The organism is Acinetobacter sp. 231_lipA (genome assembly GCF_058243005.1).
The window spans coordinates 1,787,122-1,844,792 of record NZ_JBZAYU010000001.1 but is presented as its reverse complement, the minus strand read 5'-3'; the positions used below and the strand labels follow the sequence as shown (position 1 = coordinate 1,844,792).

The 57,671-nt window shown below is 42.1% G+C and carries 52 protein-coding genes, 5 tRNA genes, 3 pseudogenes and 1 riboswitch (2 of these 61 only partly in view); of the genes and pseudogenes, 13 read left to right on the top strand and 47 right to left on the bottom strand.

Going from position 1 to position 57,671, the window contains the following annotated elements:
- Positions 1–704, top strand: the 3' portion of a protein-coding gene (gene fadA / locus AC4CUX_RS09065) for an acetyl-CoA C-acyltransferase FadA (RefSeq protein WP_201953359.1). 469 nt of this gene lie to the left of the window's left edge; only the last 704 of its 1,173 coding nucleotides appear in the window; the start codon falls outside the window, past its left edge; its stop codon occupies positions 702–704.
- Positions 705–789: 85 nt separating this feature from the next.
- On the top strand, positions 790–2,505 hold the full coding sequence (locus tag AC4CUX_RS09060; RefSeq protein ID WP_490792347.1) for an AIPR family protein: 1,716 nt from the start codon (positions 790–792) through the stop codon (positions 2,503–2,505).
- Positions 2,506–2,536: 31 nt separating this feature from the next.
- Here AC4CUX_RS09060 and AC4CUX_RS09055 read toward each other — a convergent pair whose 3' ends face one another.
- Positions 2,537–3,562 carry an IS30-like element ISAba125 family transposase gene (locus AC4CUX_RS09055; RefSeq protein WP_010326927.1) on the bottom strand — a complete coding sequence of 342 codons (1,026 nt, stop codon included), beginning with the start codon at positions 3,560–3,562 and terminating at the stop codon, positions 2,537–2,539.
- A gap of 85 nt (positions 3,563–3,647) precedes the next feature.
- Positions 3,648–4,520, bottom strand: a complete 873-nt coding sequence (tehB, locus tag AC4CUX_RS09050; RefSeq protein ID WP_279689928.1) for an SAM-dependent methyltransferase TehB — start codon at positions 4,518–4,520, stop codon at positions 3,648–3,650.
- A 284-nt stretch (positions 4,521–4,804) separates the two neighbouring features.
- On the opposite strand from tehB, the gene AC4CUX_RS09045 reads away from it, so the two are divergent.
- The gene (locus AC4CUX_RS09045; protein WP_279689930.1) at positions 4,805–5,503 is read left to right on the top strand and encodes a YidX family protein; all 699 of its coding nucleotides are present in this window, start codon (positions 4,805–4,807) and stop codon (positions 5,501–5,503) included.
- Positions 5,504–5,560: 57 nt separating this feature from the next.
- Here the strand turns inward: AC4CUX_RS09045 and AC4CUX_RS09040 are convergent, their stop codons facing one another.
- The 3 genes from AC4CUX_RS09040 to AC4CUX_RS09030 form a co-directional block, all read right to left on the bottom strand.
- Positions 5,561–5,833 carry a hypothetical protein gene (locus AC4CUX_RS09040; RefSeq protein WP_005400961.1) on the bottom strand — a complete coding sequence of 91 codons (273 nt, stop codon included), beginning with the start codon at positions 5,831–5,833 and terminating at the stop codon, positions 5,561–5,563.
- Positions 5,834–5,945: 112 nt separating this feature from the next.
- Entirely contained in the window at positions 5,946–6,695 is a 750-nt protein-coding gene (locus AC4CUX_RS09035) for a hypothetical protein (protein ID WP_039890313.1), read from the bottom strand.
- A gap of 147 nt (positions 6,696–6,842) precedes the next feature.
- Entirely contained in the window at positions 6,843–7,358 is a 516-nt protein-coding gene (locus tag AC4CUX_RS09030; protein WP_005400963.1) for a hypothetical protein, read from the bottom strand.
- 235 nt (positions 7,359–7,593) lie between these two features.
- Here AC4CUX_RS09030 and AC4CUX_RS09025 point away from each other — a divergent pair, with 235 nt between their 5' ends.
- Positions 7,594–8,277, top strand: coding sequence for a DsbA family oxidoreductase (locus AC4CUX_RS09025; RefSeq protein ID WP_201953349.1), 684 nt, complete (start codon positions 7,594–7,596; stop codon positions 8,275–8,277).
- A gap of 104 nt (positions 8,278–8,381) precedes the next feature.
- Here AC4CUX_RS09025 and AC4CUX_RS09020 read toward each other — a convergent pair whose 3' ends face one another.
- Positions 8,382–8,582: a dodecin family protein gene (locus tag AC4CUX_RS09020; protein ID WP_004978694.1), complete on the bottom strand. Its 201-nt coding sequence runs from the start codon at positions 8,580–8,582 to the stop codon at positions 8,382–8,384.
- 458 nt (positions 8,583–9,040) lie between these two features.
- On the opposite strand from AC4CUX_RS09020, the gene AC4CUX_RS09015 reads away from it, so the two are divergent.
- The 4 genes from AC4CUX_RS09015 to AC4CUX_RS09000 all read left to right on the top strand — a co-directional run bounded on the left by AC4CUX_RS09015 (position 9,041) and on the right by AC4CUX_RS09000 (position 12,910).
- On the top strand, positions 9,041–9,202 hold the full coding sequence (locus AC4CUX_RS09015) for a hypothetical protein (RefSeq protein WP_004692748.1): 162 nt from the start codon (positions 9,041–9,043) through the stop codon (positions 9,200–9,202).
- A gap of 276 nt (positions 9,203–9,478) precedes the next feature.
- Positions 9,479–9,658 carry a hypothetical protein gene (locus tag AC4CUX_RS09010; RefSeq protein ID WP_017397192.1) on the top strand — a complete coding sequence of 60 codons (180 nt, stop codon included), beginning with the start codon at positions 9,479–9,481 and terminating at the stop codon, positions 9,656–9,658.
- A 10-nt stretch (positions 9,659–9,668) separates the two neighbouring features.
- On the top strand, positions 9,669–11,681 hold the full coding sequence (locus AC4CUX_RS09005; RefSeq protein WP_490792346.1) for a hypothetical protein: 2,013 nt from the start codon (positions 9,669–9,671) through the stop codon (positions 11,679–11,681).
- Positions 11,682–11,758: 77 nt separating this feature from the next.
- Positions 11,759–12,910, top strand: a complete 1,152-nt coding sequence (locus tag AC4CUX_RS09000; RefSeq protein ID WP_201953343.1) for a hypothetical protein — start codon at positions 11,759–11,761, stop codon at positions 12,908–12,910.
- A 181-nt stretch (positions 12,911–13,091) separates the two neighbouring features.
- Here the strand turns inward: AC4CUX_RS09000 and htpG are convergent, their stop codons facing one another.
- The 5 genes from htpG to AC4CUX_RS08975 form a co-directional block, all read right to left on the bottom strand.
- Positions 13,092–15,011 carry a molecular chaperone HtpG gene (htpG, locus tag AC4CUX_RS08995; protein WP_201953340.1) on the bottom strand — a complete coding sequence of 640 codons (1,920 nt, stop codon included), beginning with the start codon at positions 15,009–15,011 and terminating at the stop codon, positions 13,092–13,094.
- A gap of 99 nt (positions 15,012–15,110) precedes the next feature.
- Positions 15,111–15,455 (bottom strand): lysozyme inhibitor LprI family protein, encoded by a 345-nt coding sequence (locus AC4CUX_RS08990; protein WP_490792345.1) that lies wholly within the window; start codon positions 15,453–15,455, stop codon positions 15,111–15,113.
- 160 nt (positions 15,456–15,615) lie between these two features.
- The gene (locus AC4CUX_RS08985; RefSeq protein ID WP_039890321.1) at positions 15,616–16,218 is read right to left on the bottom strand and encodes an OmpW/AlkL family protein; all 603 of its coding nucleotides are present in this window, start codon (positions 16,216–16,218) and stop codon (positions 15,616–15,618) included.
- A 314-nt stretch (positions 16,219–16,532) separates the two neighbouring features.
- Complete coding sequence (locus AC4CUX_RS08980; RefSeq protein ID WP_279689935.1) at positions 16,533–17,903, bottom strand: Na+/H+ antiporter family protein; 1,371 nt, start codon at positions 17,901–17,903, stop codon at positions 16,533–16,535.
- A 101-nt stretch (positions 17,904–18,004) separates the two neighbouring features.
- Positions 18,005–18,889, bottom strand: coding sequence for an alpha/beta fold hydrolase (locus AC4CUX_RS08975; protein WP_490792344.1), 885 nt, complete (start codon positions 18,887–18,889; stop codon positions 18,005–18,007).
- 116 nt (positions 18,890–19,005) lie between these two features.
- On the opposite strand from AC4CUX_RS08975, the gene AC4CUX_RS08970 reads away from it, so the two are divergent.
- Positions 19,006–19,491, top strand: coding sequence for a DUF4442 domain-containing protein (locus AC4CUX_RS08970; protein ID WP_490792343.1), 486 nt, complete (start codon positions 19,006–19,008; stop codon positions 19,489–19,491).
- A 49-nt stretch (positions 19,492–19,540) separates the two neighbouring features.
- Here the strand turns inward: AC4CUX_RS08970 and AC4CUX_RS08965 are convergent, their stop codons facing one another.
- The 34 genes and pseudogenes from AC4CUX_RS08965 to AC4CUX_RS08800 form a co-directional block, all read right to left on the bottom strand.
- Positions 19,541–19,897 (bottom strand): DNA transfer protein p32, encoded by a 357-nt coding sequence (locus tag AC4CUX_RS08965; RefSeq protein ID WP_058868762.1) that lies wholly within the window; start codon positions 19,895–19,897, stop codon positions 19,541–19,543.
- 149 nt (positions 19,898–20,046) lie between these two features.
- Complete coding sequence (locus tag AC4CUX_RS08960; RefSeq protein WP_178928091.1) at positions 20,047–20,586, bottom strand: hypothetical protein; 540 nt, start codon at positions 20,584–20,586, stop codon at positions 20,047–20,049.
- A 322-nt stretch (positions 20,587–20,908) separates the two neighbouring features.
- Entirely contained in the window at positions 20,909–21,469 is a 561-nt protein-coding gene (locus tag AC4CUX_RS08955) for a hypothetical protein (RefSeq protein WP_005400976.1), read from the bottom strand.
- A gap of 81 nt (positions 21,470–21,550) precedes the next feature.
- On the bottom strand, positions 21,551–25,750 hold the full coding sequence (gene rpoC / locus AC4CUX_RS08950) for a DNA-directed RNA polymerase subunit beta' (protein ID WP_078390313.1): 4,200 nt from the start codon (positions 25,748–25,750) through the stop codon (positions 21,551–21,553).
- Between the two features lie 141 nt (positions 25,751–25,891).
- Entirely contained in the window at positions 25,892–29,980 is a 4,089-nt protein-coding gene (gene rpoB, locus AC4CUX_RS08945; RefSeq protein WP_490792342.1) for a DNA-directed RNA polymerase subunit beta, read from the bottom strand.
- A 301-nt stretch (positions 29,981–30,281) separates the two neighbouring features.
- Entirely contained in the window at positions 30,282–30,647 is a 366-nt protein-coding gene (gene rplL / locus AC4CUX_RS08940; protein ID WP_004692767.1) for a 50S ribosomal protein L7/L12, read from the bottom strand.
- Positions 30,648–30,695: 48 nt separating this feature from the next.
- Positions 30,696–31,202: a 50S ribosomal protein L10 gene (rplJ, locus tag AC4CUX_RS08935; protein WP_004692769.1), complete on the bottom strand. Its 507-nt coding sequence runs from the start codon at positions 31,200–31,202 to the stop codon at positions 30,696–30,698.
- Positions 31,203–31,500: 298 nt separating this feature from the next.
- Positions 31,501–32,196, bottom strand: coding sequence for a 50S ribosomal protein L1 (gene rplA / locus AC4CUX_RS08930; RefSeq protein ID WP_004692770.1), 696 nt, complete (start codon positions 32,194–32,196; stop codon positions 31,501–31,503).
- Positions 32,197–32,199: 3 nt separating this feature from the next.
- Complete coding sequence (gene rplK, locus AC4CUX_RS08925) at positions 32,200–32,628, bottom strand: 50S ribosomal protein L11 (protein ID WP_004668262.1); 429 nt, start codon at positions 32,626–32,628, stop codon at positions 32,200–32,202.
- Between the two features lie 118 nt (positions 32,629–32,746).
- On the bottom strand, positions 32,747–33,280 hold the full coding sequence (gene nusG, locus AC4CUX_RS08920) for a transcription termination/antitermination protein NusG (protein ID WP_004692772.1): 534 nt from the start codon (positions 33,278–33,280) through the stop codon (positions 32,747–32,749).
- 7 nt (positions 33,281–33,287) lie between these two features.
- Positions 33,288–33,728: a preprotein translocase subunit SecE gene (secE, locus tag AC4CUX_RS08915; RefSeq protein WP_004692774.1), complete on the bottom strand. Its 441-nt coding sequence runs from the start codon at positions 33,726–33,728 to the stop codon at positions 33,288–33,290.
- A 76-nt stretch (positions 33,729–33,804) separates the two neighbouring features.
- Positions 33,805–33,880, bottom strand: a tRNA-Trp gene (locus tag AC4CUX_RS08910).
- A 48-nt stretch (positions 33,881–33,928) separates the two neighbouring features.
- Positions 33,929–35,119, bottom strand: coding sequence for an elongation factor Tu (gene tuf, locus AC4CUX_RS08905; protein ID WP_004692776.1), 1,191 nt, complete (start codon positions 35,117–35,119; stop codon positions 33,929–33,931).
- A 146-nt stretch (positions 35,120–35,265) separates the two neighbouring features.
- Positions 35,266–35,340 (bottom strand) — tRNA-Thr (locus AC4CUX_RS08900).
- Positions 35,341–35,357: 17 nt separating this feature from the next.
- Positions 35,358–35,433: transfer RNA gene (locus AC4CUX_RS08895), tRNA-Gly, on the bottom strand.
- A gap of 41 nt (positions 35,434–35,474) precedes the next feature.
- Positions 35,475–35,558, bottom strand: a tRNA-Tyr gene (locus tag AC4CUX_RS08890).
- Between the two features lie 54 nt (positions 35,559–35,612).
- Positions 35,613–35,688, bottom strand: a tRNA-Thr gene (locus tag AC4CUX_RS08885).
- Between the two features lie 98 nt (positions 35,689–35,786).
- Complete coding sequence (gene trpE / locus AC4CUX_RS08880) at positions 35,787–37,280, bottom strand: anthranilate synthase component I (RefSeq protein WP_004692777.1); 1,494 nt, start codon at positions 37,278–37,280, stop codon at positions 35,787–35,789.
- Positions 37,281–37,392: 112 nt separating this feature from the next.
- Entirely contained in the window at positions 37,393–38,061 is a 669-nt protein-coding gene (locus AC4CUX_RS08875) for an HAD-IA family hydrolase (RefSeq protein ID WP_004692778.1), read from the bottom strand.
- An 85-nt stretch (positions 38,062–38,146) separates the two neighbouring features.
- Positions 38,147–38,905, bottom strand: coding sequence for an FHA domain-containing protein (locus AC4CUX_RS08870; protein WP_490792341.1), 759 nt, complete (start codon positions 38,903–38,905; stop codon positions 38,147–38,149).
- Between the two features lie 87 nt (positions 38,906–38,992).
- A complete protein-coding gene (gene gspD / locus AC4CUX_RS08865) occupies positions 38,993–41,353 on the bottom strand; it encodes a type II secretion system secretin GspD (protein ID WP_490792340.1) in 2,361 nt (786 codons plus the stop codon).
- A gap of 39 nt (positions 41,354–41,392) precedes the next feature.
- Entirely contained in the window at positions 41,393–42,217 is an 825-nt protein-coding gene (locus AC4CUX_RS08860; RefSeq protein ID WP_039890327.1) for a type II secretion system protein N, read from the bottom strand.
- Positions 42,217–42,927: a type II secretion system protein N gene (gspN, locus tag AC4CUX_RS08855; RefSeq protein ID WP_039890329.1), complete on the bottom strand. Its 711-nt coding sequence runs from the start codon at positions 42,925–42,927 to the stop codon at positions 42,217–42,219. Before gspN ends, AC4CUX_RS08860 begins: the two co-directional genes overlap by 1 nt.
- 197 nt (positions 42,928–43,124) lie before the next feature.
- A complete protein-coding gene (locus tag AC4CUX_RS08850; RefSeq protein ID WP_004692786.1) occupies positions 43,125–43,448 on the bottom strand; it encodes an H-NS histone family protein in 324 nt (107 codons plus the stop codon).
- A 151-nt stretch (positions 43,449–43,599) separates the two neighbouring features.
- Positions 43,600–43,890, bottom strand: a pseudogene (locus AC4CUX_RS08845) (acyl-CoA thioesterase); the annotation flags it as partial.
- 39 nt (positions 43,891–43,929) lie between these two features.
- Positions 43,930–44,322: pseudogene (locus AC4CUX_RS08840) on the bottom strand (transposase family protein); the annotation flags it as partial.
- 37 nt (positions 44,323–44,359) lie between these two features.
- Positions 44,360–44,764: a transposase family protein gene (locus tag AC4CUX_RS08835; RefSeq protein WP_017395860.1), complete on the bottom strand. Its 405-nt coding sequence runs from the start codon at positions 44,762–44,764 to the stop codon at positions 44,360–44,362.
- Between the two features lie 87 nt (positions 44,765–44,851).
- Positions 44,852–44,980: pseudogene (locus AC4CUX_RS08830) on the bottom strand (acyl-CoA thioesterase); the annotation flags it as partial.
- Positions 44,981–44,987: 7 nt separating this feature from the next.
- Positions 44,988–46,181, bottom strand: coding sequence for a hypothetical protein (locus tag AC4CUX_RS08825; RefSeq protein WP_005400983.1), 1,194 nt, complete (start codon positions 46,179–46,181; stop codon positions 44,988–44,990).
- A 4-nt stretch (positions 46,182–46,185) separates the two neighbouring features.
- The gene (locus AC4CUX_RS08820) at positions 46,186–47,028 is read right to left on the bottom strand and encodes a hypothetical protein (protein ID WP_005400984.1); all 843 of its coding nucleotides are present in this window, start codon (positions 47,026–47,028) and stop codon (positions 46,186–46,188) included.
- On the bottom strand, positions 47,025–47,804 hold the full coding sequence (locus AC4CUX_RS08815) for a uroporphyrinogen-III synthase (protein WP_419282452.1): 780 nt from the start codon (positions 47,802–47,804) through the stop codon (positions 47,025–47,027). Before AC4CUX_RS08815 ends, AC4CUX_RS08820 begins: the two co-directional genes overlap by 4 nt.
- Before the next feature lie 12 nt (positions 47,805–47,816).
- Positions 47,817–48,737 carry a hydroxymethylbilane synthase gene (gene hemC / locus AC4CUX_RS08810; protein WP_005400986.1) on the bottom strand — a complete coding sequence of 307 codons (921 nt, stop codon included), beginning with the start codon at positions 48,735–48,737 and terminating at the stop codon, positions 47,817–47,819.
- Between the two features lie 118 nt (positions 48,738–48,855).
- Positions 48,856–49,596 (bottom strand): LytR/AlgR family response regulator transcription factor, encoded by a 741-nt coding sequence (locus AC4CUX_RS08805; protein ID WP_005400987.1) that lies wholly within the window; start codon positions 49,594–49,596, stop codon positions 48,856–48,858.
- 51 nt (positions 49,597–49,647) lie between these two features.
- On the bottom strand, positions 49,648–50,802 hold the full coding sequence (locus AC4CUX_RS08800) for a sensor histidine kinase (protein WP_279691117.1): 1,155 nt from the start codon (positions 50,800–50,802) through the stop codon (positions 49,648–49,650).
- Between AC4CUX_RS08800 and argH the strand changes: the two genes are divergently transcribed.
- Entirely contained in the window at positions 50,793–52,226 is a 1,434-nt protein-coding gene (gene argH / locus AC4CUX_RS08795) for an argininosuccinate lyase (RefSeq protein ID WP_279691118.1), read from the top strand. The genes AC4CUX_RS08800 and argH overlap by 10 nt on opposite strands.
- Before the next feature lie 12 nt (positions 52,227–52,238).
- On the top strand, positions 52,239–52,511 hold the full coding sequence (locus AC4CUX_RS08790) for an oxidative damage protection protein (RefSeq protein ID WP_004692798.1): 273 nt from the start codon (positions 52,239–52,241) through the stop codon (positions 52,509–52,511).
- A 403-nt stretch (positions 52,512–52,914) separates the two neighbouring features.
- On the opposite strand, the gene phoU is transcribed toward AC4CUX_RS08790, so the two are convergent.
- Together phoU and abuO are read right to left on the bottom strand one after the other, a co-directional pair.
- Entirely contained in the window at positions 52,915–53,631 is a 717-nt protein-coding gene (phoU, locus tag AC4CUX_RS08785) for a phosphate signaling complex protein PhoU (RefSeq protein WP_004692799.1), read from the bottom strand.
- Between the two features lie 90 nt (positions 53,632–53,721).
- A complete protein-coding gene (gene abuO / locus AC4CUX_RS08780) occupies positions 53,722–55,050 on the bottom strand; it encodes a multidrug efflux outer membrane protein AbuO (RefSeq protein WP_201953297.1) in 1,329 nt (442 codons plus the stop codon).
- A gap of 280 nt (positions 55,051–55,330) precedes the next feature.
- Between abuO and AC4CUX_RS08775 the strand changes: the two genes are divergently transcribed.
- Positions 55,331–56,383, top strand: coding sequence for a hypothetical protein (locus AC4CUX_RS08775; RefSeq protein ID WP_490792339.1), 1,053 nt, complete (start codon positions 55,331–55,333; stop codon positions 56,381–56,383).
- 69 nt (positions 56,384–56,452) lie between these two features.
- Positions 56,453–56,580, top strand: a riboswitch (TPP riboswitch).
- A 144-nt stretch (positions 56,581–56,724) separates the two neighbouring features.
- Positions 56,725–57,671 carry the 5' portion of a phosphomethylpyrimidine synthase ThiC gene (thiC, locus tag AC4CUX_RS08770; protein ID WP_490792338.1) on the top strand. The gene runs 946 nt beyond the window's last position, so 947 of the gene's 1,893 nt are visible here — the first part of the coding sequence; the start codon lies at positions 56,725–56,727; its stop codon lies beyond the right edge, outside the window.

The following is a 57,671-nucleotide window of genomic DNA, read 5'->3' as shown; positions in this document are numbered from 1 at the left end:
TGTTAGGTCGTATGAACGGCATTTCACGTGAAGAACAAGATGCGTTCGGTGTTGAGTCTCACCGCCGCGCTTGGGCTGCAACGCAAGAAGGCCGTTTCAAAAATGAAATCGTAGGTGTTGAAGGTCATGATGCGAATGGCTTCAAAATCCTGTGCGACATCGACGAAGTGATTCGTCCAGATGCAAACCTTGAAGCATTCAAAGGTTTACGTCCTGTATTTGACCCGAAAGGCGGTACAGTAACAGCTGCGACTTCTTCAGCTTTGTCTGATGGTGCATCTGCAATGTTGTTGATGTCTGCTGAACGTGCTCAAGCTTTAGGTCTTAAGCCTCGTGCTGTGATTCGCTCTATGGCGGTTGCAGGCTGTGACGCTGCAATCATGGGTTATGGTCCTGTACCTGCAACTCAAAAAGCGCTTAAACGTGCTGGTTTAAGCATGGCGGATATCCAAACCATCGAGTTAAACGAAGCGTTTGCTGCACAAGGCTTATCAGTAATGAAGGGCTTAGGTGTTTATGAGAAGCAAGACATCATTAACTTAAATGGTGGCGCGATTGCACTGGGTCACCCATTGGGCTGTTCTGGTTCACGTATTACCACGACGCTGTTGAACGTGATGGAACAGCAAGATACGCAAATTGGTCTTGCGACCATGTGTATCGGTTTGGGTCAAGGTATCGCGACCATTATCGAACGTGTTTAATACCCTAATTTGATGTATAAAAATCCTCGCTAAATGCGGGGATTTTTTATATTATCCAACTAACTGCATGATATTAAATCACTATATGGACCGTATCACAAAAACCTTACTAAATGACTTTCTTAAAACACAAGAAATAGTTAACAAGGACGAAAGTTCAAATTTTGAGAAATTTGTAAATTATTCTATTTTAAGTAATGAATATAATAAAAGTTTCGATATTGACTCTATTTCTATTGGATCAGGAAATGATACAGGTATCGATGGATTAGCTATTATTGTCAATGGACATTTAATTGAAGAACTTAACGAAATAGATGATCTTCTTGCACAAAATGGTTATTTAGATGTTAAATATATATTTATTCAATCAAAAACATCATCAACTATTGATACCAGTGAAATGCTTCAGTTTTATAATGGCGTGTATGATTTTTTCTCAGAAGAACATAAGCTCGTTAGAAATGAAGATATTAAAAAGCTATCAGAAATCTCAGATTATATTTTCACTTTGGCATCAGACTTTAAGCAAAATCCATCATGTAAAATCATCTATATTACAACAAGTACAACTGTGATTGAGGATACAAATATCCGAGCATGTATCAAAGTAAATAGGCAGCATCTTGAGCAATTAAACTTATTTGAAAATATTGATTTTATTATTCATGGAGCAAATGATTTAGGAAAATTATATAGAAAAACAAAAACTCCTTTATCCTGTACCATTCAATTCCCCAATAAAATTACATTACCAGAAACTCTAGGAATTGATGAATCTTACTATGGTTTCTTGCAATTTTCTGAATTTAAAAAATTAATTATTGACCAAAATGATAATATTCAAAATGTATTTGAAGATAACGTCAGAGATTTTCAAGGGTTAAATGCCGTTAACTTAAAAATTGAGGAAACTTTAAAATCTGATAATCCTCATTTATTTAGTGTACTTAATAATGGGGTAACTATTGTTGCTAATGAAATAAAAATTTCTGGTGACAAATGTACTTTATTTGATTTTCAAATTGTTAATGGATGCCAAACCAGTAATATTTTATATCAAAATAGAATATTAGATACTTTATCCAATATGAATATCCCAATAAAATTAATAGTAACAACTGATGATGATATAAAATCTAAAATCACTGTTTCAACAAATAGTCAAACGGCTGTAAAAAAAGAACAATTATCAGCAATGACTGATTTTCAAAAAAACTTGGAGCATTATTATAATGCTATGGAAGGTGATGGCAGATTATATTATGAGCGACGTGTTAATCAATACAATAATGATTCAAGTGTTGTCAAAAAAAGAATCATAAGTGTTTCAAATCAAATTAAATCTTTTTCTTCAATTTTCCGCCAAGATCCACATCTCGTTACAACATACTTTGGGCAAATTGCAAAAGAAATAGGAAACAAAAAATCTAAACTTTTTGAAAATGACCATCAATTCGCGTCTTATTATTTGGCAGGATTAATCTTTTATAAGTTGGATACGTTATTCGCAAGTAATGAAATTGATAAAAAATTTAAAAAAGTTAAATTTTACATAATTATGTTATTCCCTTTACTAGCTTCCAAAGAAAACTTCCCTCCTTTAAATAGTCACAATAAGGTTGAAAAATATTGCAATCCTATTATTAAAATCCTATTGGAAGAGGCTTTATGTAAGAATGTGTTTAAAAAAGCTATCAATATAATTGAACTATCAGGAGCCAAGATAGAAGATAAGGAAGCATTAAAATCGAAAAAGATGACCGAACAGATTCTAACTGCCCTTAAAGACAATACTTAATCCGTACAAAGGGAGGTAAAACTCGGCGAATTCAAACATGAGGTGCGACAGTTTGAAAAGTCTTATGATAATCAACAAGCTGAGCAAATTTCTCTAATGGTGTAAGCCAATCTAACGCTTTTCTAGGACGAGTATTCAGTGACATGGCAACTTGATTTAAATAATGCTGATCTGCCTGATTTAAATCAATCCCTTTAGGTAAATATTGCCTAATTAAACCATTCATATTTTCGCATGTGCCTTTTTGCCAGGGTGAATGTGGGTCACAGAAATATACATCTATGCCTAAATCTTCTTCAAGTATTTTATGTTCTGCCATCTCGCGTCCACGGTCATAGGTCAACGTTTTACGCAGTTCTGCAGGTAAATATTTCAGAGCTTCAGTTAAAGCCTTGCGCACTGATTCTGCCTTTGCATCAGGTAATGTTGCCAAGATACAGAGCCGTGTATTTCGTTCAATAAGTGTTGCTATCGAACTTTTATTGTCTTTACCTTTAATTAAATCAGCTTCCCAATGACCCGGTATTTTTCTTTCTTGAACTTCGGCTGGGCGCTCATGAATAGTTTTAATATCCTGTAATATAGAATCTTTTTTAGGTTCACCGTTAGCTTTTCGCTTTTTATTTTCATGACGCAGACAGGATAATAAGTCTTTTTTCAACTCACCCTTGGGTAATGCGCGTATCGTTGAATAAATCGTTGTATGGCTTACATTCATTGTTTGATCCAAATCAGGAAATGTCTTTAAACGCTTTGCTATTTGCTGAGGAGACCATAAACAACGGATCGCTTCAACAATAAATTTCCAGAGGATTGAATCGATTTTGAGTTTTCTGTGACCACGTCTACGTCTAGCAAAAGTGTTATCAGAAGCATATCGAGCTTGATAAACGTCATTGATGCTATTTCTTTTAAGCTCACGATAGATCGTACTAGGATGTCTTTTAATAAGTTCAGCAAATTTTCTGGCTGAAAAGCCTTCTTTTCTTGACTCAAGCATTAATGCAGTACGATCTTCAAAGTTAAGATGATGGTATGACAATTTTATATACTCCATAAACCCTTTAAATTAATTAGGTGGTTTATGTCGCACTTCAAGTTTTACTCTGCCCTCCCTTTTCATTTTCGAGCGCATTAAAACATTAAAAATCATCAACCCGCTGCGCCAATAACGTCGCAAAATGCTGCTTAATCCGATTACCCTGCTTATCGACCCGATGTAACTCACCTACATTTTCATTGTATTTCACAATGTTCCAGCCATCGTATAGCGCACTTAACTCGCCTGCTTTAAAAGCAAATGGAAAGTCAGCCTGCACAGGAATAGCATCGGTATCCATCGCACAGACAATCAAGTTAAATCCATTTACATTTGTGGCTTGCTGCATCTGCGCAATCAATGGTTTCACAGTTGGCGCTTCTAAAAACATCATCACCACCGTACAGCAAATAAAGTCGTATGTACCTGTAATGCTTGGGTCAGCATTGAGGTCACGCTGTTGCAGATAAATCTTTTGAATACCTTCGGCATCTATAATCTGCTGTAGTTTTTGCAAACTTTGCGGATTCACATCCCAAGCATCCACCTCAAAGCCTTGCTGGCTTAAATACAGCGAATTTCGCCCCTGCCCACAGCCGATATCCAAAGCCCGACCACCGTGTAAATACGGCGTAGCCGCCAAAATTTCTGAGTGCGTAGGTGAAAGCTGATATTTCTTATAAAAATAATCCTGCGGGGTACAGTAAAATTGCAACTGACACTCTATGTCATCGCTGGTCGAAACAATTTTGTGCCATGCTTGAGGCTGAATAAATGGTGGCTGTTGCTGAGGGGTAAATAGATGCTCAGATTGCACTTGACCTGCCTCATCTAGAAAAGCAAAACTCAGCTCACCTTGAAAAATCTTTAACTTTGCCCACGTGCCTGCTTTGGTATTGTGTTGATTTTTAAACCCTTGTGGAATGGTCTGCGCAGTCCATACAGGAAGTTCTTTATAAAAAATCAAGTCTTGCATCAGCCGATTCCCACCTTTGTTATGACGTATTCGCCAGTCCATCTTTTATTATTGAACGCTTGTATGATCATAGCCAGTTCAGACTCAAATGAACATTCATTCAGTGACTAAAAACTACAGATGTGTAAGAAATAAAATCTGTTGCTCCACAGCATTGAGCGACTCATAGAACTTTCATGACTTTAAACTTTTGAGCTTTGACGCCTTTTTGAACATTTTAATGATAGGCTTAAAGACAATAAAAATTCAGCTTAACTATATTTCAAATGATTCGGAGTCTATCGATGTTTGCATCACCTTTAAAAACTATCATTTGCTTAGGCGTCATGGGAACATTATTCACAGGCTGTGCCACCAAAACCCTGATGACCAAAGACAATAAAACCTATACCCGTACCAACAAAGCCACCTTGATCGAAGACCAAGTGGTGGCTTTTGGTAAACCTGCTCAGCCTCTGCCGAATTTACCTGCGCATAGTTTAGTGATTGCAGGGCAACAAAAAAGTTATGTATTGACCCAAGGTGGGCCTCAATTTGTCAGCTTGATTGGGAAACTGGACCCGAAAAATATTCAAGTGACCCGAGAACTAAGTTTCTATTCAGAAAAGAATGATGGTCATTTTACAGGAACACTACCACTGTCTTATGTGAAACTAAAAGAAGACATCAGTAAGAAAGATCTGGAGTTTTTTATTGAAAATGGCGCGAAGGAATGTTCAAGTTCCAGTGATGAACGCATGTTTGCACAACGTTTCTGTTTCGAGATCAAACTGGCAGGTGTGGTTTACCCTGCGGCGAACAATTTAGCCTCCTTAAAAGCCTTGAGTAAGCCTTATCAGGTGAGCATTTATACCCATCAAGAGGAAAGTTATAAAGCGAAGTCGGGTATGAATCCTTTTGAAAAATTAGTGTTACTGCCTTTTGCCGTCGCAATTGATGTGGTCAGCCTGCCGTTTCAAGCAGCTGATAAAATTTTTGATTAAGACAATAAAAGTACAGCGCCTAGAACGAATCGGGCGCTGTACTGTTTTGTGAAGGATTTAAATTAAGAGCTCGCCCATCAACCAAGCCATATACTTTTCTTTGTCCATAAAGTCAGGCGCGCTGCCCGTATCTAGACTGAAATACTGTTGGTTAAACTGAATCACGATTTGTTCGGTGTGGTGCCAGTCTTCGATCATTTTGAAATATTGGTTGAAGAAAAAACGATTCTTCCCCCAGTTGCTTAAGCGTTCTAATTTTGGATAGTTTTTATTTTCTACAAACTCACTATACACATGCTGAATATCATCAAAAACGTGTATGGTTCTCATGACTCACCTGCCTGCACTGAAAAGTCGTCATCGTTGTGATGCTTTTACTCTAGCAGCCAATTTTGAACAACAGATGACAGTACGGTTACACAACTGTCATCTTTGCACTGTGTTATAACTTCTGTTCTACCTCTTTTTGGGTCTGTTTTTCGACCTGTTGCATCTGGCTATTCAGTGTCAAAATCTCTTTATACAGCGCATTAAACTGCTGTAGTGGGGCATCTTCATAAAACATAAAGGTGTTGTTTTTCTTTTCCCATTGGTTATTTTTCAGCACCAAGAAAATTTGATCCGCTTTGGCTAAATTCTGCTGTTCAAGACTAAACAGGCGGGTGGCTTCATGGCTTTTTTCACTGGCTCGTATGCTGTCGGTCAGTTGATGGCGGAACCGCGCAGATATTGCTAAATCTTTGGCCTGAGCAATCGCCTCTTTTTGACGTTGTTCAACCTGCTGTGCATAGCTCTCAACAACGGCATGTACGTCTTTCAGCATTTGCTCCGTTTCAGCATAATTGTTCTTTTTGTCTTTGCTTAATCGGTCAATATTTAGAAACTGATCCCAATTTAAGGCTTTTAAATCTCGTAGATATTGATTACGCGCTTCGGCATTTTGCAGCATATGACTGAGCACAAACTCCGCCATAATTTGATAGTCACCTGTCAGACGTGGATCTTTTACATCGACTTGAATTGGTGTGGTCCAATCTTGAGCTTGTTTGTAAATTTGTTCGGTCTTTTCATACAGCACCGTTTCATAGCGTTGTAGCTGCTGCTGCTCTTTTTGTTGTTGAGAATACTGATAAAACATCCAACCAAAAACGGCACTGGTCGCAAGAACTAAAATCAACACGATACGTCGCATGTTCAGCTTCCTCTTCATTTCTTTTCATCATAGCAAATAAAGGCACATGATCAATATTTCAACATGTTATCGATATTTGAGGACGCTAAGCCCGCACCTTCCCCAAGTGGATGAGGAATGTACGGGCGATAAACGAATAAGGACGTGTTACTTCGTTGGAGCTATTCTCGGTTGCTGACTATTCTGTTGAATCCCTTGCATAAAATTCCGATCAATCTGCCCAATCGAAATTTGTTCACGGGCAATTTGTACATTGGTCGCATTACGGTCAATGCCAAACGGCTGCAACATGATATACAAGCCTTCAGTTGGATTAGACGACTGCAAACCAGCGGCGATGTTTAAGACATGCTCACGTAACAAAGGTGGCACAGAATTTAGATCTGCTGTGACCGCAGGTGGCAAAATATCGATGTTTTGAGTGATGGTCGGATCGACCACAAAAGACTGTGCATCATCCTGTAACTGAACGATACGGTGCTGCAAGGCTTTACGAATATTTTCATCCTGTTGATAAGGAATCACACCCGTTTCAGCACGTAGTTCTGATTCCGCCATGGTTTTAAAAGTCGGTAGACTCACGATCTCACCATTGGCTTGCAGCAAAGTCGGCATAAAAAGAAGAACACAACAAAAAACTGGAAGAGAATTTAAAAATTTCATAAAACAATCCCAAACGCTAAGAGATATAAAAAGGCATGCTCAAACTGAGCGCCTTCACCCTATTGTATATTTTTCGATCTTTATGCTGCGTAGTTGTCAGATAAACGGTCAAGCCCAGAGGGTTCAACTGATTGAATCCATAGCGAAACAGCTTTTTTTAATGGCCCTGCTTTAAATTTTATAACTCATCCCCATCATTTCCTTAGTTGCTCTTTTTACTATTTTGAGAAATCCCATGCGTGTAGATATTTGGTCAGATGTTGTTTGTCCTTTTTGTTATATTGGCAAAAAACGTTTAGAAGCGGCAGCTGAACAGGCTGGTGTAGAATTGGAAGTGCATTGGCACAGTTTTGAACTAGATCCAGATGCACCAGTACGCCAAGAAATTTCGAACTCAGAACGTCTCGCACTAAAATATGGTCGCACAGTGGCTGAAGTGGAAGAGATGCAGCGTAATATTGCCAAAATGGCTGCGGAAGAAGGCATTGAATTTAACTGGGAAAATGCCAACTCAGGCAACAGTTTCAATGCACACCGTATTATCCACCTTGCTCAAAGCCATGGTTTAGGCAATGAAGCTGAAGAAGCCTTTTTCTTTAGTTATATGACGCAAGGTTTACCGATTGGTGAACGTGAAACCATTGAAGACGTGGCCTCTCGTATTGGCTTAAACCCAGTTGAAGTAGATGATGTGCTGGATTCTGACGAATACGCAGATTTCGTGAAGTTTGACCAAGAAGTGGCGCGTGAACAACTGAAAGTAACGGGTGTACCTTTCTTTGTTTTCGATCAACGTGTGGCTTTAGCGGGTGCACAGCCGCGTGAAGTCTTTTTACAAGTCCTTGAAAAAGCACAAATGCCAGCAGAAGAAAATAATGCGGCACAGTGTTCCGATGAGTCTTGTGAAACACCCAAATAATCATAAGGATACTGGTTTCAGACCTTAACTGAGCCCTATCTATAGATGAGAAAATCCCCGGCCTGCGGGGATTTTTTTATAGGTTAAAAAAAATAGATTTATGTTTAATCGACCAAGAAACTAATTTTAAGATTGACCCGATATTCTACAATTTGGTTGTCCTTAATCACCACTTTTTGTTCATTGATCCAAGCACCTTGAACATTCTTCACCGTCTCAGTGACTTTTGCGATCCCTGTCTGAATCGCATCTTCAAAACTTTTCGCACTGCTTGAATTGACTTCTACCACTTTTGCAATGGCCATCTGTTTGTCCTCAGCTATTGTTGTTTTTGCCTGTTCATCTTAGGTTAATTTTTAATCAAAAATAGATGACTTAAACATTCCACAGCAAAAACTTACACAGTATGCACAATCAAAAGACTTCAAAATGGTGAATATTTAAACAATTAATCATGTAACTCCAAGCCTTTTTCAGGTCTCATTTTAGACAAAAAAGAGCTACTTTCAAGCGTCCTTTCAAACTTGAAAATCTAAATTTTCACTTTAAATTCAAATAGCTTAGCCCTGGAGTAAAAACTCTATACCAGACTAGAGCATTTATTCTAATTTATTGTTTTTTAACAACAAATGAACTCACCATTCATCTTTTACTGGTCTAAACCAGCGCTTAAATCGATCATTTTTTGATATTATTCATGCGAAATTTATCTTTTTAAAACTCCCAGTCTCCTTAGTGAGACCTCCTTTTTAGAGGAAATATCATGAACGCTGTTAAATATGCTTTGGCTGTCGCTGTAATGGCTCTTTCTGCAACTGTTTCTGCACAAGTTGTTTTTGTTCCAGATTTTCCTGTAAAAAAACCAGCAGACACTCAAACGGCAACGGCTGATGCTCCTGCGGCTGCACCACATCAAGAAGCGTAATTTGCGCTGACTTGGTCAAAAATAGGCAATGTTGATTGCCTATTTTTTTTGCCCAAAATTGCAAAGAACTGACAAAAAATTTCCGCTATGAACCCTCTAGGGCAAAAATATTTAATTCAATCTGTGCTGAGATCGAAATTATCTACATTTTTCACCACCCTTTTCTCGTATCAAGAGCAGAATAATTTTTGCCTATTTATTCTTTTATAATTATGATCAAACAAGAAGACTGAACTCCAAAACCAATAAATTAAATGCACTCAATAGCACATGCCTATGCAAAATTTACAAGCCCTTATCCAAGGTCGTATTACGCCCCAAGCCATTGACCTTGATCAATTGATTGCTTTCGCACAGCAGTATACGCAGCCGACTTCAGCCGAATATAAATTACTTGAACTGGCCATCAATATGGTTTTGGCAAGCTACTTGGAACAAGCACAAAAACAACTTTAGAGTTCAGCGCATGAAAGCAATCGAAAAAGCACTGCTGATCAAAGAACTACATCAATTGATTGATGGTTTGGAACATCAACCTCTGTCTTTTTTTGAAATTGCGCGCTCGAAAAAACGCATCCGTGAAATTTTTGCACTCTGTGATGAATCCATTTTTCAAAAACAACTCGAAGCCTATAAAGCGCTGACTCAGCCTCAAGCTGCGGCTGAACGCTGGATACAACAAAGTCCCTACCAGCATGTCTATATTGGACTGTTTCATTATGAATCTGCTTTAACCGATACCTTAAAACAGCAGGCAGCTTTCGCATGGGGGGTTTTATATAAATCAGGTTTGGGTTGGCAAATTGCTTTTCAAAGCACTCCGGCTACACTGTATAGCAGCCCATGGCACATAAAGTTTGAACACGCCTACCAATGGTTTTTGAGCCATGTACAAAGCGCTCAACAACTCAACAACACACATTTTCTTACGACACCAGAAATATCCGAAGAAGTTGCAGAAGTTGCAGAAGTTGCAGAAGTTGCAGAAGTTGCAGAAGTTGCAGAAGTTGCAGAAGTTGCACGAGACCAGTTTATCCTGCCCGTTACAACCACATTCGAGGAAAAAACTAGCCTAGGGCAGGTACAGGACAATGTGGTTACTGACGCTTTTGTTTTCACGGGTATTGAGCTTTTAAGCATTGCTACAGATGATACATCGGCTGAGCTGCCCCAAGATTCTGAGTCGTTGCTCTCCGAAGTCAGCCCAGATTCTGGTCTGGTTTTATCTGAGTCTGAAGCAGAGCTTCACTTCAATACGGAAATACAACCTCCATTCGACAGCACCCCAAATGCAACTCAAATTGAAGGAACCGAACTCAGGTCTTTTAAACAAAACACTGTAGAAGATGTCGTCCCAATCAATCCTATTAAACTAAGTATCAAACAAGATAAGGAACCTGAAAATCAGTCCGATATCGTACAAACAGCTTTAGAGCTTCAGTCTGAAGTATTACCAGAAAATCATTTGATTCTCAGCAATCCGCCTCTTTTAAGTGATCAGCTATCTCAGCCTCAGGAAGAATTTATCATTGAGACTGCTGCACCCATTCGATTTGACCTCAAGCCAAGTGCGTCTATTTCAACGCTTGCCATTCAGGATTTTATCCAAAGGCGATCGATCTTGGCTGAACAACCAGATACAGACATTTCATCTGAATTTCAACAGCAAGATCCACTTGAAAGCGAGGTGACAGCACCATGCCCTGTTTTGCAGGATAGCCATACAGAAAATTCAGAAGCATCAGCTACTGCTGCGCAACCCATACTGCCCACACAGATTAATCTGGGGCAATATCAAGCGAAATTGTGCACGCTGCATCAACCAAATTTAGATCCTAAGCTCTATGGCCTCGACATTTCAGGGCACACCAAGATCGGTCAAAATATCGATTTTCTGATCCACAGCGACCAACTCGATCACTGGTTGTACTATCCCATCTATTTGGCAGAACAGACCCAGCAGCACGGAGAGTTTATTAAGTATTTGGCTCTATTCGGTGCTGACAGTCCCACGGAAGCCATTCGCCTGAGCCAACAATTTGCCCAGAGTTGTCAGCATCAAGTCGCAGCCATCCGCGAAATTGTATGGGACCAGCTACAAAGTCATATGCATGATGCATTTTCGATTTTTCAGCTGTATACCCAACAGGCCAAACTGGTATGGCATATTGAAGACTATCATCCATTTATTCTGGCCGATCTACTCAATAGCCGTAAATTCATCCAGTTTGAAGAAAGCTCCGCGGACGCAAATACGCCCATTTTAGTGTTAAAAGAACGACAAAAAATTCGAGTAATTCATGGTCAGAAGCGGGTTGAACTCTCACGTACCGAGATCGCGTATCCGTGCTTGGTCTTAGACCGACAGCACGGCATCAGTTGGCAACTGATTCAAAATACGATTTCTACTTTGCCTGAACCTATCACTGTGTTTCAATTATTTGATTCTATTCAAAAACAACTGGGCAGCGAGTTGTAGAGTTTTGTATTTTCTACTTGTGTTCTTATGTGAAATTTACAACACTAAAACATCGAAGAACAATAAAGTACGAAAGCATGCTAAGAACTCAACATGTGGGATCCATCTCTTTATTTTTCTGCCTAAGTTTAGGTACATACGTCAACGTGGCTTGGGCGGAAAGCAATACCAACAGCACACAACATTTTGTGCCACCTCACGACGTGGCTGAAATTGACAAAATCGCATCGCCCCCCAAAGGTAGTGGACTTTTATATCAAATTCCACTGTGGATTGACTCACTTCCAACCGTTCTACCTGAAGAATCGGACGAGCTGATTGTGCCCACGACTGATCTCACTGAAGAACGCACATGGGTCGACCGCCAGCAAAAAGAAGTTCGAAACTGGGCAGACCGAACAGCCGCCAAAATGGACAATTGGTTTGGTGAAACTGATCCTAAAAAACCGGCCACAGCCACCTTACGGGTCTTGGTCGATAACCGTTGGAATAAACATGATGAATATGATGTAAAACCGCGTATTCGGGGTCGAGTCAAACTTCCAACCTTAGAACATAAACTCAGTGTCGTGTTTGGGGATGATTCTTTAGATAACGAACTACAAAACAATGTCGCGATTACCAATGAAAATCCACCCAGTGCGAATAACGATAAAACATTTGACCGCCGCCAAACCCGTGATGCCAATAGCTCACTGGCTTTAAGATGGTCGCAACTGTCAGATCGTCTGCCTTTTGAAACCGATTTCGACCTAGGGGTACGTTCAGGGGATGATATTTATGCGCGGATCGAGTTATCGAAAGAATGGAAACTCGACAATGATTTTCGTGCGTATGCTGAACAGATTTATCGTTATGGTATCGACAGTGAAAATTATTTACGTACCAATCTAGAGCTGACCCATGCACGCCCCAATCAAGCCTTTTTATCCAATCAGTTCAGTCTGACCTATGCAGACGATCAAGATGATGATCTGCTCTGGGATAACTATAGCTTTAGACAACACCAATTCTTTCATGGCAATCGTTTTAACTACGGCATTTACACTGGCGGTTTCTACAACAACGACGACCTGCGTTTGAACCGTTGGGGGCCTTTTGTCTCATGGCGTCAACCGTTCTTAAGGGAATGGTTTTATATCCAAGGCGATTTAAATTATTTTAACGATCACCGTGAAGACCGCAGCCACTACGTCAGTGCCTTGGTGCGTTTTGAAGCTTTATTTTAAGGCCATGGTGAATCTTTAAGCTGAACTGTGGATAAGTTCTCACTTATCCACGGATATCCATATTAAGTTCTTTTCCACCGATTTAATCGATGCGTTCAACAGATATTAAGGTGCTTGATCCAACTCATTGACATAAAAAAAGCCTATCTTAGCGATAGGCTTTTTTTAAACATTTAATAGCTTATTGAAGCAATAAGCTGTTAATCCGTTTGATATATTCGGCAGGATCATCAGGTAAGCCACCTTCAGCAATCACCGCTTGGTCAAAAATTACATTGGCCAAGTCATCAAACTGTGCCGAATTTTCTAATTTTCTTACCAATGGATGCTCTGGGTTAATTTCCAAAATTGGCTTGCTTTCAGGTACGGCCTGACCCGCTTGTTGCAGCATACGAATCAGTTGTGGAGAAAGTTCTCCCTCACCTGTCACCAAGCATGCAGGTGAATCGACCAAACGTGTGGTCACACGTACTTCTTTGGTCTTGGCTTTCAATGAATCAGACAATTTTTCAACCACAGGTTTAAACTGCTCTGCGGCTGCCTCAAGTGCTTTCTTCTCTTCGGCATCTTGTAAATCACCTAAGTCGACTGCACCTTTCGCCACGTTCTGCATTGGTGTGCCATCAAACTCATGCACAAATTCCATTGCCCATTCATCGACACGGTCTGCCATGAGTAAGACTTCAATGCCTTTTTTCTTAAACAGCTCAAGTTGTGGCGAGTTCTTCGCAGCATTGAGACTGTCTGCAGTCACATAGTAAATCGCTTTTTGCCCCTCAGGCATACGCGCTTTATAGTCCTGCAAAGAAGTGCTCACCGCATCATTGTTTGAAGTTGAGAAGCGTAAAAGTTTTAAAATACGCTCACGGTTACCCAAGTCTTCGCCCAAACCTTCTTTCAACACTGAACCAAATTCACGGTAGAAGGTTTTGAACTTCTCTTGATCTTTTTCATCTTCCGATTTGGCTAAACCATCCAACATGGTCAATACACGGCGTGCATTCCCTTCACGAATAGTTTTCACATCACGGCTTTCTTGTAACAACTCACGACTGACATTCAGTGGTAAATCAGCACTATCGACCACCCCTTGGACAAAGCGTAAATAGTTTGGAATCAAATTATCCGCATCATCCATAATGAAGACACGTTTTACATAGAGCTTAATCCCCGCTTTGGCTTCACGGGTAAAGATATTCGCCGCAGCTTTGCTCGGTACATACAACAGCTGTGTATATTCGGTACTGCCTTCGACGCGGTTATGCGCCCATGCCAGTGGTGCTTCAAAGTCATGGCTGAGATTCTTATAAAACTCGACGTACTGCTCTTCAGTCACTTCATTTTTATTACGTGTCCACAGAGCGCTGGCTGAGTTGATCGCTTCCCATTCATCTGTTTTTACATACTGACCCGGTTTTGGCTCTTCACCTTCGACCGCTTCTTCTTGCTGCCAAACCTCTTTTTGCATCTCAATCGGCAGGCTAATGTGATCTGAGTATTTATTGATAATTTGCTTCACTTTATGCGACTGTAAATAGTCCAACGCATCTTCACGCAAATGTAAAATAATATCGGTCCCGCGGCTGTCTTTGTGGATCTGCTCGACTTCGAACTCACCCGTGCCCGCACTGACCCAACGTACCGCCTGATCAGCATCCACACCTGCACGGCGTGATTCTACGGTAATTTTGTCAGCCACAATAAAGCCTGAGTAGAAACCGACACCAAACTGACCAATCAGTTGTGCATCTGATTTTTGGTCACCTGTAAGCTTAGACATAAAGTCCTTGGTTCCAGACTTAGCAATCGTACCTAAGTGGTCAATCGCTTCTTGTTCAGTTAAACCAATCCCATTATCTGAAATGGTCAGTGTTTGATTGGCTTCATCAAAGCTGACGCGCACATGTAGGTCTGGGTCATTTTCATAATATTCAGGATGATTAATGCCTTCAAAACGCAATTTATCGCAGGCATCGGACGCATTTGAGATCAATTCACGTAGGAAAATGTCAGGATTCGAATACAGTGAGTGCGTCACTAAATGTAATAGCTGAGCCACTTCAGCTTGGAAACTATGTTTATGTGCGTTTTGCTCGCTCATCAATCGCTCCTTAATGTATTAAGTCTTATAGAGAATGCTTAATGAATTGGAGTGAGCGCTACGTTTTTCAATAGCAATCGCAAGTTTTTTTGCTTTTTTTTAAAATGGGCCCTGACGGTAAATACGATCTAGATGTAGTTCTAACTGCTGCTGGCGCATTTTATACACATCCATGAGACAACTTTGTGAAGCACCACAGCGGTCACGGAGACTCAACCATTTCACTTGCTCATCTTGAATCATGCCACGCGTCCCCATCGGAACAAGGCGTTTTAAAATGCTATAAGTGGTGGTCATTTTCACATCGGCGTCATTGATTTTCAGGTGCTCACAGATCGTGTGCTCCGTCGTCGTTTTCGCTTTATCACAATTAAAACTGGCCGCTTGAGCATGCATGCTCCACGCCAAACTACAGACTAAACCGATCCCGAGCATAGATTTCATTTTTATAACTCTCTTATTCTGTTTCTATCCATTCTATAGATGATTTTCTTTAAATACTGAATCATCGTGATTTATTTCAGCATTGACCACTATTCAACTTTAGTCTTTGCATAAAAAAACCCCATCATTGATGAGGTTCTTAAAAAGCTACTTTTGATTATTAAAATTTGTAGCTATAACCGAGGGTATAAATCACTGGATCGATATCTAATTTAAAGTTTTCAACCACAGTTTCAACTTTTGGGTTTAAGTCCGCATAACGAACATCGACAAACACACCCCAGTTTTTCGCATCAGCAGGTTGGTAATTAAAACCAAGTTGTGCAGCGTAGCCGTAGTCGTCTTTGACTTTAGCTTTAGTTCCTGCAAGTACACCTGAAGTTTCTTCATCCCAAGCAATAAATGCTGTTGCACCGACACCAATATAAGGCGTGAAACCTGTTGAATTTTTAAAGTTATATTTTGCAGTTAATGTTGGCGGTAAATGTTTAATTTTTACTGCTTCTGCACCATTAATGAGTATATCGTGGCTAATTGGCGTTGCTAGCAGTAACTCTGCAGAAATATTGTCATTAAAGAAATATTCAACCGATGGCGTAAACGCAAGTTCGCTATCTGCTTCAACCGTTAATGTACCATTCGCAATTTTCGTGTCCTGCGTTGGTGCAACTGCAGATCCACCGACTTTGACTTGCCATTGACCTGCCATTGCAGCAGATGCAGAAAGACCCATTAATGTAATTAGAGCAATTTGCTTCAACATTTCAAACAACCTCTGTTTGTAAAATAATTAATATAAAAATTAACATTAACTCATCATAAACAAGAGTGTAATTAATATGCAATTATAATAATAATGTATTTTAAATGCTATTTTTAAGTAACTGTTTTAAATTAATTTAAATATTAAATATACCATTTTAGTTGGTTTAAATTAATAACGAAAAATCAAAATAAATATATTTTAATTCCAACCTTCTTAATCCGAATTAACATTATAAACCCGATTATTTTAATCTGAATAAATAATAAAAAAGGCGATTTTAAATCGCCTTTTTATAATAATTGGAGGGTAAATTACAACACCATGGCCGCAATCCAACCGAAAATCATGAGTGGAATATTAAAGTGAATAAAGGTCGGGATCACACTGTCTTTCATGTGATCATGCTGACCATCCATATTCAAACCCGAAGTCGGTCCCAAAGTGGAGTCAGAAGCTGGAGAACCCGCATCACCGAGTGCCGCAGCCGTACCAATAATCGCAATGGTTGCCGCTGGACTGAAACCAAACTGGATACACAAAGGCACATAAATAATTGCTAAAATTGGAATGGTAGAGAACGAAGAACCAATTCCTAAAGTAATCAGTAAGCCAATCAATAGCATCCAAAATGCAGCGAGTCCTTGGCTAGAACCAATCCATCGCACTGATGCTTCTACCAATGCTGGCACTTGATTGGTCGCAGAAATAACAGATGCAAAACCTTGTGCTGCAATCATAATGAAACCAACTAATGCCATCATTCGCATACCGCTAATAATCACATCATCTGCTTCTTTCCATTTAAAAATGCCTGCACAGCTCAAAATAGCAACACCAACCAAACCAGCTAAAATCATGGAGTCTGATGCAATTTGCACCCAAAGCGTAGCAACTACCGCAATGAGAGCCATAGATAACGTAAACTTTGAAATTTCGGGCTTAGACTTCTCACCCGTGATATCAAGTTCAGAAGAAATACTTTGCTGCACTGGTTCCACATGCACTTCTTCGTATACACGTTTCTTACGGTAACTAAAGAATACAGCAACCAATAAACCGACAAACATACCCGAAACAGGAATAGCCATTGCTGAAGGGATATCGGCATAATTGATTTTAAAACCGTAGGGTTGCCCAAAAGTATTAATATTTTGACCTAAGATGTCATTCAGGAAAATCGTACCAAATCCAAATGGCACCAGCATATAAGTGGCAACCAAGCCAAAGGTTAGAACGCAAGCAATTAGTCGACGATCTAACTGGAGATGGTTAAACACACTTAATAAAGGAGGAATCAGGACTGGAATAAACGCAATATGCACAGGAATGACGTTTTGTGAACAAATGGCTGCTAACGCGACGGTTATAAAAATCAGATATTTAACCCGATTTTGCGCTTTTTCATTGCTCGAACCTTTCAATGTTTTAATAAGCTTATAAGCCAACAAGTCAGGTAAACCTGAGCGTGCCAAAGCCAAAGCAAATGCACCTAAGACCCCGTAAGCCAACGCAATTTTTGCGCCGCCCCCAAGCCCATTGTTAAATGCTTCGAGGGTACCATGTAACCCTAAACCAGCCAATAAACCACCTGTGACAGCACCAATAATTAATGCAAATACTACAGGTACACGAGCTAATGAAAGTCCAAACATGACCCCAATAGCGGCAAGAATTGCGAACATAGTGAAAAGAGTGACTTGGAAGAAAGGCGCATTTTATCAGAAAATAACCAAAAAATTCTGCCCTTACAGGTCGCTAGCGCCTTTCTCTTTCACAGATCATTTCAGCTGGCTTCAACACAACGCCAGTTTTGAACAAACCTTTTGATTTCTTTAGCAATTACCTCAGGCTGGCTCAAGATTGCCCAGTGGTTGGCATTTACATTCATCCGTTGAAAATCCTCGACCCACTTCGGCATTTCATCGATTAACGCTGGACTCACAAACTGATCTTGCTCCAACACAATCGCTAGTACGGGACAAATTGCAAAGCGTTCCCGAGGTTTCGTCAGGCGTGGGATAAAGTTCGCGCGGTAGAGCGCAACCCCGTGCTTACCATCGGCAGCAATGTGATGATTCAGCGGTAAGTCTGAGCGTCCTTCTAAACGCGATAAAACTTTGCCCCAATGCTCAGGACTAAAAAACTGCCATACGGTTGGTGCTAAAAAAGGCACCTGAAAGGCCGCAATATACCAAGACTTCGTTAACTGCTTAAAAAATTGAGGCTTGTGTTGTCTGAACTGTTCTCGCATCCAAAATGCGGCATGGTCTAAACATGGGCCTGAAATGGTGGTAAATGACAGCATACGCTCTCTAAATTTTGGCTCAGTCGCGGACTCCCATGACTGAATCGACCCCCAGTCATGCGCAACCAGATGAAAGCTACGCTGTGGGATCACACTATTCACCACACTTTCCAAATCTAGCGATAGCTGAGGCAAGGCATAGGCCCATGTACGACGCGGCACACTCGACATCCCTGCACCGCGAACGTCATAGGTCACAATATAATAATCTTGCACCAGATGCCCAATCACAGGCTCCCAGACCTCTTGATTATCTGGATAGCCATGCACCAAGACCAGTGCAGGATTGTTCGCATTGCCCCATGTTTTCACATAAAGTCTTTGTTGGTCTGTGGTTTGTACCCAGTAACTTTGCTGCTCCATATTCAGCTCCTTATTGTTATTGACTGTTTTTTATACTTTGCTGGCAAAACGATCAATGCCAATTGATTTGATCTTCTCTAGTATGGATAGAAGTTCATCAGATACCATTGACCGAAATGAGCATTTTAAAAAAACTTGTGACACAGCCGATTGTCGCGAAATACTTTCTCAATCATTTTGCCCCCTTTAAAGGTGCAGGGATTCAAATTGAAAAGTTTGACCTTAAACACTACCATATTCGTGTCAAAATGCCCCTCACTCGACAAAATCGAAATATTATCGGCGTACATTTTGGCGGGAGTTTATATGCAATGGTCGACCCTTTTTATATGACCCTGCTGATGCACCACTTAGGCAATAAATATATTGTTTGGGACAAAGCCGCCTCTATCCAATTTCTCAGCCCAGGTCGCAGTACAGTCTATGCAGACTTTCATCTTGATGCCCAAGAAATCGCGACCGTGAAACAACTGGCCGACAACTATGCCCCCGTACATCGTATTTATACCTTAAATATTTATGATGAAGCTGGCATTCGAATTGCAGAAGTGGAAAAGACTTTATATATCCGTCGTAAAAAACCTAAACCGGCACAGCTATAAAAAAAGCACTTCCATGAAGTGCTTTTTTTGGAAATTTGAACTTAAGACATTATTTACGTTCTTCAATTGCTGCGCCTGCGCCACCGCCGATGGCACCACCAATGGCAGCGCCGGTATTACCACCAAACACGCTTTTACCCACTGCTGAACCAATCGCACCGCCAACACCACTGTAGGTTGCATTACGGTTTGATCCACCTTGGGCTTTACTGCCCACAGCCGCACCAGCACCACCACCAACGGCTGCACCTACACCGCCACCGAGGCTATTCCCCGCAGCACCACCTACTGCACCGCCTAAAGCCGCTGTCCCAATACGTTGCTCAGAAGCGCTCATATTTTCACAACCTGCCAACAGCATCGTCGAAAGAGATGCCACTGCAATAATGCTCATATATTTTTTCATGAGATTTGTCCTTATTGGCTATTTCTTACAGCATAAAAGATCAGTATGAACTTAAAACCCGTGAAATGTTACGGTTACAGCTGCTATTGCTGAAAATTTGTAAGCAAGAAGCCCTCCTGAGAGGGCCTCATACCGCATTCAATTCAAGCTTATTCAGGCTCTTTCACCACAACCACATCTTTGGTGGTGGTGCCATTTTCTTGGAGCACCGCACGCGTCACACTTTCTTGACTGTTCGGGTCTTTCACTTGATCCAGTTTCAGCTCCTTACGTACAGGTTCCTGCCCTTTCTTAAACTCAATCCCTTGTGCGTCAACTTGCTTACCTTCTGCAAGGACAACACCACCTTGACTCAAGGTCGATTTCACTTCAACTTTGGATGTCGGAACAATCACGCTACCTTTTTGCACAATCGGTGCAGACATTTTTTTATCTGAAAATTGGCTGGCATTTTCTTCGAGAACCACTTCACGCGCCACAATATCTTTACCGCCATTTTTCACTTCAAAAATAGTCGCTTCGGTCGTCCGCACAGGGTCTTGACCCGCGACACTGCGAATAATCTGTGTTTTGACAATCGGTACAACCGCCTTATCCTCCACGGTGATGGTATTCGGCATCGGCGCTGCCATCGTTTGGCTCACAAATGCGAAGATGCTTAAGCCCAATAGTTTTGATGTCAATTTCATGTGGAACCACCTCTATTTTTTAATCGTTAATGAAGTAAGGAGATTTGTGTACTTATATTTTTAATATAGGAAAAATGTGAAATTTATAAAAGCTTAAATCCACTTCTGTAACAAAAGGACAAAAAAAGCCCCCCGAAGGTGGCTGAATCAACGAAATGGTTTTTGTGAAATTTTGACTTTAACTGCATCTTTACCTGTTATAAAGTGCTCTAATCAATGATTCATAGCCGATTTAAACGCATTTCATTTTTCTACATTGGATTTATATAAACTTTCTTTATCATTAACTCCAAAAGCTTAGATTTTAATCCGCGCAGTGATTTTACTGGCCATATCTTAATTTTTCTCTCATAAAATCATATGCCCCATAACCTGATATGAAGATTGCTAACTGACTAAATATCAATAAAAAACTAAAAAATAACTCACCGAAAATAATGCCCAGTTTATATTGATATAAATTCTGAAACAGGTAACCATTCCGACCTAATCCCACAGTCATATCGTGTTTAGAAAAATGCCATTGCATCATCGAAAAGCTAAAATAAATCAGCCCAATGAACAATATTCCTATAATTAAGCCATCCCAAAACTTAAATTGCGCAATGCGGGGAATATTTTCACGCTCTTCTTGCCAAATCATCCAGAATAAAACCACTGCCCAGATTGTACTAAATACAGAAAAATAGGCAGTAAGCGCTACGGTATAAAAGGGAAATGGCCCAGAAATGCCCGTCTTAATATTTAGTTCTTGTGTGATGAAGTGCCATACCGCATGTTGCCAGTGCATTTCAGGCTGTGGAGCCAAAAACATCATAAGCAAAGCTGGAAGGAACATAACTGTCAGTAAAACAATTGAGATCTGTCTAATTTGAAACGCCATTTCTAATATGTATAGACTTAATTATCATCAGTATATAAAAAAGCCACCCGAAGGTGGCTTTTTATTCATTTAAAGGGCTAATTACAGACCGTTAAACTCATCGCTAAATGCTTGGCTTAATGCTTGATCCACATCAGAGAAATCATTTACAAGCTCGTGCTCTGCAGCTTCAGCTTCTTGACGACGACGCTCTAAGTGATACGCAAGACCAGTACCTGCAGGAATCAAACGACCTACAACCACGTTCTCTTTCAAGCCACGTAAATCATCTTCTTTACCTGTTACAGCCGCTTCAGTTAACACACGAGTGGTTTCCTGGAACGATGCAGCAGAGATGAACGAGTCAGTAGAAAGCGACGCTTTGGTAATACCCATCAATTGACGTTCAAACTTCGCAGGGAACTTGTTTTGCGCAAGAACAGCTTGGTTCTCTTGCATCACGCGGATGTAATCCACTTGTTCGCCTTTGATGAAGCTTGTATCACCGCCATCAGTGATATCAACTTTACGCAACATTTGACGTACGATCACTTCAATGTGCTTGTCGTTGATTTTTACACCTTGCAGACGGTATACGTCTTGAACTTCGTTCACGATGTAGTTGGTCAGCGCAACTTCGCCTTTCAAGCGTAAGATGTCATGTGGGTTCTGTGGACCGTCAGAAACAGTTTCACCACGGTTCACATGTTCGCCTTCGAACACGTTCATGGTACGCCATTTTGGAATCAATTCTTCGTAAATCTCAGAACCATCATCTGGAGTAATCACTAAACGGTTCTTACCTTTAGTCTCTTTACCAAAGCTTACAACACCTGAAATTTCAGCAAGAATCGCATGCTCTTTCGGTTTACGTGCTTCGAACAAGTCAGCTACACGCGGTAGACCACCGGTAATGTCACGCGTACGTGAAGTTTCTTGTGGTACACGACCAATAACGTCACCCACACCAATTGTTTCGCCATCACGGACAGAAAGAATCGTGTTTTGTGGTAGGAAGTAGAACTGCTCACCACCATCAGTCGTATCAAGAACAACCGCAGGACGTAAATCTTTACCAGACGCAGGACGTGCAGTCACAGGTAAGATTTCAATCGTCGTCATACCCGTTGCATCATCAGTTTTAGAGGTAACAGTTACGCCATCAGCGATTTGGCTGAAACGTACTTTACCTGCAACTTCTGTTACAAGTGGGTGGGTGTGCGGATCCCAAGTCGCCACAATACCGCCAGCTTCTACAGCTTCGCCATCTTTCAACAAGATAGACGCACCGTATGGCAGTTTATAACGCTCACGCTCACGACCTAAATCATCCGCAATACCGATTTCGCCTGAACGAGAAGTCGATACCAAGTGTCCTTTGGCATGTTGTACTGTTTTCACATTGTGGAAACGTACAGTACCTTTGTTACGTACTTGTACGCTGTTTGCAGCAGACGTTCGGCTTGCAGCACCACCTACGTGGAAGGTACGCATTGTTAACTGTGTACCCGGCTCACCAATCGATTGTGCAGCCATAACACCCACAGACTCACCAGGGTTCACCTGATGACCACGTGCAAGGTCACGACCATAACATTTCGCACATACGCCGAATGTAGATTCACACGCAACCACTGAACGTACTTTAACTTCATCGACACCTTGCTCTTCTAGGAAGTTTGCAAGTTTCTCATCAATCAAAGTGTTACGTGGCAGGATAATGTCATCAGAACCTGCTTTCTTCACATCTTCAGCAACAACACGGCCCAGTACTCGAGTACCTAAGTTCTCGATCACGTCACCGCCTTGAATGAACGGAGTCATTACAAGACCGCCCAAAGTACCACAGTCAGGCTCAGTAATAACCAAGTCTTGCGCTACGTCTACAAGACGACGTGTCAAGTAACCAGAGTTCGCTGTTTTCAGTGCTGTATCGGCCAAACCTTTACGTGCACCGTGTGTTGAAATGAAGTACTGAAGTACTGTCAAACCTTCACGGAAGTTCGCTTTAATTGGAGTTTCAATGATCGAACCATCTGGTTTCGCCATCAAACCACGCATACCCGCTAACTGACGAATCTGAGCTGCCGAACCACGGGCACCTGAGTCAGACATCATATAGATCGAGTTGAATGATTTTTGCTTCTCATCTTCACCCTGTTTGTTTTTCACAGTGGTAAAAGACAAGTTGTCCATCATCGCTTTCGCGACTTGGTCGTTTGTACGTGCCCAAATATCGACAACTTTGTTATAACGTTCGCCCGCAGTTACGAAACCTTGTTCGAACTGTTGCTCAATTTCACGAACTTCAACTTCTGCTTTTTCAATAATTGAGTACTTCGCAGGTGGAATCACCATGTCTTCCATACCTACCGATACGCCTGAACGTGTCGCTTGACGGAAACCTAAGTACATCAATTGGTCAGCAAAGATCACTGTATCTTTAAGACCTAATTTACGGTAGCAAGAGTTAATCAATTTAGAGATGTTTTTCTTGGTCATCTCAACGTTGATTTGTTGGAAATCCATACCTTCTGGCACAACTTCCCAAAGTAAGCAGCGACCAGGTGTTGTATCCACAACAATTGTTTGCTGTTCACGGTTACCATTTTCATCAATCACAGTCTGGTGTACACGTGCTTTTACGCGAGCGTGTAAATTTACCTGACCTGTTGCCAATGCGCGGTTAACTTCGTGAGTATCTGCAAACACCATGCCTTCACCTTTGGCATTGATCGCATCACGAGTGATGTAATACAAGCCTAAGACAACGTCCTGAGACGGTACGATGATTGGCTCACCGTTCGCTGGAGACAAGATGTTGTTGGTCGACATCATTAACGCACGCGCTTCTAACTGCGCTTCAAGTGTTAATGGTACGTGTACCGCCATTTGGTCACCATCGAAGTCGGCGTTAAACGCAGCACAAACGAGTGGGTGAAGACGGATTGCTTTACCTTCAATCAGGATCGGTTCAAATGCTTGCAGACCCAAACGGTGAAGTGTAGGCGCACGGTTCAACATCACTGGGTGTTGACGAATCACGTGAGCAAGAACGTCCCAAACTTCTGGCGTTTCGCGCTCAACCATTTTCTTCGCAGCTTTAATGGTTGTTGCTTGGCCAGATGCTTGTAGTTTCGCGAAAATGAATGGCTTGAATAATTCAAGTGCCATTTTCTTCGGAAGACCACATTGGTGCAAACGTAAAGTAGGACCTACAGTAATTACCGAACGACCTGAATAGTCAACACGCTTACCAAGTAAGTTTTGACGGAAACGACCTTGTTTACCTTTGATCATGTCAGCCAAAGATTTAAGAGGACGCTTGTTCGAACCCGTGATTGCACGACCACGACGACCGTTGTCTAACAATGCATCTACAGACTCTTGTAACATACGTTTTTCATTACGTACGATAATGTCTGGCGCTGCAAGGTCAAGAAGACGCTTCAAACGGTTGTTACGGTTGATCACACGACGGTAAAGGTCGTTCAAATCAGAAGTCGCGAAACGACCACCTTCAAGTGGTACTAACGGACGAAGATCTGGTGGGAGTACTGGAAGTACATTCATCACCATCCATTCTGGCTTGTTGTTTGACTCTTTAAACGCTTCCATCAACTTCAAACGCTTAGACGCTTTTTTAAGCTTAGTCTCAGACGTTGTGTTTGGAATTTCTTCACGTAAACGTGAAATTTCGTTTTCAAGATCGATGTCTTTTAACAAGTCTTGAACAGCTTCTGCACCCATTTTCGCAGTGAATTCATCACCGTGTTCTTCTAAAGCGTTGAAGTATTCTTCATCGTTTAAAAGTTGGTATTTCTCAAATGGAGTCATACCTGGGTCAGTTACTACGTAAGATTCGAAATACAATACACGTTCGATATCACGTAAAGTCATGTCTAATAATAGACCGATACGGCTCGGAAGTGATTTTAAGAACCAAATATGTGCAACTGGAGAAGCCAGCTCGATGTGACCCATACGCTCACGACGAACTTTCGCAGTTGTTACTTCAACGCCACATTTTTCACAAATGACGCCTTTGTATTTCATACGCTTGTATTTACCACACAAGCATTCGTAATCTTTGACTGGACCAAAAATTTTGGCACAGAATAAACCATCACGTTCTGGTTTGAACGTACGATAGTTAATGGTTTCAGGCTTTTTAACTTCACCATGAGACCATGACTTAATCATTTCTGGTGACGCAAGACCAATACGGATGCGATCAAACTCAACTGGAGCATGACCGTCTGAATCCGTCTTTTTGCGCATGATATCGAGCAAGTCTTTCAATTTTTTTCTCCGTGTGTTGTGGAGACTTTCACTACACAACTGGGTCACAAATATTGTTTTTTAACTGAGAAATCTCCCCGTTTCCCTTTCGAGGAAGCCTCTCTTTGAACAAGAGAGGTTGGGGAGATTCAATGGAGAAACTTAGTCACCATTTTTCAGTTCAATGTTGATACCTAAAGAACGGATCTCTTTGGTCAATACGTTGAACGATTCTGGCATACCTGGGTCCATATAATGGTTACCATCTACAATGTTCTTATAGATACGGGTACGACCTTCAACGTCATCCGACTTAACAGTAAGCATTTCTTGAAGCGTGTAAGCTGCGCCATATGCTTCAAGTGCCCAGACCTCCATCTCACCGAAACGCTGACCACCGAATTGTGCTTTACCACCAAGCGGCTGTTGAGTTACTAATGAGTAAGAACCAGTAGAACGCGCGTGCATCTTGTCGTCTACCAAGTGGTTCAGTTTCAACATGTACATGTAACCTACAGTTACAGGACGGTCAAACTGTTCACCTGTACGACCATCATACAATACTGTTTGACCAGTACGTGAAATGTTCGCAAGCTCTAACAAGTCTTTAATTTGAGATTCTTCAGCACCATCGAATACCGGTGTTGCAAGTGGAACACCCGCACGTAAGTTACCCGAAAGCACCAAAATTTCATCATCAGTTAAGCTATCAAGATCTTCTTGCTCGCCACCAACTTTGTTATAAATCTTGTCTAAGAATCCACGAAGCTCAAGTACAGTACGTTGCGCTTTTAACATCTTGTCGATTTCTTCGCCAAGACCTTTCGCTGCCATACCTAAGTGAGTCTCTAGAATCTGACCCACGTTCATACGTGACGGTACACCCAGTGGGTTCAATACGATGTCGACTGGAACACCATTGGCATCGTGCGGCATGTCTTCAACAGGCAAGATGTTAGAAACAACACCCTTGTTACCGTGACGACCCGCCATCTTATCACCCGGTTGGATGCGACGTTTAACAGCCAAGTAAACCTTAACAACTTTCAATACACCTGTTGTTAATTCATCACCTGTAGAAAGTTTGCGTTTTTTCTCTGCAAACTTCTCATCAATTTCAAAGCTCTTCTCTTTCAAGAACACTTGAATTTGAGTTAAACGCTCTGCAATAGCTTCATCAGTCGGTTGGATTTCAAGTAAATCAACCAACTCTAAACCAGACAATACGTCTACAGAAAGCTTATCGCCACGCTTGGTTGTACCACCACCGTTAGACTCTTGACCTGTCAACAAACGAACAATACGTTCACGTGCTGCTTCTTCGAAGATTTTGTATTCTTCTTTCAAGTCTTTACGGTATGAATCAAGCTGAGCTTTTTCAATTGCTTGAGCACGTTCGTCTTTTTCAAGACCATCACGTGTAAACACTTGAACGTCAATCACTGTACCTTTGGTACCTGATGGAACACGTAAAGATGAGTCTTTTACGTCAGCTGCTTTTTCACCGAAGATTGCACGAAGCAATTTTTCTTCTGGTGTTAACTGCGTTTCACCTTTAGGCGTTACTTTACCTACAAGGATATCGCCAGCAGTCACTTCAGCACCGATATATACGATACCTGATTCATCAAGCTTAGACAGTGCAGCTTCACCCACATTCGGGATATCCGCTGTGATCTCTTCAGCACCTAATTTCGTATCACGTGCAACACATGATAATTCTTGAATGTGAATCGAGGTTAAACGGTCTTCTTGAAGTACGCGCTCTGAAAGTAAGATCGAGTCTTCATAGTTGTAACCATTCCACGTCATGAACGCAACGCGCATGTTTTGACCTAGCGCAAGCTCACCACCATCTGTTGATGGACCGTCAGCCAATACATCGCCACGACCCACTTTATCACCAAGTTTCACAAGAACTTTTTGGTTAATACAAGTGTTTTGGTTCGAACGTGTATATTTGATCAGGTTATAGATATCTACACCTGCCTCACCTGCAACCATTTCGTCTTCGTTGACACGAATCACGACACGTGAAGCATCGACGAACTCGATACGACCGCCACGACCCGCAATCACACACACACCAGAGTCATGCGCTACATTTGCTTCCATGCCTGTACCTACAAGCGGTTTGTCAGCAATCAATGTAGGCACAGCTTGACGCTGCATGTTTGAACCCATCAATGCACGGTTGGCGTCATCGTGTTCAAGGAATGGAATCAGTGATGCAGCAACAGAAACAACCTGCTGTGCAGAAACGTCCATATGCGTCACTTTTTCAGGCGGCATACGTACGAAATCACCTTGGTGACGCACAGAAACAAATTCTTCTGTTAAGTTACCGTCTTTATCTACGCCAGAATCGGCCTGTGCAATCACAGTCCCTACTTCTTCAATTGCAGATAAATACTCAACTTCATCGGTTACACGACCATCAACTACTTTACGGTATGGTGTTTCTAAGAAACCGAAATTGTTACATTTCGCATAAACAGAAAGCGAGTTGATCAAACCAATGTTTGGACCTTCAGGCGTTTCAATTGGACATACACGACCATAGTGAGTTTGGTGTACGTCACGTACCTCAAAGCCCGCACGCTCACGTGTCAAACCACCAGGACCAAGCGCCGATACACGACGTTTGTGCGTAATCTCAGACAATGGATTGTTTTGGTCCATGAACTGAGATAACTGGCTTGAACCAAAGAATTCTTTGATTGCAGCAGCCACTGGTTTCGCATTGATCAAATCTTGCGGAGACAAGTTATCTGTTTCAGCTTGGCTTAAACGTTCTTTAACAGCACGTTCTACACGAACTAGACCAACACGGAATTGGTTTTCAGTCATTTCGCCTACTGAACGTACGCGACGGTTACCCAAGTGGTCGATATCATCGACTTCACCTTTACCGTTACGGATTTCAACCAATGTTTTGAGTACATCAGTGATATCTTCGTTCGACAAAATACCTTCAACTTCACGAGACTTCTGATCCGTACCCACTTCGTAAGGACGACCCAAACGACGGTTGAACTTCATACGACCCACTGGAGAGAGGTCATAACGTTCTGAAGAGAAGAATAAGTTATTGAATAAGTTTTCAGCCGCTTCTTTCGTTGGTGGCTCGCCTGGACGCATTACTTTGTAGATTTCTACCAATGCTTCTTCACGACCTGTCGTGGTGTCGGCACGTAAAGTATCTGCAACGAATGAACCACGATCGATGTCATTGGTGAATAGAATGTTAAACTGTTTAACACCACCTTCAGCCAATTTCACCATAATTTCATGACTTAACAAGGTATTAGCTGCAATCACATCACCATCTTTAAGTGGAATGTCTTCTGCAGTAATACGCTCGTATAAGTACTCATCAGGCACAGAAAGCTTTTCTAGGCCAGCAGCCTCCATTTGACGCACATGACGCGCGTTGATACGCTTGCCTTGCTCAACAATGGTTTTGCCATCATTATCTACGATGTCAAATTGTGCCATTTCGCCACGCAAGCGTTCTGGAACAAGATCAATCTGGTAGCTACCCATGTCTAGGTATACAGGCACTTTTTCATAGAACAAGTCTAAGATTTGCGCATTGTTATAACCCAAAGCACGAAGAACCACAGTCGCGAGTAATTTACGACGACGGTCAATACGCACAAATACAAGGTCTTTTGCGTCAAATTCGAAGTCTAACCATGAACCACGGTAAGGAATAATACGCGCAGAATAAAGCACTTTACCACTAGAGTGGGTTTTGCCTTTATCGTGGTCAAAGAATACGCCCGGTGAACGGTGTAATTGAGATACGATTACACGCTCAGTACCATTAATAACGAATGTACCGTTATCGGTCATGAGTGGCATTTCACCCATGTACACTTCTTGCTCGCGCACGTCTTTAATTGATTTAGTTTCGCGATCTTTTAAGATCAAACGAATTTTTACGCGCATTGGTGCTGCATAAGTTGAGCCACGAAGAATACATTCGCGTACATCAAACTCAGGCTTACCAAGACTATACTCAACAAATTCTAAAGCAGCATTGCCAGAATAACTTTCTATAGGAAAAACTGAACGAAACGCGGCTTGCAGACCGATATCTTCGCGGTTTTTTGGTGATTTGCCATCTTGTAAAAATGTTCTGTACGAGTCGACTTGAATCGCGAGCAAGTACGGAGCATCCATAACACTAGGCAATTTACCAAAATTCTTACGGATCCGTTTCTTTTCGGTATATGAGTATGCCATCTGGAGTCCTCGGAAAGTAAACCGAGCCCGCCTGCAGAACGGGCTCAGAAGGAATTACGCAGGCCGATATGGCCACCACTTTTTACAAATGCTGCAATTTTCAGTGGTATTGAAACGCTTACCAATATTTTTAAATTTGAAAAATATTGGTAAGCGTTTGATTTTTATCTTTATTTTAATTTGATGGATTTTCCACCAAGCAAACAAAAATCGAGCCGATTATTGTAACGCAAAAAGGCTGATGACCCAAGAGCCATCAGCCAATTTTTGGGGTGAAATTAATATTCCCCCCCTGGTAACATTACTTAATAGTAATAGTAGCACCAGTTTCTTCAAGTTTTTTCTTAAGTTCTTCAGCTTCTTCTTTAGAAACTGCTTCTTTAAGAACTGAAGGAGCGCCTTCAACCATGTCTTTAGCTTCTTTCAAGCCAAGACCAGTGATTTCACGAACTGCTTTAATCACAGCTACTTTGTTCGCGCCGAAAGAAGTCAACTCAACGTTGAATTCTGATTGCTCTTCAGCAGCAGCAGCAGCAGGACCTGCAGCTACAGCTACAGCAGCAGCAGATACGTTGAATTTTTCTTCGAAAGCAGAAATAAGTTCAACAAGTTCAAGAACAGTTTTTTCAGCAACTGCGTTTAAGATTTCTTCGTTTGTTAAAGCCATGAGAGTAACTCCAAATGGGTATTGAATGATGTGTGTTTAAGTTTGAGCTTATGCAGCTTCTGACTCGTTTTTCTCTTGAAGCGCTGTAAGTAAGCGACCCAATTTCGAAATAGGAGCTTGAAGAACGCTTGCAAGCATAGTAAGCGCTTTCTCTTGGTTTGGAAGATTCGCGATAACGCTAACTTCTTCGCCTTGATAAAGTTTGCCTTCAAATGCAGCAGCTTTAAGTTCAAATGCTTTGTTAGTTTTCGCAAATTCTTCAAATAAGCGTGCCGCAGCACCCATATCATCTGCAGAAGTTGAGAAAGCTAAAATTGTTGGGCCAACAAGGTTGTCGTTCAAGATATTGAATGGAGTATCTTGAAGAGCGCGTTTAGCCAAAGTATTACGTACAACACGTGTAGCAACACCTAGCTTACGAGCTTCAACACGAAGAGCAGTTAATTGCTCAACAGTTAAACCTTGGTAGTCAGCAACAACAGCAGCAAACGCAGTAGAAGCAACTTCAGTTACTTCAGCAACGATCTGTTTTTTGCCTTCGATAAGAAGAGCCATTGTAAAACCTCCTAACGGTGATTTATGTACTTACGCGAAGTACACTCCCAATTCGCAAGTTCATCACTGAACTTACACGCGGAGGATGAACAAATCACACCACCGCGTCTACTCAGGCTGGGAAATTAAGAAAGTAATCGAAATTACTCTCGCCTGAGGTCTTTGACGCTGATAAATCTACATTTACCAATTCAAAGTTTGCCTAAGTTTGCAATATACGACAGAGCGTTTCTTGCGTAAAAATCAAAGCAGCGCTTTGATTTTTACTCAGGGCTTTAAAATTCTGTCTAAGTAAAACTTAGTTAGAAACGTTGCTTACATCAACAACAAGACCAGGACCCATAGTTGAGCTCAAAGTGATCTTTTTGATGTATACACCTTTAGATGTCGCAGGCTTTAACTTTTTCAAGTCTGCAATCAAAGTTTCAACGTTTTGACGAACAGCTTCAGCAGAGAAATCTACTTGACCGATCGCAGCGTGGATAATACCCGCTTTGTCTACACGGTAACGTGCTTGACCAGCTTTTGCATTTTTAACTGCACCAGCTACGTCAGGAGTTACAGTACCCACTTTAGGGTTTGGCATTAAGCCACGTGGACCAAGAATCGTACCCAACTTACCCACAACGCGCATTGCATCAGGAGCAGCAATTACTACGTCAAAGTCAAGGTTACCCGCTTGAATGCTTTCAGCAAGGTCATCAAAACCAACGATGTCTGCGCCTTCAGCTTTAGCAGCTTCAGCAGCAGCGCCTTGAGCAAACACAGCTACACGTACAGTTTTACCAGTACCTGCAGGAAGTGTAGTCGCGCCACGAACAACTTGGTCAGATTTACGAGGGTCAACACCTAGGTTTACCGCAACATCCAAAGATTCTTTGAATTTCGCAGCAGGAAGACCAGCAAGAACAGCTACTGCTTCTTCTAAAGTGTAAACTTTGTTTGCTTCAATAGCAGCAGCAATGGCTTTTTGACGTTTAGTTAACTTTGCCATGTCTTATAGCTCCACTTCCAAGCCCATAGAACGTGCAGAACCAGCGATGGTACGAACACGTGCGTCTAAATCAGCACCAGTTAAATCTGGTTCTTTAGTAGTCGCGATTTCTTCCAATTGAGCACGAGTCAACTTACCAACTTTAGTTTTGTTAGGTACAGCAGAACCCTTTTGGATACCAGCAGCTTTCTTAAGAAGAATAGATGCAGGAGGAGTTTTCATGATGAATGTGAACGACTTGTCGTTGTACACAGTGATCACGACTGGAATTGGTAAACCAACTTCAAGTTTTTGTGTCGCAGCATTGAATTCTTTACAGAATGCCATGATGTTAACACCACGTTGACCCAATGCAGGACCAATCGGTGGAGATGGATTCGCTTTACCAGCTGGAACTTGCAGCTTGATATAGCCGTCAATCTTCTTAGCCATTTCAAATTACCTCTGGGTACAAACGCCGATGAAGGCTCCCCAATTTCTAAGTAACGATACCGTTACAACAACAATGCCTGACTTATAAATAAGCCAGGCGTTTTTCAACCACTTCGAATTAAACTGATTTTTCGACTTGGCGAAATTCCAGCTCAACCTGAGTTGGTCGATTAAATACATTAATGGTCAACGTTAAACGTGACTTTTCGTATAGAACTTCTTCCACCACACCTTTAAAGTCTGTGAATGGACCGTCAATTACGAGTAATTCTTCGCCTGGTTCAAACATCGTCTTCGGACGTGGTGCTTCACCAGTATTGCGTACACGAGCAAGAATCGCATCTGCTTCACGTTGGGTAATTGGCGCCGGTTTCTCAGCCGTACCACCAATAAAACCTAAAACTTTTGGACATTCTTTAACAATGTGCCAAGTTTCATCATTCATTTCCATTTCGACCAATACATAGCCTGGAAAGAACTTACGTTCAGATTTACGTTTCTTACCATCCTTCATTTCTACCACTTCTTCGGTAGGAACAAGGACTTCACCAAAGCTATCGGCTACAGCGCTACGCTGGATTCGATCATTAAGTGAACGCATCACTTGTTTTTCATAACCTGAATAGGCATGAATAATGTACCAACGTTTCATAGCTCTCTTACCCGATAATAAACTTCATTAACCAGCCCAAAATGTAGTCAAAACACCATAATAAAATGGATGCAACAACTACAACCGCAAGCACCTGCCAAGATGTGGTCATGGTCTCTTGCTTCGTTGGCCAAGTCACTCGACGCAGCTCAATTCGTGAGTCTTTCAACAAACGAGCAAAGCCTTTGCCTTGATGGGTGGCGTATAATAAACCGAATGCCACGATGATACAAGCCAAAATTACCCCAACGCGCACCCAGATATCGTTGGCTGGTGCCCAATACGCTGGTAGGTGCTGATTCACCATGGTCGCACCAATTAATAAAATCAATGCGATAATCCATAAGACGACGTCTAGGGGAGAACCAGATTTAACTACTTCAGCAGAATTATTTCTTTGAGGGATTGCCGCGTCGCTTTGTGCGTCGCGTAATTTTTCATTCGACATTTTTGTACTCGTCGTAGGTTTCGCGACTTATTATATGACCAGTTTTGCCGACATCAAGCGTCTTTTATAAAAAAGTTGGCAGGCCAGGAGGGACTCGAACCCCCAACATTCGGTTTTGGAGACCGACGCTCTACCAATTGAACTACTGACCTGCAAAACAAATTGGAGCCGAAACCCCAATTTGTAATTTTATTTTATAATTATGCAGTTACTTTAGCAACTACACCAGCACCAACTGTACGACCACCTTCACGGATCGCAAAACGTAGACCTGGGTCCATTGCGATTGGGTGGATTAATTCTACTGACATTTCTACGTTGTCACCAGGCATAACCATTTCAACGCCATCTTGTAATTTGATCGCGCCAGTTACGTCAGTTGTACGGAAGTAGAACTGTGGACGGTAACCGTTAAGGAATGGAGTGTGACGACCACCTTCTTCTTTAGAAAGTACGTATACTTCTGCATCGAATTTAGTGTGTGGCTTGATTGCACCTGGTTTAGCAAGTACTTGACCACGTTGTACGTCTTCACGCTTAGTACCACGTAGAAGAACACCACAGTTCTCGCCCGCACGACCTTCGTCAAGCAATTTACGGAACATTTCTACGCCAGTAACTGTAGTTACTTGAGTATCACGGATACCAACGATTTCAACTGATTCGCCTACTTTCACAATACCAGTTTCTACACGGCCAGTTACTACTGTACCACGACCAGAAATAGAGAATACGTCTTCGATTGGCATTAAGAATGCTTGGTCGATTGCACGTACTGGCTCTGGAATGTAAGTGTCAAGTGCGTCAACAAGCGCAACAACTGCTTCTTCGCCATACTGACCAGCGTCACCGTTAAGTGCAAGAAGAGCTGAACCACGGATAACTGGAGTGTCATCACCTGGGAAGTCATAAGTAGAAAGAAGTTCACGAACTTCCATTTCTACTAATTCAAGAAGTTCTTCATCATCAACAAGGTCACACTTGTTAAGGAATACAAGAATGTAAGGTACACCAACCTGACGAGAAAGAAGGATGTGTTCACGAGTCTGTGGCATTGGACCATCAGTCGCAGCACATACAAGGATCGCGCCGTCCATCTGAGCAGCACCAGTAATCATGTTTTTAACATAATCGGCGTGGCCCGGGCAGTCTACGTGTGCGTAGTGACGAGTTGGAGAATCGTATTCTACGTGTGAAGTATTAATTGTAATACCACGTGCTTTTTCTTCTGGTGCAGAGTCAATTGCAGCGTAGTCTTTCGCTTCACCACCGAATTTCTTCGCACATACAGTTGCAATTGCAGCTGTTAAAGTTGTTTTACCATGGTCAACGTGACCGATTGTGCCCACGTTAACGTGTGGCTTATTACGTTCAAACTTAGCCTTAGCCATGCTCATCTTCCTCGTTTACGTCGAACACAGGTATAAACAACTCAGTATCGACACATCGCCTAAAAAATCAAACACCAAATACTTGAAAAGCAGACTAATAAGCCTGCTTCTTTAAAAATTTGTAGAAATTCTACTAAACTGTAATCTGGAGCTCTTATCGAGATTTGAACTCGAGACCTCTCCCTTACCAAGGGAGTGCTCTACCACTGAGCTATAAGAGCAAATATAAAACTTCAAATGGAGCGGGAGACGAGGGTCGAACTCGCGACATGTAGCTTGGAAGGCTACCGCTCTACCAACTGAGCTACTCCCGCACGATGTTGGTACAAAGACCACTTTCTTGAAGTCTTAAAATTGGTGGTGAGGGAAGGATTCGAACCTTCGAAACTTTCGTAGCGGAGTTACAGTCCGCCCCCTTTGACCGCTCGGGAACCTCACCATTTTACACTTACTTCAGTGTCGTTCTTTACTTAACTCACTCAACTCTCTAAGATGGTGCCGGCACACGGATTCGAACTGTGGACCTACTGATTACAAGTCAGTTGCTCTACCAACTGAGCTATGCCGGCGTTTCTTAGTGTTTCGTACGTTTCGTATCGGAACGGTGTGCAGTTTAGCAAAACTCAAAATCCTTGCAAGTGTTTTTTTCAAAAAAAACGTCAAAAACTCACAAAATCAATCCGTTTGACGATAATTCAACCGCTTTGATCACTGCGCGAGCTTTTATTTGGGTTTCATTCCACTCAGATTCAGGATTTGAGTCATAAACAAGCCCCGCTCCTGCCTGAACATAGACCTTATTTTCACGAATAACGCAGGTACGAATCGCAATCGACATGTCCATTTCACCATGCCAGCCTAAATAACCAACAGCACCACCAAAAATTCCACGTTTTACGGGCTCTACTTGGTCAATAATTTCCATCGCACGAATTTTTGGTGCACCTGAAAGTGTGCCTGCGGGAAAAGTTGCTTTAAAAACATCCAAGGCATCCACATCATCACGAACTTCGCCTTGCACATTGGAAACAATATGCATGACATGTGAATAACGTTCGATCACCATTTGATCAGTCACTTGCACTTTGCCAATTTTCGAGACGCGACCGACATCATTTCGCCCCAAGTCAATCAGCATTAAATGTTCAGCAATCTCTTTTTCATCCGACAGCAAGTCTTGTTCAAGTGCTAAATCTTCTTCTTTGGTTTTACCACGCGGTCGCGTACCTGCCAGCGGACGTACGGTTGCAATCCCATTTTCAAGGCGAGATAAAATTTCAGGGGAAGAACCGACAATATGAAAAGGCTGATTATTTTCCAAAGTTTGCCCTTGCACCAAGAACAAATAAGGCGATGGGTTCAAATGACGTAGCGCCCGATAGACTTGTAAAGGTTCACCATCAAAGTCAGAGACCATACGATGCCCTGGTACCACCTGCATCACATCGCCCGCACGAATATACTCTTTCACCGTTTCAATCGATTCTAAGAATTTTGCTTTGCCCGTGAGTGACTCAAAATGCGGTGCAGTATGCGGCGTGGCTTTTAAACTAATTGGCGTTGCGAGCAAATCTTCCAAAACATCCAGTTGCTGCTGGGCTTGGCTATACGCATCTGCGTCAACTACATCGACATGCACGATCAGGAATAGCGTATCTTTTAAGTTATCAAACACAATCACTGTTTTAGACAACATCATCCAAATATCAGGCAAACCCACTGGATCTGCTTCTGGCGCATTATTTAAACGCGGTTCAATATAACGTACCGCATCATAACCAAAGTAGCCCACCAAGCCCCCTGTAAAGCTTGGCAGAGCAGGTAAATCAGCTTGAGTAGGTACTTTATACTGCGACTGAAAATCTCGAATAAATTGGAAAGGATCTGTACAAGGTTGATTTTCTATAGTGCCATCGGCTTGTTGAATGGTCAGCTCACCCGCGTTGCATGAGAACACGGTAGATTCACCTAAACCAATAATAGAATAGCGTGCCCAGTTCTCCCCACCTTCCACAGATTCAAACAAATAGGCTTGCTTATGCTCTTTCAGGCGAGCAAAGACCGACAATGGTGTCTCAGTATCGGCTAAGCGCTGACGATAGACTGGAATCAGGTTATACCCTGCTGTTTTGAGTTGATCGAATTGAGTTTGCGTTGTCATGAGTGTTCTCTATTTTTTCAATATGGCGTGATTAGTTTTTTAAAATTAGTGGTTTGAGTTTCGCCATCGAAAAGTCATATGTTTACTCATATTCATTCCTTCGTTTGCAAAGTTACCCGATCAGTTCACACAGATTATCCACCACTTGCTGTGGCTGACAGTCTAAAATATTTTCACCATGATTATAGCCATAGCTGACCACAACACAATCAATACCCGCACGACGTGCAGCCTCAACATCATTGGATGAGTCCCCAATCATTAAGACCTGATCTTTGCTTTGCGCATATTGTTCAACACAGTGTAACAATTGACGCGGATGCGGCTTCCGCTCTTCGAAACGATCTCCACCGATGACATCGGTAAAATAATGATTCATACCTAAATGATCGACAATGGCGCGTGCAGGCGCTTCAGGTTTATTGGTCACACAAATCATGGTTTTCTTTTGTGCCAAGCCCCATTCTAAAAACTCAAGAATGCCATCGAAAGGCTGAGTTTCTACACATGGGTCGGCATTATAAATTTTTAAAAACGTATCCAACAATTGTTGTTGCTGGGCAGGATCAACTTTACCCGTTAAATGCTGCAAGGCACTTTGACAAAACAGCGCAGTTCCCTTACCCACCCAGACCCGCACCTGTGCTTCAGTAACGGTAGGCAGTTGCAATGCATTCAGGCTCATATTCATGGCACGATGTAAATCTGTTGCTGAATCCACCAAAGTTCCATCTAGATCGAAAAGTAAAACCTCTCGCTGTGCCACATTTGCAATATTCATTCACCCTCACCCTTTTTTATCATCTACTGCCCAAAAACAATCAAGGCATGCTTGAGCATGCCTTGATTGTAGTGTGCTCTGCGTTTTATTTGAACATCAGCCAAGCAATAATCGCTAAAATAATCAAAACAATAATCGAGATTAGCCCTAGCGAGGCATTTTTCTGAGTTTCAGACTCTTGGGCAACCTGTGCTTTTGTAGCCTCATTATTCTCAACCTGAGGTGCGCTGCTTGGCGCATTCAAATCCACCCCTGCAGGAATAGGAGCGGGTTTCGGAATACCAACATTTTGCGGCATACCATCACGCGTTAAACTCACATTACCATCGCGCTCTTTTAGCTCAGGCATGCCCTGATCGTTCATATGCTGTGCTGCCGTTTTCGGCTGTTCTGGCTCAACAACAAGCGTATCAGCACTCACTTCCGCTTGAGCCGTTTCTGATGCAGCTACCGCTTCAGATGGCTGGCTAATCGGTGTTTCAACCACAGTTGCGCCCACAGTTGCGCCCAAAGTTGCTGCGTCTACCGATGCCACCACATCTTCTAAAGCTTTCGCAGGCTCAAAGACCGAAAACTTTAAGCTTGCAAACTGGACGATATCACCCTGCTTCAACAAGGTTTCTGCCGCAATTTGCACATCATTCACATATGTGCCATTTGAAGAACCCAAGTCTTGTAAAAACAAAGCCTGTTCTTTCAGTAAAAAGGCCGCATGTTTACGCGAAATTTCAGATTGTTGTAATAAAATATCCGCTGCTTGATGACGACCGACCAACATATCACGGTCAATGCTAATTTCCTGACCAGTTAATTCGCCAGTAATTGCTTGTATTTTCCAAGTCATGACTTATCTCTCTATGTGCTGATTTATGATAACACAGAGAATATTCTTTACCATTTCACCTTCCCTCACAGATGAATGGCAGGACAGCTAGGCTGAACCTATCGAGACATTCTCAGTATATCGCTCAGGGATGGAATAGCTTGTCGATACCACCTGTGCCAGGTGTGCCACACGAGCACCTTGAACATTTTGCATCATCAAGTTCAAGCCAATCTGGGGCTGAACCATTGGGTATAGCTGACGCGAGGTGGTATTTTTAGGAACACTAGCAATCGGCTGTTTACGAATCGCAGGTTCAATGGCCACAGGCGTTGTTTCAACCATCGGCTGCGTTGAGGTTGGACTGCTTGGTACCTGTTGATACGATTGTGGCAAGGTCGGTTTGGTTGATGTCACAGGCAAACGCTGTTGGAAAACATCATCGACATTTTCAGGCAACTTGGCAAAGCTACCATCTTTATCCATGGCCAACTGCAAGCTATAAAGCTGACTGTAGCGCTGCTGAGAAAGGCGACGCGCAGACTCCACATCCCCCACAATCGTCGGATGAATGAAAACCAGCAAATTGCGTTTCTGATCCGACTTACCATCTGAGCGGAACAAACGTCCCAATCCCGGTATTGCACCAAGGCCTGGGATCGATTGGCGTGAATAAGACGTATTATCCGAAATCAAGCCACCTAAAACGATGGTATTGCCATGTTCCGCCAAAACCGAGGTTTTAATCGCACGTTTACTGGTGACCAAATCCTGCGCTTGACCTTTATTGGCTTTGACATCCGAGACTTCTTGTTCAATCTCTAAGCGGATGGTGCCAGCTTCACCAATATGCGGCACTACCTTAAGCGTTACACCTACATCTTTACGCTCGATGGTGGTGTAAGGATTGGCTGTACCTGAAGAGGTGGTAGAAACTGAGCCTGTTACAAAGGGCACATTTTCCCCCACGACAATATAGGCCTCTTCATTGTCCATGGTGACAATCGATGGTGTAGACAGCAAATTCGACTTGGTATTACTTTTTAACGCTTGGATCATCGCGCCATATAACTGACGCGAGCCATCACTGCCTTCTTTATAATCCCCAAGGATTAACGAACCACCCGCGCCAATTGCACTTGCAGCCCCCGCACCGCCACCCGTTAAATAGTTTGCAGCAATACTTTTGAGACTCGAACCAATATTGTCAAAATTGATAATCCCAACACCACTGCTTAAATCACCCATCGCCCATTGCACGCCCAACTGGTCGGCATCGTTACCTTCCACCTCGAGAATAGTCGCTTCGATCAGGACTTGCTGACGACGGGTATCCAACTGCTGAATAGCCGACTCGATTTCACGCATCAACTGAGGGTCTGCTTTGACCACCAGTGCATTTTGCGAACTATCGGCAATAATACTGACCCCATTACTGTTAAAGCTGGTGATGTTGTTCTGATTGCGATTGGACTGGCTATTTAAGTTAATACTTGGGGTGGAAATCTGTGAAGATGAACCTTCACTCGCGCTATTACTTTGGTTATAGCTGGAATTGCTATTGTTATTGCTGTCGTTAGACTGGCTAGAATTAACAGCCTGCCCTGAGACCAAACCTTGTAAAATTTCGGATAAGCTTTTAGCGCTGGCATATTTTAAGCGGAACACTTTCAAGCCCCCCAAACGCTCCGCAGCAGGCACATCCAGCATCTCGATCATTTGGCGAATACGTTTACGCGTCGCGGTATCTCCTTTTAGAATAATCCGATTGGTCCGGTTATCTGCAATGATTCGTATTCTGGAACCCTTTAAATCTTTGATCGAGCCTGTTCCGCTCATACTTTCTAGTAATCCAATCATTTCTTCAGCCTGACTCGATTGCAACGACACCGCTTCGATGTCATTTTGTCCCGTCCCATCCAAGTTACGAATAATCGTCTCAAGCTGATAAATGTTGCTGGCGCGATCAGATACAATCAGTGCATTGGTGCCATTCACCGCAGATAAATGCGCAAACTGCGGCATCAATGGACGTAGTGCAGGAATCAAGTCATTGGCATTGGTGTTTTCCAGCCAAATCACCCGCGTCACAACCTGATCGCCTGTGGCACGATGACGAACATCATAGGGAATGCCTGAGCTTTTGACATTACTGTCAGGCACAATTTTAATGGTCCGACCAGAAGGAATCGCGACCACACCGTTGACATTCAAGACTCCTAAGAACAAGTCGTAGACTTCTTGCTTATTCAACGCTTTGTTTGAAATCACCGTGACATTGCCGCGTACCCGTGGATCAACTGCAAAGTTTTTCCCAGTGATATCCGCAACTTCATTAATAAATGCAGTTAAGTCCGCATCACGCAGATTAATTTTCCACGTTTGTGCATAGCTGGCTGTACTCACCATGGCAAGCAAAGGCGCTGCGATTGTCAGTGCCCAAACAGGGCGGTGATTCAATAAAGCCATAAATCCAAGTCATTCCTAACTAATATTGGTGATGTTCGATCACTGAAAATTCTGTTGTACCGTAATGATACGATCACCACGTTTCACTTCTATTTTTACTTGTCCTTCACGGCGCGCACGTTCTAACAACTGCGCGTCGTTTTGCCCCTGTCCGATCGTTTGACCATTTAAAGACATAATCTGATCCCCAGCCTGCAAGCCTAAACGACTTCGCAGTGCAGCTGGTGTTTGCTCCGTGACTTGATAACCTTGCCCTGTGTTATTGGTATTTACACCCAAATCTTTTAAATATTGCTCACGATCTTGTTGTAAGTTCTGTACTGCTTGGCCTAATGCTTGCTGCTCTTGACTCACAGCAGGCGCTACAACGGGTGCTGTTGCTGGGGGCACAATTTGCTGATCTAAATTATCAATCCCTTGAAAAAACAATTCTCGGGTTTGCCCACTGTTATTTTTGAGAATCGCGCGATCCCAATACACCTCTGACAAATAATAAGCGCTGCCTTCGATGTTTTCCCCCACCCGATAGCGCTCTGCTACATTATTTGCCTTAATCACAGCAGATGAGAACTGACTGGGTTGTCCAACCACCACCCCTTGTAGCTGTAAATTGAGCTGATCATCTGCGGGATTCTTACTTTGCTCTGCAAATAACGCAAAATTGGTAATATTCGGAACTTGAGGTTGCTGCGAACCCAATTCAACGCGTGGCATTTGCATAACTTGTGGTGGCGCCACCCAAAGCCAAAATAAGCCAGCCAACTTCCAGCATAGCGCCAAGATCAAAAGCATTAAGCACAGTGGTGCTATACGTTCAAACTGTTTGAGATTCAGCTCTGGTAATTTTTGCAGATCAAAACCCATCAAAAACCCCCACTAAGTAAAGGCTGACGTGAACTCACCACATAACTATCTAGGCCTGCTTTGCCTTGATATGACGGGACATTCAACATGAGACGCTGGGTTAATTGCACATCCAACATCAGACTTGGGTCGATGGTCAGGTTCATCAGTTTTTGTTGTCGTTGATCGCGTAAATCGACTATCAGCTTATTTTGCTCCTGCGACAAACGACCCGCCAACGATGGAATCTGCATTTGTTGTGGGCGCTGCGCAAAGATATACATGAGTTCGCCGCCTGCCCATTGTATTCCCCCATTCACTTGGTCAAATCCTTGCTCTTTTTTATAGTTAAAATCAATTTCTTGTAACTGAATCGCATTACTCGGCCATTGCCAATTGGCCAACGACTTTAACGTTTCGGGTGCAATTTGTCCGTTTAAATCACGCACCATTATTTTTTTCCCAAACCCATAGGCCAAAACGCCTTCAAGCTTGGTATTGGCACTATAAATTTCGAGATTGGCACCTGCACGAAGGAGCAGTAAATCTAAAGGTCGGGTGGTCCAAAGCACAGTTCCACGCAATTTTCCAGTTTGCCAATCAGCCTGTCCATGCCAAATATTACCGCTGACGTTATGTAAAACTTGGTTGTTTTTATAAAATTTTGCAATGAGCCATGCCGCAGGAATTTGCAGCAGAACAAAAATTAAAAAGGCAATGACTGCAAACATCCACCACGTGATGTATTTAGGTTTTGTGATTCTCCCACCACGAACTTTCAATTATTCTTCCTTGCTTCATTTCTTGTCTTTCTTTGATAGACATTATGCATAATTTTACAACAACACCAAACTTTAACTATAAAAAAAACCAAGCAGATGATGCTTGGTTTTTTGAGTTTATGTCACATCTGTGACAAGGTGATGACTTAGATTAGAAAATCTTCAAGCTTCGCACCTTTTTCTAACTGAGCCACTAACCAACGTGGTTGCTTACCACGGCCAGTCCATGTCTCAGCAGCATTGCCTTTGTTACGGTAACGCGGTTCAACCGACTTACGTGTGCCTTTTTTACGCTTAGTCGCGCCAAACTCTAAAATTTGTTCAATGCTTAAACCTACATTTTCCGCAATCGCGTTAATTTGGGTATAAGCATCTTCAATTGCTTGATCTTTTTTAGATGCAATTAAAGCTTCCGCTTCGATTTGTAGACGCTTTAACTCTTCTACGGATAAATTACTAATATCTGGCATTACATTAACTCCATTAATCAACATTTTATTTACTGAGTCTATTTAATAATATTTTGATTAGACCAAAGACTCAACTCATCCATGACTTAAACAACAATACTTAGACAGTATTTATATAGTCTAGCGACTTTTAAAATAAATAAAAAGATATTTATATTTGATGACCGACCGTTAACTCAAATTCTTTGAGTTTTTGACGCACCAGTTCAGGAATTAATGTTTTCTGCATATTGGTTTTATCGACACAAACAATGACCGCTTCTGCTTCTGCAACTAATGCTTGTTGCTGTTCACTCCATAATAAATAGTGCATACGAAATGCACTATTTCTGAGTTCTTCAATACGTGCACTAATTTTTAATTGGTCTGGATAAAATACTGGTTTTAAATATTTGCACTGATTTGATGCAACAACGGTCAGTACATCCGCAGATAAAATATCTGTATGTTCAATAGACTTCCTTCATAAATCATTTTTCAATCAATTTAATTGTTTATCTTTCACCCAATCTAAATTGTATATGCCAGCAAGTAAATTAAACCGCAGGTTTAATCTTTTACGACGATTTCTATATACACAAGATAAAATCTTAAAACATTTCATCCTTCCAAATACATGCTCTACTTGAATTCGTCTACGACCAATCTCTCTATTTAACTTTTTTAATTCAGAATCTAGTTTTTCAGTTTTCTTTGCTTTAGATGGCATGAGGCATCCAAAACCCAATTTCTTTATCCCTAAATACCCCTTATCAACAATAAAAAAGGGCTTAAATTTTAATTTCCTCATGCTTTTTTTAAATATTTTAAAATCATGCATGCTTCCATGACTTCCACATACACTCAGTATTTCACCTGTTGTATAGTGCATAGATAGCTGAAATTTAAAGGTATGTCGCTTTTTTTTACCGCTATACCATTTCTTCTGTTTTTTTTGGACGTTGAACTAATATTTCAGTGGCATCAATCACAACAACTTCCCAATCCACTTCATCTCGATTAGGAAGTTGTTTTGGCAAGTTAAATTTTCCAGAACCGATTAAGGTATCTTCAATAACACGTGTGATACGAATTGCACTCGTTTCAGATACACCGTAACTCATACCAAGATGGAAAAATGTTCGATATTCTCTCCAATATTCTATACATAAGAGCAAACGATCTTCCAACGGTAATTTATGCGGTCGTCCTTTACCAATATGACGAGGTAAATGCTTATTTAGCTCGGCCAACATGAGGTTAAATGTAGCCCAACTAACACCGGTAAGCCTACGAAACTTAACGTCTGATAATTTTTGAATATCTTTGAATTTCATCCAAGGATTATCCCTTGAATTAAATAATTTTGCTGATTAATTTAAGATCAAATAAATTGTACGTTTTTTGATTTATGACGGAAGTCTAATATACGCCAAACGCGCACTTTCAACATAACGATAATACATGACATTATTAACATGACCAAAGGCATCCATATCTCCCCAAGCCACGTGTTGAGTATAAACCAATGGGTAATCTAAAACGCTCTGCATTATGCACCTATATTTTCATTTCTACAAAATTTGCATTATTTTCAAAAATTAAATTTAACTGTTTAATTAAATCTTCATCACCATTTAAAGTCGATTTGATTCTTAAATAGTTCATTAATACATTATCGGGATATAAACTTAATAACGCATCTGCCTGCTCTTGCATGCCTAAAGCAGTATAAATATGCCACTTGGCAAAACTCAAAACCGGCACACTCGTATACTTCGCTTCCCATGCTTCAATGTGTTGCTGCAAGTCCATATAATCGGGTTGCTGTTTCAAAAGTTGCTGCTGGAACCACAAATAAAATACTTCCGAATTAAACTGCTGATTGAGCAAATAAATCGACAAGTGTTCGTGCTGTTCACTCATGTCTGGCATACGTGCTAATAACTTAAGCCACAGCAGTTGAACATCATAACTGCGGCTGAAAATCTGATCAGACAAGTCCAAATAACGTTGTTTTAAATCCTCTAAATTTTCATAATTGGCTTGATCAAATTTTATCAACAAACGCTTCAGCCATGCTTTTTTCACATCTTGATCTAAATGACCATATTGGGTTGAGCGTAAATACAGCCATGGAAACTGAATCGCAAAACGCCCCCATAGCTCTTTTAAACACGCTTCATAAGCGGTTTGCACATCTTTAAGCCAAGGTGAAAGTTCATGTTGATTGAGAAACTCTAGATGGGTTAAAGCCTGTTCTGCATCTTCTTGTGCTAAAAACAGTTCAATACGCTGCAGTTCAGCCAACTCAAAAGCCATGGCATTGCTTTGGCTCAAGGCGCTTAAGGCTTCAGGGAACTGCTCCTGCATCAAATATAAACGTGCATCGATAATACTTTTGAGCAAGCCCGACTGCGCGAAGGCATTTTGAATAAAGGCTTGTTGATCTCGGCCTGCATCCAACAACCAAATCACAGCCAGTTGTTCATAAGGATGCAAACTTTTAAAATCAAAAACAGTTTCCGCTTTGCGTTTTTCTCGACTGAGATAGCGTTTTAGCCCCAACCAAACCAAATGCAAGCTAAAACTAAGCAGTGCTAGCGCAATAAATACGATCCAGAGATTGGTTTGTAACTGCCAGTCATGCCAAAACACATAGACATAACCCGCACCATGTCCATAACTCAAGACACTCAACGCGGCAATTGCAATTAAACTTACCAAGCCATAAGCAATCAGTATTTGTTTCATTCCATTACCCCAACAATGCACGCGTAGTTAAAATAGGCGTTGGGACAACCACCAATGTTTTCAGCTTATTCAGCTGTTTCAGCAGCTCTTTGGCTTTAGGGTCTGGAAGTTGTTGGATCAACAGCGTCACTTCGGTTAAGTCTTTTTGGTATTCGGTATATTGCCCTGTAGCTAAGGCTTGGCGTGCCAACAATAAGCGTAACTGGGCTTCTTTAAGCACGATTTGTCGTTGCATTAACGCTGTTGCAGGTGCTTGCGCAGGTTCGAGCCTCAACCATTGCTTCCAAAAGGATTCAGACGTATCGCGCGTGGTGTTTAACTGAGGTTGTTGTATTTCCCGACTTAAAGCCTGATCAATCTGTTGCAGCTGACGGTTAATCAGCGCTTGCTGCTCATTGCGCTCAGCCACAAATTTTTGAATGGTTTGCATATCTCGTGCTATCACCTGATGCAAACTTTGCTTCAACGCCACAGCCAAGTTATATTTTTCAAGCTGCATATCTAAAAAAGCCAGCTTATCGGTGGCCACCACATACTGCTGTTGCTTTAAGGCAAACTCAACCAAGTCCAGCTGTTGCTTGATAAACAAAATTGGATCAATGCCCTCAACCACCAATTCGGCGGGTTGGCTACTCGTCACCTTCGCTGCTGTTGGGTCTTGTTTCAAAGTTTCTTTTTGACGCTGCATAGCCACGACTTGATCGTTCAAATTGGCGCTGCGCTGTTCGATTTGGTGCATTTCATTGAGCAAAGTGGCTTGCTGCGTACTCAGCCCCCACACGTCATAACTTAGCTTCGCAATCCACGCTAATGCAGCCATCAATACAATGATAAGAATCTTCTTCATGCGTTCCCTTGCTCACTTTGTAACAACTGTACAATCGTGGCTGTCTTTAAATCTTTCAGTACACTCATTTTAAACGACACATGCATTTGCTGTTGATACTGCTTCAAGATCTGTGCCAAACGCTCACCCAACACCAAAAAGTGTCCCTTTTGCAGGAGCTGAATATTTGTGTCCAGCAGAGCTAACCAATTCAGCCAACTGGCCTCACTGCTGATCAGTGCAACATAATCATTATGTTCTGATAAACATTGAATTAATTCAGCCTGTTGCTGCATCGTTTCATTTGGACAGCGACGCTCATACAAAACAAAGTTCAGTATAAGACACCCGTGTTGCATTAAAGTGTCCATCATAAACTGACGCCCACCTTCTCCACGCCAAAACGCAATGCTCGCATCGCTGGCCAAGTTCTGCAAAACAGGCAGTTGTAACATCCCTTCAGAGGTTTCCACCTTAGGCACCACACTATCCAAACCATATTCAGCCAGGGCCTGCGCTGTTTTTTGTCCAACCGCAATCCATTGAATATGCTGTAAATCAGACACCGTTAAACCGCTTTGCAGCAAATGTGCCATACCAAACTGCACAGCACTAGGGCTGACCACCACAATCACTTGGGTGTACACTAGCTGCTGATACAAGCGCTCTAGGTCATGACTCCATGCTCTAGGCAACAACTCCAGTAACGGCAATGGATAGACCTCAACAGCCTGTTGCTCTAGTGCCATCGTGAGGCTTGCCGCGCGATCAACAGGGCGCGTATTAATAAACAGCATCGTTAAGACATATTAGTGATAAAAGGCTTTGAGTAAGTCGCCTGCACCTTGAGCCAATAACTCTTGTGCAAGGACAACACCCAAATGCTCAGCTTCAGCGGCATCACCCGCCACTTGTGCTTTGAGGAGCGTTTGCCCATCGACACTCCCCACACGCCCTTCGAGCTGAATGCGGTTGTCTGCTAAAGTAGCATAGCCTGCAATGGGTACCTGACATCCACCTTCAAGATAAGCATTGAAAGCACGTTCAGCGCGAACACAGGTATCAGTGTCTATATGTAATAAAGGATGGATTAAATCCAATACCGCTTGATCATTTGCACGACACTCTAACCCTAAAGCGCCCTGACCCACGGCAGGTAAACTCAACTCTGGTCGAATGGTATGACAGATACGTTCTGCCAACCCCAAGCGTTTTAATCCAGCACTTGCCAAAATAATAGCATCGTACTGACCCGCATCTAGCTTAGATAAACGTGTTCCCACGTTGCCTCGTAAGTCGATAATGTCTAGGTCAGGTCGTTGCTTTAAAATTTGGCATTTACGGCGTAAACTCGAAGTGCCGACCTTTGCTCCTTGTGGCAATGCATCAAAACTCACATAACTATTCGATACAAAAGCATCTAAAGGATCTTCACGCTCACAAATGACGGCCAGCGACAAACCTTCAGGCAAAGCCATCGGAACATCTTTCATCGAATGCACCGCCAAATCAGCACGACCATCCAACAAAGCTGCTTCAAGCTCTTTGACAAATAAACCTTTGCCACCAATTTTTGCCAATGGCGTATCTAAAATTTTGTCCCCTTGGGTAACAAAAGTCACCAACTCTACTGTGAGCCCCGCATGCAGTGCTTCTAAACGAGCACGAATATGTTCAGCTTGCCAAAGAGCAAGCGGGCTTTGTCGAGTAGCGATCTTTAGGGTTTTCATAAATTTTAGTATGTGCCAATAAGAATGAAACTATCTTAAACTGAATTTACCCCATTGGAAATGTATTCAGCCCAAAGCACCCCCGTCTCATCAGCAGCAGAGCCATTTAATTGGCGTGCTAAAGCTTATGTAAGCGCTCTCGCAAGCCCGGTAAATGCCGTCGACTCACTGCTAGGCGCTCATCTAACTCACGGCAACGCACTTGATACTGCCCAGAGTTGACCACTTCAAGCCCTTCTAAAAAGTGAACTGAAACCAAGGCATTACGGTGAATACGAATAAAGGCCTCCCCAAACTCATGCTCTAAGTCTTTTAAGGTTTCATCAATTAAGACACTGCCGTTTTTGTGGCGTACCGTGACATATTTTTGATCCGCCAAAAAATAGTAAATATTTTCAATGGGAACCAATTCCACACCACGATAGGTTTTCGCTGCGATTTGATGTCGCTTTATGTTAAATTCATCCATATTTTCTTTTTGTTTTATCTCGCTCATTTGAGCTTGGGTTAATTTAGTGAGGTGACCAAGCACCTGTTGCAATTCCTGTTGCATCACTGGTTTTAATAAATAACCTTCAGCATGTGACTTAAATGCATCGAGCGCATGTTCATCATAAGCTGTACAAAACACCAAAGCAGGCATCGGTTCAAGTTGGCGCAAATAATGCGCACAGGTCAAACCATCCATTTCTGGCATTTGAATATCTAAAAGTACCACATCTGGTTCATATTGTTGAGTTAATTCAATTGCTTGTTGACCATGTGAGGCTGTTGCCACCACTTGATGTCCGAGCTGACTCACCAATCTAGACAAACGTTCGATTGCTAAAGGCTCATCATCACAAATTAGGATGTCCATTTATCTCCTCCCCAACAGTCACCTTGTTTATTTTTATAGGTTCACTGCGGCTTATTTATATTGATACTGCACAACAGTGGTATACATTCCCTCCCCTGCATAGGTTTGAAAGCTCACAGTTCGCCCAAAATATGCCTCTAGACGCTGCTTCACATTTTCAATGGCAATACCATGTCCTTGTCGTTTATGAATTGTTTCCTTTGTAAATGGGTTAGTTATGACGATATTAACTTGATTTTGCAATATTTCAATCAGTACACTTATCGTACTCTTAGTTAAAAATTTTTCAACACCATGAAAAATACTATTTTCAAGTAAAGGTTGTAAAGTTAATAGTGGAATTTGTACCTGCTGACATAATTCGGCATGCTCGATTTTCCATTCAACCTGTAAACGATCCCCCAAACGAATTTGCTCAATCGCCAAATAACGCTGACACAACTCAATTTCATCACTGAGCTTGACCAGTTTTAACTCTTGGAAACTGGCTCTAAACAGACGCGATAGATTGAGCAACATCTGTTCGGCTTTATCTGGGTCAATCGCGATCAAGCTAATCACATTGTTTAAACTATTAAACAAAAAATGCGGGTGGATACGGGCTTGCATGGCCTGCACCCGTGCATTCAGCTCACTGTTTTGCTGCCTAAACCATTGCTCTCTTAGGTACAAATAACGAAAACAAAAGCTGCCTAACAGCAAGCCATAGCCCAAATGCAAAGCCACATCATTCCATAAGATGGCTGAAGTCAAACCATTGAAACTAAAATTAGCTCCAAAGAAGATCAGTATATTAAGGCTGAGCGTGGTCACCAACACAATGATCTGCAATAGAAAAAAGCCTGACAATAAAGTCATACCGAGACTCAAATCTTGCAACTTTTTTTGTCCATATTGCATCAGCGCAGCAAAAGACAACAAAACCCAATTGATGTAAAGCATATAACCGAGTACATGCTCAAACACCAAGTTTGACCAAGACTGCGCCTCGGCCAAAGCCAACAGCATGGCCAACAAATTTCCACCTACAAATAATTCCAACAAATGCGGCCATTGCACGATTTTACTAAATAAATAAGAGATATTTGGCTTAGCCATGCTGGAAGTTAAACTTTGCGCATCTTGAACTTCGGCAAGTTGTCTTGAATTTGTTATACTCATGCGAGTTCTACCGCTTTTTATCTTATTGAGCCGACATGACCACATCTTCTAATTCCTCAAATCCGTCACAAGCCCAAACTTCGGGTATGTGGGGCGGTCGTTTCTCTGAAGCTACTGATGCCTTTGTTGCTGAATTTACAGCATCTGTACAATTTGACCAACGCTTTTATAAACAAGATATTGCAGGTTCTATTGCTCATGCGACCATGCTTGCAAAAGTTGGCGTTCTGACTGAACAAGAACGCGATGACATCATCAATGGCTTAAACACCATTCAAGCTGAAATCGAAGCGGGTCAGTTCCAATGGCGTATTGACCTAGAAGATGTGCACATGAACATTGAGTCGCGTTTAACTCAACGGATTGGCATCACAGGTAAAAAGCTCCATACCGGTCGTAGCCGTAATGACCAAGTGGCAACCGATATTCGCCTCTATGTCCGCGATGAGATCGATGCCATTTTAGAATTACTAAAAAAATTACAAAAAGGTATTTTGAGTATTGCTGCGCAAAACACACATACCATTATGCCGGGCTTCACCCACTTACAAACGGCACAGCCCGTGACTTTTGGTCACCATCTGTTGGCATGGTTTGAAATGTTAGTACGTGACTCTGAGCGTCTCATTGACTGTCGTAAACGTACTAACCGTATGCCTTTAGGTTCAGCAGCACTTGCGGGTACCACTTACCCAATCGACCGCGCATTTACAGCAGAGTTACTGGGTTTTGAAGCGGTTTCTGAAAACTCACTCGATGCAGTATCTGATCGCGACTTCGGTATTGAATTCAATGCTGCGGCTTCTCTGATCATGATGCACTTATCACGTATGTCAGAAGAACTGATTCTTTGGACGTCTGCACAGTTTAAGTTTGTAAACATTCCAGACCGTTTCTGTACTGGCTCTTCAATCATGCCACAAAAGAAAAATCCAGATGTGCCTGAGTTAGTGCGTGGTAAAACAGGCCGTGTCTATGGCGACTTGATGAGTTTGTTAACACTGATGAAAGGTCAACCGTTGGCGTATAACAAAGACAACCAAGAAGACAAAGAACCGTTGTTTGATGCGATTGATACCGTGCGTGGCTCGCTCATGGCTTTTGCAGACATGATTCCTGCTTTGGTGCCAAACATCGACATCATGCGTGAAGCAGCGCTGCGTGGTTTCTCAACCGCAACTGACTTGGCTGATTACCTTGTGAAAAATGGCGTGGCTTTCCGTGATGCACATGAAATTGTGGGTAAAGCTGTTGCTTTAGGTGTTCAAGAGTCAAAAGATCTTTCTGAATTAACTTTAGAACAACTTCAACAGTTCTCTGACTTAATTCAAGCGGATGTATTTGAAAAAGCACTAACCCTTGAAGCGTCAGTCAATGCACGTAACCACATTGGTGGAACTGCACCTGCGCAAGTCGAAGCTGCCATTGAACGTGCCCATGCGCGTTTAGAAAAACTTTATGCTCAATAAGGACGTCTAGATATGACTCGACAAGTTTTTTGCCGTAAATATCAAACAGAAATGGAAGGTTTAGACTTTGCACCGTTTCCTGGTGCAAAAGGCCAAGAACTTTTTGAAAACATCTCCAAGCAAGCTTGGGGAGAATGGTTAAAGCACCAAACCACTTTAATCAATGAAAAACGCTTAAATGTGTTTGAACCTGATGCGAAAAAGTTTCTTGAAGAACAACGTGAGAAGTTCTTTAACAATGATGAAAGCTTAGAAAAAGCAGAAGGCTTAAAGCCTGAGGCGTGATAAAGCGTTGCACATTTGAAAAGCTCCGACATCGGGGCTTTTCTTTTTATTCATACAATGTTCTATCCAAGCACAGGGATGACCAAACCCCAAATAGATGACATATTAATGACTCAATCAGACTATAGAACAGCTATTTGTATCTAAATAATTAAGTGTAAACATAGCGCTACACAACCATTGCAAAACTCAACATTACACTACAAGAACCTACATGACGCAGAAAAACATCTTTCCTATAATGGCATTCAAGGATAGAGGGAAACCTCTTATCGATAACGATAAATATCCCCGATTTTAGTCTCAGATTTCCCCCAAAGTCTGAGATTTTTTTTATCCGAAAATTAAGCAACCATTAAAAAGCACAACCGAAGTTGTGCTTGAAAAATAAGTTTCGCTTTTTTTATTTTTGGATATGTTTTTCAACTTCTTCAAAACTGGTATGACGTACATCCAAACCTTTCACCATGTAAATCACTTGTTCAGAGATATTACGCGCATGATCGCCAATCCGTTCTAATGAACGCAATACCCACATCACATTAATCACACGGGCAATATGACGCGGGTCTTCAATCATATAAGTCATCAAAGTACGCGTTGCAGATTGATATTCACGGTCAATATCAGCATCGGCCATCATCACACGTAGCGCTTGTTCTGCATCTAAGCGTGCAAAAGCGTCTAGGGCATCATGAATCATGACACGGACTTGGTTACCAATATGACGCGTTTCCATATAACCGCGAGGGGATTCGCCATCTTCACATAAGCTTTGCGCAATACGAGCAATTTTCGCCGCTTCATCACCAATACGCTCTAGGTCGGTATTGGCTTTCGACATCGCAATTACCATACGCAAATCAATCGCAGCAGGATGACGACGCGCCAAAATCAAGGTCAAGGCCTCATCAATTTCACGTTCGAGCTGATTCACCGCATTGTCTTTAAACTGGACATCGACCGCTAAGTTGGCATCAGTGTCGAGTAGCGCATGAATTGCATTTGCCACTTGTTGCTCTACCAAACCACCCATGGTCATAAATTTGGTGTTCACATCCTGCAAATCTTCGTTGAATTGCGAAGAAATGTGATGGTTTAAAACAGGACTATTTGGCAAAGGACGTACTCCACAGCAACATCATGAGGGACTAAAGATTGAGCGATATTAAAGCATATCAATTATGAAGATTTGATGACAACGCCCATTTTATAAGCGTGCTTTGTCCACCAACCATGCATTCATTTCTTGAATATCTTGTTCAGTCAACTTACCCACAGATGCCTTTAAATGCAAGACATTGATCAGGTAGTCATACTTGGTATTGACATAATCTTGCTTGGCCGAAAAGGCGTTGCGCTGTGCCAGTAAAACATCGACCATAGTTTTTAAACCTTCTTGATACTGCGCTTGTGAGGCACGAGAGACGAGGCTGGATGATTCCATGGCAGCTTTACGTGCTTGCAACTTGGCTTGGTCTGTTTCTACTTGTAAATAGGACTTTTTCACCTCTGTATTGGCTTTACGGATAGCGGCATCCAATTCGGCTTCAGATTTTTTGACGTTGACGGCAGCTTTTTGAATCGACTTCTTGGTTCTCCCTCCCGTATAGACATTCCAATTCATCTCAATACCAATCTGATCAAAGTTGCCTTTGGCCGACATAATATTCTCAGGAGTCTGCTCACTATAACCATAGCTTCCCACAGCTTCAATTTGCGGATACAACGCAGCTTGTTCAACCCGTTTTTGATCTTCAGCATAGCGCTGCTGTAAACGTGCCTGCTGAATGCCTAAGTTCTGTGCGAGAGCTAAATTGGTCCATGCCGAAAGCTCTGCGGGATAAGGTTTTTGAAACTGAAAGTCTTCACGTAGCACTGCCAAGTTTTCTTGATAAGGCCCGATAATTTGCGCCAGTTGTTCCTGCGCCAAGACCAGTTGTACATGCGTCGCAATGCGGTTGGCCTGTGCGCTTTGGAATTGTGCATTGGCTTCACTCACATCACTTTTTGCCACCAAACCCTCTCTGAGTTTGGCATTCATCATATTCAGTTGCTCAAGTAGAGCCCGTTCTTCTTGTAAATTGGCTGCGGTTAAACTTTGTTGGCGCAGTACATTAAAATAGGCTTCCGTCACCGCTAAAATGTGTTGCTGTCGCTGTAGCTGTAAATTGACTTCACTTAAACTGAGGGAGGTCTTGACTTGTTTCAACCCTTCCCACGCATCCCAACGAAAAAGGGGTTGGCGCGCCGTAATCGCCACTTGTTTGGTGGTGGTCGTATCGGGCATGGAAAGAACCGAACTCACCTGCCCAATGGGTTGATTTTTTCGAGTCACATTCCCAGACAGACCAATGGTAGGTAGTAAATTGCCTTGTGCAATGCCTAAATTGAGTTGATCTGCTTCATATTGGAGTAAATTGGCTTGCCAGTTGGGATCATTGACTTTGGCGCGTTGTAAAGCGTCGACCAAATCCAAGGCATGACTCCACGGCGCGAAAAACAACACACAGCTGGCTAGGATACATTTAATCTTCATTGTTTTCAGTCAACCTTTCCGCCTCACTGGCCTCGTTCTGAGCAACGCTATACTAAAACGGGTTGTCATTTTTTTCGTATATTTTTTATTGCACTGGTTACAATAGCGCCCACTAATTTGTTCATTATGAAGTAAATATTAAACAGTGTCACAGCCCGTTCAACAAACTCATTCACAATACTACACATTAAAAATTCCATTCCCCCTATAAAATGAGGCACGGAGAAAAGGAGTTTCTCTACTGTGTTGTCGCTGAACTGAGTTTTTTGATCGAGTCGCTGTGAATCATTCCTCTTTATTTTCGCTTAAACCTTATGCACTGATTTTCATGTACGCGCTGTTGGCTGCCTGTCAGAAACCTGAACCTGTCAGCTTTCAAGAGCCCGCACAAATAGAAGCGTCTTCGACTCAAACCTTGGACTTAACCGACTTGTGCCAAAAAATTGACAAAAACATGTCGGAAATAGATGCACAACGTACGACTTTTGCTTTAGAGCAAATCAATCAAGATCTTAAGCTGTGTTTGCCTTTACTCGGTTTTCAACAACAAAAGCATTTATTGAGCTTATCCAATAAAATGTACCATGACTTTTTATCGGTTGAACGTACGCCACAACAGCAGCGCGCTTTTGAAAGCTATGCCCTAGAAATGGCGCAACATCCGACCATTCAACAAAGTCTTTTTGAGCAACTGACCATTCGCGACCAATACCTCATCAAACACCAAGGGCAGTCTTATGTCGAGCTGTTTGATGCAGGCGAAGGACAAGTGCATTACCGCCGTAGCCCTGAATATTTAGCCAAAATTTTTGCGCCTTACCTACCTGTCGCAGAGCAAGAGTTTATTGAACATCTGGCGACACAGAATCAATACCCAGCCGTGATTGGGAGTCAGGTCAAAATTGACGCCAAAGAAATTGCGGATCGTGCGCTGTATTGGGAAAACTATTTACAACAGTACCCGAAAAGTAGCTACCACCAAGATGCACGTCATCTGTTGAATCTATATAGCACCCTCTTGTTTATCGGACTGGATACTCAACGCGTTTACGACGGCTATACCGTGCAAAGCAACTATTTGGAAGAAATTGAGCGCCTAGCCGCATTAAAAAATTCGATAGTGACGGATCAAGCGCGTTTATTTTTAAAGTTCGTGCAACTCAGCCCAGAACAAAGAGCGGCTCAAATCATCTTGCCTGCTTCCGCTCACGCACAGCGCCTCGGTGCAGATCAACTCTTACAAAGACAATTGGCGCATTTTATTCAACTACGTATGGTCCAACCCGATCAAGGCAAAGACTGCTTAAGCGATGCCATTTGCTTAGAACGTTGAACACATTTCCCCTTCACACTTTGAATAAAAAGGTCGCTGTTTTTAACAACAGTGCATGTTAAGATGATGCATCGCTTGACGGAGCGCGAGTAATTGCTCGCTGAGATCAGCTAAGATTTTTCAATAAAGTTTTGAAGCTGAGTACCGTTGAACCTGATCAGGTTAAGACCTGCGTAGGAATCAAGCCATCTAAAAACTGAACGCCTTTCATTGAACTATTTCCAGTAGAAATACATCCGTTGCATTTGTACCCGCAAATCAACAACACACAGAAATAGCTTCAATTGCCATCGTTTTTGGTCGTGCTTGATTCGTTGATGTCATTCATAAGGATCATTGCAATGAACCAGTTAACGAATCTTTCCGCTGAAATTTCAGCACAACATGAACAAGATGCTAAAGATCTGACCCGTATCTTGCCTGCCTCTAAAAAAGTTTATATCCAAGGTTCACGCCCAGACATTCAAGTCCCCATGCGTGAGATTGAACTGACCGAAACCCCAACAGGCTTAGGCGGTGAGTACAATCCACCAGTGATGGTGTATGACACCTCTGGTGTGTATACCGACACCAATGTCAGTATTGATCTAAACAAAGGTCTACCGAATGTCCGTGAAAGTTGGATTGAAGAGCGCAATGATACTGAAATGTTAGACAGCCTCAGTTCAAGCTTTGGTCAAGAGCGTTTACGGGATATTCGTACCGCTGATATTCGTTTTGCTCATATTCAAAAACCACGTCGTGCCAAAGCAAGCCACAATGTCACGCAGATGCATTATGCCAAACAAGGCATCATCACTCCTGAAATGGAATACATCGCTATTCGTGAAAATCAGCGTCAACGTGAAGGAGTCGATGCACGTCAGCACGCGGGACAAAACTTTGGTGCGCATAACTTGATGGAAATCACGCCTGAATTTGTGCGCAAAGAAGTGGCTGAAGGGCGTGCGATTATTCCTGCCAATATTAACCATCCTGAAATTGAACCGATGATCATTGGCCGAAACTTCTTGGTGAAAATCAATGCCAATATTGGTAACTCGGCTCTCGGCTCTTCAATCGATGAAGAAGTCGCAAAAATGACATGGGCAACCCGTTGGGGTGCAGACACCATCATGGACCTTTCCACAGGGAAGAACATCCATGAAACCCGTGAGTGGATTATCCGTAACTCACCTGTTCCGATTGGTACTGTACCGATCTATCAAGCTTTAGAAAAAGTCGATGGGGTGGCGGAAGACTTGACATGGGAAATCTTCAAAGACACGCTGATCGAACAAGCTGAGCA

Excerpts from the sequence above, each read along its gene's own strand:
- AC4CUX_RS09060 (WP_490792347.1), top strand. The coding sequence starts at position 790 with ATGGACCGTATCACAAAAACCTTACTAAATGACTTTCTTAAAACACAA.
- AC4CUX_RS09055 (WP_010326927.1), bottom strand. The coding sequence starts at position 3,562 with ATGGAGTATATAAAATTGTCATACCATCATCTTAACTTTGAAGATCGT.
- tehB (WP_279689928.1), bottom strand. The coding sequence starts at position 4,520 with ATGCAAGACTTGATTTTTTATAAAGAACTTCCTGTATGGACTGCGCAG.
- AC4CUX_RS09045 (WP_279689930.1), top strand. The coding sequence starts at position 4,805 with ATGTTTGCATCACCTTTAAAAACTATCATTTGCTTAGGCGTCATGGGA.
- AC4CUX_RS09040 (WP_005400961.1), bottom strand. The coding sequence starts at position 5,833 with ATGAGAACCATACACGTTTTTGATGATATTCAGCATGTGTATAGTGAG.
- AC4CUX_RS09035 (WP_039890313.1), bottom strand. The coding sequence starts at position 6,695 with ATGCGACGTATCGTGTTGATTTTAGTTCTTGCGACCAGTGCCGTTTTT.
- AC4CUX_RS09030 (WP_005400963.1), bottom strand. The coding sequence starts at position 7,358 with ATGAAATTTTTAAATTCTCTTCCAGTTTTTTGTTGTGTTCTTCTTTTT.
- AC4CUX_RS09025 (WP_201953349.1), top strand. The coding sequence starts at position 7,594 with ATGCGTGTAGATATTTGGTCAGATGTTGTTTGTCCTTTTTGTTATATT.
- AC4CUX_RS09020 (WP_004978694.1), bottom strand. The coding sequence starts at position 8,582 with ATGGCCATTGCAAAAGTGGTAGAAGTCAATTCAAGCAGTGCGAAAAGT.
- AC4CUX_RS09015 (WP_004692748.1), top strand. The coding sequence starts at position 9,041 with ATGAACGCTGTTAAATATGCTTTGGCTGTCGCTGTAATGGCTCTTTCT.
- AC4CUX_RS09010 (WP_017397192.1), top strand. The coding sequence starts at position 9,479 with ATGCAAAATTTACAAGCCCTTATCCAAGGTCGTATTACGCCCCAAGCC.
- AC4CUX_RS09005 (WP_490792346.1), top strand. The coding sequence starts at position 9,669 with ATGAAAGCAATCGAAAAAGCACTGCTGATCAAAGAACTACATCAATTG.
- AC4CUX_RS09000 (WP_201953343.1), top strand. The coding sequence starts at position 11,759 with ATGCTAAGAACTCAACATGTGGGATCCATCTCTTTATTTTTCTGCCTA.
- htpG (WP_201953340.1), bottom strand. The coding sequence starts at position 15,011 with ATGAGCGAGCAAAACGCACATAAACATAGTTTCCAAGCTGAAGTGGCT.
- AC4CUX_RS08990 (WP_490792345.1), bottom strand. The coding sequence starts at position 15,455 with ATGAAATCTATGCTCGGGATCGGTTTAGTCTGTAGTTTGGCGTGGAGC.
- AC4CUX_RS08985 (WP_039890321.1), bottom strand. The coding sequence starts at position 16,218 with ATGTTGAAGCAAATTGCTCTAATTACATTAATGGGTCTTTCTGCATCT.
- AC4CUX_RS08980 (WP_279689935.1), bottom strand. The coding sequence starts at position 17,903 with ATGTTCGCAATTCTTGCCGCTATTGGGGTCATGTTTGGACTTTCATTA.
- AC4CUX_RS08975 (WP_490792344.1), bottom strand. The coding sequence starts at position 18,889 with ATGGAGCAGCAAAGTTACTGGGTACAAACCACAGACCAACAAAGACTT.
- AC4CUX_RS08970 (WP_490792343.1), top strand. The coding sequence starts at position 19,006 with ATGAGCATTTTAAAAAAACTTGTGACACAGCCGATTGTCGCGAAATAC.
- AC4CUX_RS08965 (WP_058868762.1), bottom strand. The coding sequence starts at position 19,897 with ATGAAAAAATATATGAGCATTATTGCAGTGGCATCTCTTTCGACGATG.
- AC4CUX_RS08960 (WP_178928091.1), bottom strand. The coding sequence starts at position 20,586 with ATGAAATTGACATCAAAACTATTGGGCTTAAGCATCTTCGCATTTGTG.
- AC4CUX_RS08955 (WP_005400976.1), bottom strand. The coding sequence starts at position 21,469 with ATGGCGTTTCAAATTAGACAGATCTCAATTGTTTTACTGACAGTTATG.
- rpoB (WP_490792342.1), bottom strand. The coding sequence starts at position 29,980 with ATGGCATACTCATATACCGAAAAGAAACGGATCCGTAAGAATTTTGGT.
- rplL (WP_004692767.1), bottom strand. The coding sequence starts at position 30,647 with ATGGCTTTAACAAACGAAGAAATCTTAAACGCAGTTGCTGAAAAAACT.
- rplJ (WP_004692769.1), bottom strand. The coding sequence starts at position 31,202 with ATGGCTCTTCTTATCGAAGGCAAAAAACAGATCGTTGCTGAAGTAACT.
- rplA (WP_004692770.1), bottom strand. The coding sequence starts at position 32,196 with ATGGCAAAGTTAACTAAACGTCAAAAAGCCATTGCTGCTGCTATTGAA.
- rplK (WP_004668262.1), bottom strand. The coding sequence starts at position 32,628 with ATGGCTAAGAAGATTGACGGCTATATCAAGCTGCAAGTTCCAGCTGGT.
- nusG (WP_004692772.1), bottom strand. The coding sequence starts at position 33,280 with ATGAAACGTTGGTACATTATTCATGCCTATTCAGGTTATGAAAAACAA.
- secE (WP_004692774.1), bottom strand. The coding sequence starts at position 33,728 with ATGTCGAATGAAAAATTACGCGACGCACAAAGCGACGCGGCAATCCCT.
- tuf (WP_004692776.1), bottom strand. The coding sequence starts at position 35,119 with ATGGCTAAGGCTAAGTTTGAACGTAATAAGCCACACGTTAACGTGGGC.
- trpE (WP_004692777.1), bottom strand. The coding sequence starts at position 37,280 with ATGACAACGCAAACTCAATTCGATCAACTCAAAACAGCAGGGTATAAC.
- AC4CUX_RS08875 (WP_004692778.1), bottom strand. The coding sequence starts at position 38,061 with ATGAATATTGCAAATGTGGCACAGCGAGAGGTTTTACTTTTCGATCTA.
- AC4CUX_RS08870 (WP_490792341.1), bottom strand. The coding sequence starts at position 38,905 with ATGACTTGGAAAATACAAGCAATTACTGGCGAATTAACTGGTCAGGAA.
- gspD (WP_490792340.1), bottom strand. The coding sequence starts at position 41,353 with ATGGCTTTATTGAATCACCGCCCTGTTTGGGCACTGACAATCGCAGCG.
- AC4CUX_RS08860 (WP_039890327.1), bottom strand. The coding sequence starts at position 42,217 with ATGGGTTTTGATCTGCAAAAATTACCAGAGCTGAATCTCAAACAGTTT.
- gspN (WP_039890329.1), bottom strand. The coding sequence starts at position 42,927 with ATGTTTGCAGTCATTGCCTTTTTAATTTTTGTTCTGCTGCAAATTCCT.
- AC4CUX_RS08850 (WP_004692786.1), bottom strand. The coding sequence starts at position 43,448 with ATGCCAGATATTAGTAATTTATCCGTAGAAGAGTTAAAGCGTCTACAA.
- AC4CUX_RS08835 (WP_017395860.1), bottom strand. The coding sequence starts at position 44,764 with ATGAAATTCAAAGATATTCAAAAATTATCAGACGTTAAGTTTCGTAGG.
- AC4CUX_RS08825 (WP_005400983.1), bottom strand. The coding sequence starts at position 46,181 with ATGAAACAAATACTGATTGCTTATGGCTTGGTAAGTTTAATTGCAATT.
- AC4CUX_RS08820 (WP_005400984.1), bottom strand. The coding sequence starts at position 47,028 with ATGAAGAAGATTCTTATCATTGTATTGATGGCTGCATTAGCGTGGATT.
- AC4CUX_RS08815 (WP_419282452.1), bottom strand. The coding sequence starts at position 47,804 with ATGCTGTTTATTAATACGCGCCCTGTTGATCGCGCGGCAAGCCTCACG.
- hemC (WP_005400986.1), bottom strand. The coding sequence starts at position 48,737 with ATGAAAACCCTAAAGATCGCTACTCGACAAAGCCCGCTTGCTCTTTGG.
- AC4CUX_RS08805 (WP_005400987.1), bottom strand. The coding sequence starts at position 49,596 with ATGGACATCCTAATTTGTGATGATGAGCCTTTAGCAATCGAACGTTTG.
- argH (WP_279691118.1), top strand. The coding sequence starts at position 50,793 with ATGACCACATCTTCTAATTCCTCAAATCCGTCACAAGCCCAAACTTCG.
- AC4CUX_RS08800 (WP_279691117.1), bottom strand. The coding sequence starts at position 50,802 with ATGTGGTCATGTCGGCTCAATAAGATAAAAAGCGGTAGAACTCGCATG.
- AC4CUX_RS08790 (WP_004692798.1), top strand. The coding sequence starts at position 52,239 with ATGACTCGACAAGTTTTTTGCCGTAAATATCAAACAGAAATGGAAGGT.
- abuO (WP_201953297.1), bottom strand. The coding sequence starts at position 55,050 with ATGAAGATTAAATGTATCCTAGCCAGCTGTGTGTTGTTTTTCGCGCCG.